Origin of the sequence: Streptomyces sp. NPDC020362, assembly GCF_040642095.1 — a bacterium.
Lineage (GTDB): Bacteria > Actinomycetota > Actinomycetes > Streptomycetales > Streptomycetaceae > Streptomyces.
Map to the genome: position 1 here is coordinate 1 of NZ_JBFAET010000057.1, position 47,571 is coordinate 47,571.

The following is a 47,571-nucleotide window of genomic DNA, read 5'->3' on the forward strand; positions in this document are numbered from 1 at the left end:
CCTTCTCCAGCGAGCCCAGCGCCGAGTGCAGTTCCTCGGACGTGATGGTCAGCGGGGGCGCCAGCCGGATCGTGGAACCGTGGGTGTCCTTGACCAGGATCCCCTCCCGCATCAGGCGCTCGCTGATCTCCCGGCCCGTGCCGATGGCCGGGTCGACGTCGACACCCGCCCACAGCCCGCGCGCGCGGAAGCCGGTCACGCCCCTGCCGACCAGCCCGGCCAGCCCGTCGCGCAGCAGCAGACCCAGCTCGGCGGCCCGCCGCTGGAACTCACCGGTCTCCAGCAGCTCGACCACCGCCGTGCCCACCGCCGCGGCCAGCGGATTGCCGCCGAACGTGGAGCCGTGCTCACCCGGGTGCAGCACGCCCAGCACCTCGCGGCGGGCCACCACCGCGGACACCGGCACGATGCCACCGCCGAGCGCCTTGCCGAGCAGCAGCACGTCCGGGACGACGTCCTCGTGCTCGACGGCCAGGGTGGTGCCGGTGCGGCCGAGGCCCGACTGGATCTCGTCCGCGATGAACAGGCAGCCCTTGCGGCGGGTCAGCTCACGGACGCCGGCCAGGTAGCCCTCGTCCGGGATGATCACCCCGGCCTCGCCCTGGATGGGCTCGATCAGCACCGCCGCGGTCGTCTCGTCGACCGCCTCCTCCAGCGCGGCCAGGTCGTTGTACGGCACGATCCGGAAGCCGGGCGTGAAGGGGCCGAAGCCCGCCCGGGCCGTCTCGTCCGTGGAGAAGCTGACGATCGTCGTCGTGCGGCCGTGGAAGTTCTCCGCCGCGACCACGATCGTCGCCCGGTCGGCAGGGACGCCCTTCACGTCGTACGCCCACTTGCGGGCCACCTTGATGCCGCTCTCCACCGCCTCCGCGCCGGTGTTCATCGGCAGCACCATGCCAAGACCGGTCAGTGCCGCGAGCCGCTCGGCGAACTCGGCGAGCCGGTCGTTGTGGAAGGCCCGGGAGGTCAGGGTGAGCCGGTCGAGCTGGCGGTGAGCGGCCTCGATCAGCGCCGGGTGCCGGTGGCCGAAGTTGAGCGCCGAGTAGCCGGCCAGCATGTCGAGATACCGGCGGCCCTCGACGTCCTCCACCCAGGTGCCCTCGGCCCGGGCGACGACCACGGGCAGAGGGTGGTAGTTGTGCGCGAGGACCGGCTCCTCCGCCCGGATCAGGTCGTCGGACGTACGGGCGTGCGCGGGTGCGGTCATCAGCGGATCTCCTGGGTGCAGCACTTGATGCCACCGCCGGCCTTGTGGAACTCCGACAGGTCGACGGGGACGGGGACGTAACCGTGTCCGTCCAGGCGCTCGGCCAGCGCCTCGGCCTTCGGGGCGATGAAGACGTGACGGCCGTCGGACACGGAGTTCAGGCCGAACGCCATCGCGTCGTCGCGGGTGGCGAGCACCGCGTCCGGGTACAGGCGCTGGAGCACCTCCCGGCTGCCCGGCGAGAAGGCCTCCGGGTAGTAGACGATGTTGTCGTCGTCCAGGACGAACAGCGCCGTGTCCAGGTGGTAGAAGTACGGGTCCACCAGGCTCAGGCCGATCACGGGGTGCCCGAGGAACTCCTGCGCCTCGCGGTGGGCCTCACGGGTGGTGCGGAATCCGGTGCCGGCCAGCACGTAGCGGCCGGTCCACACCAGATCGCCCTCGCCCTCGGTCACCGCCTCGGGGCGGTACACGTCGTAGCCCGCCGCCTTGAACCAGGTGTCGTAGTGGAGCGACTCGGCGCGCCGCTCCGTGGCGTGGAAGAGCGAGCCGAAGACCCGGCCGCCGACCACGAACGCAGCGTTCGCGGCGAAGACCATGTCCGGCAGGCCCGGGACCGGATCGACCGTCTCGACGTCGTGGCCGTGGGCACGGTAGGCGCGGATCAGCGCCTGCCACTGCTCCTGGGCCAGATCCACGTCCACGGGCGTGTCGGGGTGCATCCAGGGATTGATCGCATACTGCACGGCGAAGTGTCTGGGTTCGCAGACAAGGAAGCGCCGGGGACGCGGCACACGGCTTTCGGCCACAGAGGGTTTCCTCCGCTTTCCTGTGTGTCACTGGGGGGTCACACAACGGTAGGAAGGGAGGGAGAGGGACGACAAGAACGGAAAGCTGCGCGCATGCGCAGCATCGCTGCGTTCTCACCGGGAAGAACGCACGAGATCTGCGCGCGTACAGGTTTGCCTCGCGATCATTCGGGTGCCGCGTGGGTGGCGCCCGCCTCCGGGCTTTCCGGGAGGAGGTGGGACAGCACCATCACACTGATCGTCTTCCGGATGAACGGTTCGTCGCGGATCCGCTCCAGCACCTCCTCGAAGTGCTGCACGTCGCGCGCCCGCACGTGCAGCAGCGCGTCCGCGCCGCCGGTCACCGTCATGGCCGCCGTGATCTCCGGGTGGTTGCGCACGACCTCCGCCAGGCGCCGCGGCGGGGCCGCACCCTCGCAGTACACCTCGACGTACGCCTCCGTGCGCCAGCCCAGTGCGGAGGGCTTCACGGTCGCCGTGAATCCGGTGATCACACCGGTCTCCCGCAGCCGGTCCACGCGCCGTTTCACCGCGGTGGACGACAGCCCGATCGCCCCGCCGATCTCGGCGAAGCTGGTCCGGGCGTTCGCCATCAGCGCGGTGATGATCTTCCGGTCGAGGTCGTCGAAGGACGTGGTCCTGCTGTTCATGCGGGCACTGTAATCAGCCAGGCCCGCGGAAGGAGAACCTAGGACTGGGTGGCCACCATGGCGAGTGTCAGCAGCCCCAGCACCACCCAGCCGAACCACAGCCAGCCGTTGCTGCCCAGCGCGACCGTGTAGGCCGTCACGACGACGAGCCCCCCGACGGTCATCGCCCCCATCGCCTTGGTGGAACCGTTCGTGGAACCGGGCATCGCGACACCCTCCTCATGGTCCGTCCTCGACCATGGTGCCCCGATTTCCCCCGGGAGGGGATACCGCGGGATGCCGGGAACTCAGCCCTTGCGTGCGTTCAGCGAGGCCAGGTAGGCGTTGTACGCCTGCAGCTCCTTGTCGCCGTCCCGGTCGGCGGCCCGGTCCTTGCGCTTGGCCTGCCGCTGCTCGGAGCCGTACCACTGGAACAGCAGCGCGATCAGCACCAGCACGGACGGGATCTCGCTGAACGCCCAGGCGATCCCGCCGGCCGCGTTCTGGTCGGAGAGCGCGTCGATGCCGAGCGAGGCGGGCGGGTGCCTGAACGTGTCGATCATCGGCTCCGACGCCATCATCAGCGCGATACCGAAGAACGCGTGGAAGGGCATGCCCGCGAACAGCTCCAGCATCCGCATCAGATACCCCGGCCGGTGCGGGCCCGGGTCCACGCCGATGATCGGCCAGAAGAACACGACGCCCACGGCGAGGAAGTGCACCATCATCGCGATGTGCCCGGCCCTCGACCCCATCAGGAAGTCGAACAGCGGCGTGAAGTACAGCGCGTACAGGCTCGCGACGAACAGCGGGATCGTGAACACCGGGTGGGTGATGATCCGCATGTACCGGCTGTGCAGCAGCGCAAGGAGCAGCTCACGCGGCCCCTTGCGGCCCTTGCCGGCCACCGGCAGCGCGCGCAGCGCGAGCGTCACCGGGGCGCCCAGCAGGATCAGGATCGGCGAGAGCATGCTGATCACCATGTGCTGCACCATGTGCACGCTGAACATGACCATGCCGTAGTCGTTCAGCCTGGTGCACATGACCAGCGCGACGGTCAGCACGCCGACGACGTACGACACCGTGCGGGAGAGGGGCCAGGAGTCCCCGCGCCGGCGCAGCCGCACGACCCCCCACCCGTACAGAGCGAGCCCGGCCACGCAGGCGACGAGGAAGAAGGGGTCCGCCGACCACTGGAGCCCCCGCCCCAGCGTGAACGGCGGCAGATCCATCATCATGCCGTGCCCGCTGTGATCCATCCGGCGGCTCCTGATTCGTGGGGGTTGTGCGGTTTCTGTCCGCACTCAGGTTACGGCCGGGTCCGGTCACCCCTGCGACCGGGGTCGGCCGTAACGCGCCCCGAAGGGGCGCGGGCAACCGCGCGAGCACGCACGAACGACCCGCACCCGGCGACGAATCGGAACCCCCTACGGCGAGTCCCCTACAGCACGCACTCCGCCTCGTCGTACCGCTCCGCGGGAACCGTCTTCAGCGTCTCCACCGCCTCGGCCAGCGACACCATCACGATGTCGGTCCCGCGCAGGGCCGTCATCTGCCCGAACTCACCGCGATGCACGGCCTCCACCGCATGCCACCCGAACCGAGTGGCCAGTACCCGGTCATAGGCGGTCGGCGTCCCGCCCCGCTGCACATGCCCGAGGATCACCGGCCGCGCCTCCTTGCCGAGCCGCTGCTCCAGCTCGACCGACAGCTGCCGCGCGATCCCCGCGAAGCGCTCGTGGCCGTAGATGTCCTTGCCGCCCTCGTCGAACTCCATGGAGCCGGGCCGGGGCTTCGCCCCCTCGGCGGCGACCACGATCGCGAACCGCTTGCCCGCCTCGAACCGCTCGCCGACCTTCCTCGTCAGCTCCTCGATGTCGAAGGGCCGCTCCGGTACGACGATGGCGTGGGCGCCGGCCGCCATGCCGGAGTGCAGCGCGATCCAGCCGGTGTGCCGGCCCATGACCTCCACGACCAGCACGCGCTGATGGGACTCGGCGGTGGTCTTGAGCCGGTCGAGGGCCTCGGTGGCGACACCCACGGCCGTGTCGAAGCCGAAGGTGACGTCCGTGACGGCGATGTCGTTGTCGATGGTCTTCGGGACGCCGACGATGGGCAGGCCGTTGTCCGACATCAGCCGGGCCGCCTTCAGCGTGCCCTCGCCGCCGATCGGGATGATCGCGTCCAGACCCAGTTCCTCGACGTGGCCCCTGGCCCGCTCCACGCCGTCCCGCAGGTGCGAGGGCTGGACCCGGGAGGAGCCGAGGATGGTGCCGCCGCGGGCCAGGATGCCGCCCACCGCATCCAGGTCGAGCTTCAGATAGTCGCACTCCAGGAGGCCCTTCCAGCCGTCCCGGAAACCGATGACCTCGTCGCCGTGGTCGGCGACGGCACGGTGCACGACGGACCGGATGACGGCGTTCAGGCCGGGGCAGTCGCCGCCTGACGTGAGGACACCAATGCGCATAGCCCGAAATACCTTCTCAACGTGGGCCCGGAAACCGGACCACGTCGTCCGGCGGATTCCCGGTCACCCTACCGGCGGGAGGGGGTGGCTCCGTAGCGGGCGTCCGCCTGCTGGACGCGCCCGCACATGTGAGCGGACAGGCCGTCAGGCGGGCCCGCCACGAGCCTGCCGGAACACGCTGAGACGCCGCTGAGACGACGCTTACGCACGACGCTGTGCAGCAGTGGTCGCCCAGGCTGCTGCACAGCTGTCGTTACGCAGGCTGCTGTGCGGCTGTGGTCACGCAGGCTGCTGCGCAGCCGTGATGCGCTCGTTGCGGAGCGCCTCGTACCAGCGGTCGTCGAGCGGCGGCAGCGCGTTGACGTCGAGCGCCAGCTTCAGCAGCAGATCGGCGATCTGCGGGTTGCGGGCGAGGACCGGTCCGTGCATGTACGTACCGAAGACCGTCCCGTTGTAGGCGCCCTCCGTGCCGTCCCCGGTGCCGTTGCCCCGGCCCAGGCGGACCTGGGCGAAGGGGCGGGCCGTGGGGCCGAGGTGGGTGACGCCCTGGTGGTTCTCGAAGCCGGTCAACTGGGGCAGGCCGAGCTGCGGGTCGATGTCCGCGAGGACGTCGCCGACGCACCGCTCGCCCTCGCCGCGCACCGACACCACGTCGAGCAGACCGAGGCCCGGCTCGCGCTGGCCGAGGTCGTTGATGAACTCGTGGCCGAGGATCTGGTAGCCGGCGCACACGGAGAAGACGATGGCGCCGTTCTGCACCGCCCGCTGCAGATGCCCGTCGCGCCGCAGCCGCTCGGCCGCGAGGCGCTGCGGACGGTCCTCGCCGCCGCCGATCAGGTAGATGTCGCCGGAGGTCGGGATCGGCTGGTCGCTGCGCACGTCCAGCCGGGCCACGTCCAGGCCGCGCTGCCGCGCCCGGCGCTCCACGACCAGCGCGTTGCCCTGGTCGCCGTAGGTGCTCAGCAGGTCCGGGTAGATCCACACCAGCCGCAGTTGGTTGTCACTCATGAGGTGATCGCCCTTCGAAGATCAGTTGCCGACGCGGCGGCGCAGGTCCTGGAACGCGGTGTAGTTCGCGATGACCTCGATGCGTCCGGGCGGGCACAGCTGCACGGCCTGGTCGAGGTTGTCGCAGACCTGGAAGTGCTGGTTCGCGACCTCCAGGCGGACGGCGAGGTCCAGCTTCCGGTCGCCGACGACGAAGATCGGGTGACCGGTCAGCCGCGTGTAGTCGACGTCCCACAGCCAGGAGGTGTCGGTGCCGTCGGCCCCGCGCGCGTTCACGGACAGGATCACCGGGGCGGGCGGCGGGTCGATCAGGGAGAACGTCTCCAGCCAGCCGGCCGGGTTCTTCGCCAGCAGCAGTCGCAGGTCACGGCCCTCGAACTGGACGACGTCGTAGCGTCCGGCGACCGCCTGGACCTGGTACATCCGCTCCAGGGCGACCTGCGGCGGCACCCCGAAGACGGCGGCGACGGCCGCGGAGCTGGCCGCGTTCGCCTTGTTGGCGCGGCCCGGCAGCTGCAGGTGGATCGGCCAGGCCGACCCGTGCGGGTCCAGCACATGGTCCCCGGACAGTGCCCAGGTCGGCGTCGGCCGGCGGAAGCCGCACTCACCGCAGAACCACTCGTCGCCGGGGCGCTGCATCACGCCACCGCACGACGGGCAGGACCAGGCGTCGTCCTTCCACATCTGCCCGGCCGCGACCCAGATCACATTCGGGGAGGAGGAGGCCGCCCACACGATCAGCGGGTCGTCGCAGTTGGCGACGATCACGGCCTTGGACCCGGCCAGGCCCTCGCGCCAGTTCTCCGCGAGCATGCGGGTCTCGGCGGCGCGGTCCAGCTGGTCACGGGAGAGGTTGAGCAGGGCGATGCACTTCGGGCTGGTGTCCCGTGCCACACCGGCCAGGTACTTCTCGTCGACCTCGATGACGCCGTACTTCGACTCCGAACCGCCTGCGAGGGCGGAGGTGATGCCGGCCGGCATGTTGGCGCCGAGCGCGTTCGACACGACCGGACCCGCGGCGCGCAGCGCCTCGGCGATCAGCCGGGTGGTCGTGGTCTTGCCGTTGGTCGCCGACACCAGGACGACGTCCAGGTTCTGCGCGAGCCTGGCGAGCAGGTCGGGGTCGAGTTTCAGCGCGACCCGGCCACCGATCACCGACCCGCTGCCGCGCCCCGCGGCACGAGATGCCGCAGCGACCGCCTTGCCCGCGGTCACGGCCAGCTTGGCCCGCGGCGTGAGCGGGTCCGAGTTGCCTGCCATCAGTTCTCGATCCTCCTTGCGTACGCGCCGCGCCCTGGGCCATCCGGCAACGTGGTGTGGGCCTCAGCCTATCGAGATCCGTTCGCACACCCGAATCCCGGCCCATGGCGGAGCGGCGGGCATGAGCTGAACGAACCGTACCCTTGCCGCCATGCGACACGGCTCGATCCCGGGCGCCCGCGGGCGCGTCCGCCCTCTTTCCCTGCTCCACGACCCCGTTCTGCACGACCCCTGCCGGGACGTCACGGACTTCGGTCCCGAACTCGCGGCACTCGTGGAGGACTTGTTCGCGACCATGTACGCGGCCCAGGGGGTGGGCCTGGCCGCGAACCAGATCGGGGTGCCGCTGCGGGTGTTCGTGTACGACTGCCCGGACGACGACGATGTGCGACATCTCGGACATGTGGTGAATCCGCGACTGGTGGAGACGGACGGCGTGGTGATCCGGGGTCCGGAGGGCTGTCTGTCCCTGCCGGGGCTGGAGGCGGGGACGGAACGCTACGACCACGCGGTCGTCGAGGGGTTCACGGTGACCGGGGAGCCGGTCACCGTGCACGGCACGGGATTCTTCGCCAGGTGCCTGCAGCACGAGTGCGACCACGTGGAGGGCACGGTGTACGCCGACCGCCTCAGGGGCTGGCGTCACCGCAGGCTCATGCGGCAGGTCGAGCGGGCTTCATGGCGCCGGTGAACCGTGGGTGAAGGGGGGGCGGGGTGTCAGAACCCCGGACCCCCGAGCTTGTCCCCGGCCGCCGCGAGACGTCCCCACAGAAGATCCGCGAGGGAGCGGACCAACTCCGCGCGGGAGCAGGGCCGCTCGCCCAGCCACCAGTCGCCCGCCGCATGCATCATGCCGACGATCCCGTGCCCCCAGACCCGGGCGAGCTGCTGGCTCCCGGGCCCGAGGTCCACCCGCTCCTCGATCACCTGGGCCAGTTCCTCGCCCATCCGCCGGAGCAGTGGAACCGAGTGCTTGCCGACGTCGAACCCCTGGTCGCCGCCGGTGCTGCCCTCCGCCGGATGCATGAGGAACCGATACACCTGAGGGCGTGCCTCGATCGCGGCAAGATAGGTGTCCAGGGTGGACTCCACCCGCTCCCGCCGCTCGGCCGGAGCGTCCAGTGCCGCCCGCAGCGAATCGAGGAGTGCGTCCGTGTGCCGCTTGGCAAGTGCGGCGTAAAGCCCGCCCTTGTCGCCGAAGTGGCGGTACAGAATGGGCTTGGTGATACCGGCCTCGGCGGCGATGGCGTTCATCGAGGCCTGCGGGCCGTCCCGGAGCACCACCCGGTCGGCGGCCTCCAGCAGCTCGCGCCGTCGGCGGTCGGCGGACCGCTGCTGATCGGTCCGCTGTGTGGTGTCCATGTGCTCTCCCCACCCGTGCTGATTCGGTGACGCCTGCGCAAACTAACACTGCCTGTGCCTCTGACATCGAACGGGCTGCTGAGGCGTCATCGGGAGTTGACTTTTCCTACCGGTGAGTAACACACTCGGGTTACCGCTAGTAACATCATACCGTCGCTGCTGGAGGGGACATGGCAGAGTTCACCATGGAGCTGAACGACGAACAGAAGGAAGTCCGGGACTGGCTCCATGGCTTCGCCGCCGACGTGATCCGCCCCGCGGCGGCCGAGTGGGACGAGCGCGAGGAGACCCCCTGGCCGGTCATCCAGGAGGCCGCCAAGGTCGGCATCTACTCGCTCGACTTCTATGCGCAGCAGTACTTCGACCCCACCGGCCTCGGTATCCCGATGGCCATGGAGGAGCTGTTCTGGGGGGACGCCGGCATCGCCCTGTCCATCGTGGGCACCGGCCTGGCCGCCGTGGGTGTTCTCGCCAACGGGACCGAGGAGCAGATCGGCACCTGGATCCCGCAGATGTACGGCGACCAGAACGACGTCAAGGTCGCCGCGTTCTGCTCCTCCGAGCCCGACGCCGGATCCGACGTGGCCTCCCTGCGCACGCGTGCGGTGTACGACGAGGCCAAGGACGAGTGGGTGATCAACGGCACGAAGACCTGGGCGACCAACGGCGGCATCGCCAACGTCCACGTCGTCGTCGCCAGCGTCGACCCGGAGCTGGGCTCCAAGGGCCACGCCTCCTTCATCGTCCCGCCGGGCACGCCGGGCCTCGCCCAGGGCCAGAAGTTCAAGAAGCACGGCATCCGCGCCTCGCACACCGCGGAGGTCGTCCTCGAGGACGTCCGCGTCCCCGGCTCCTGCCTGCTCGGCGGCAAGGAGAAGCTGGACGAGCGGCTCGCCCGGGCCCGGGAGAAGGCGAAGGCCTCCGGCGGGGTGGGGGTCCCCCCGGCCGAAGGCTGGGGGAGGGTGAAGAACGCGGCGATGGCCACGTTCGAGGCGAGCCGGCCCGCCGTCGGAGCCATGGCGGTCGGTACCGCCCGGGCCGCATACGAAGTTGCTCTCGACTACGCCAGGACCCGGGAGCAGTTCGGGCGGCCGATCATCGACAACCAGGGGGTCGCCTTCCAGCTCGCCGACATGCGCACCCAGATCGACGCGGCCCGGCTGCTCGTCTGGCGCGCGTCGTGGATGGCCGTCAACGGCAAGCCGTTCACCGCGGCCGAGGGGTCGATGTCCAAGCTGTTCGCCAGCGAGACCGCCAAGAAGGTGACCGCGCAGGCGATTCAGATCCTGGGCGGGAACGGGTACACGCGGGAGTACCCGGTGGAGCGGATGCACCGGGACAGCGCGATCTACACGATCTTCGAGGGCACCAGCGAGATTCAGCGGCTCGTCATCGCGCGGACCTTGGCCGGGATGCCGATCCGGTAGCGCCGTCAGGGGCGCGGGTGCGCTGCGGTCCGCCGGTTCGCCGTGGCTTGTCGCGCAGTTCCCCACGCCCCCGGGTGAGGACGGTCACCCGTGTCTCAGAGGGGTGAGCTGCTGGATGTCGTACCTGGCCCGCAGCTCCTGGATCGCCTCCTGGTCCGGCGGACCCCCGTTGCCCAGGATCTCCAGCAGTTCCTCGAAGTAGCGCTCGTGGTCCGGCGGGGGAGACGCCTGGAAGAACATCCTCGCCGGGGTGTCCGTCGGGTTCGCGAAGGCGTGGGGGCAGCCCGGGGGGACGACGATGACCGTGCCCGGGGTCGCGCGCACCACCCGGCTGCCGGAACTCGACTCCCACCTGCGCCAGTTGTCGGGAGTGCGCACGCGCGGCTCGAAGGCGAGGACGTCCAGCTCGCCGTCGAGGACGTAGAACAACTCCTCGCTGCGGGTGTGCACATGGGCGCCGACGTCGAAGCCCGGCGGGACCTCCACCTCGAAGGTGGAGGACGTCCGCGAGTGGGTTCCGGTGACCTTGAACGTGACCCGCTGGGCCGGTGTCGCGACGACCCGGCCGTGTCCCGGCGGTACGAGCAGTCCCTCGGTCGCCGTCATGGGCTACTCACCAGGTCACCGGCAGGGCCTCGGGGCCCCGGATCAGCGCGCCCTTCTTGAAGGGCACCTGGTTCGGCGGTACGGCAAGGCGCAGGCCCGGCACCCGGTCCAGCAGGGCGTCCACCAGAAGCTCCGACTCCAGCCGGGCCAGCATCCCGCCGGGGCAGTAGTGCGGGCCGAAGCCGAACGCCACGTGCGGGTTGGGGCTGCGGGAGACGTCGAGGGTCTCCGGATCCGGGAAGACGTCCGGGTCGCGGTTGGCCGCCACGTAGGAGACGTAGACCGGGTCGCCCGCGCGGATGAGGGTGCCTCGGATCTCCACGTCCTGGGTCGCGATCCGGGACAGGCCCACGGCGTTGCGGTGCGGGATGTAGCGCAGCAGCTCGTCGATGGCCCCCGGGCGGATCTCCGGTTCGCGGCGCAGCCGTTCGACCAGGTCCGGGCGGGTCAGCAGCAGGTAGAACATCTGCCCGCTGTTGTTGGTGACCGCCTCGCCGCCGATCTGGAGCAGCACGGCGAGGCCGACGGCCTCCTCCAGCGTGACCTCGCCCCGGCCCACCGCGGCACCGAGCAGTGAGGTGACGTCCTCGGCCGTGCTGCCCTCGCGCAGTCCGATGAGGCCGGAGAAGTACGCGCTCATCTCACGCTTGGCCTTCTCGCTGGCCTCCTTGCCGTGCGAGGAGGACAGGATCAGCTGGGTCCAGGTGTGCATGCCGTGCCGGTCGGCCGCCGGGACACCCATCAGCTCGCAGATCACCGCTATCGGGAACGGGCTGAGGACCGTCGCCGTGAGGTCGGCCGGCGGGCCGTCCTGGAGGAGTTCGTCGACCAGCTCGTCCAGCATCACGCGCGACTTCCCGCGGACCCGTTCGACGCCCTTCGTGGTGAACGCGGCGGCCACCGAACGGCGCAGCCGGGTGTGGTCGGGCGGGTCCAGGAACCCGACCGCGCCCCGGTCCGGGATGAAGTGCGGGGCGAGCCGGGTCACCTGCCTGCCCATGACCGCCTCGCGGCTGAAGCGGGGGTCGTTGGCCACCATCCGCACGTCGTCGTAGCGGGTGACCAGCCACGCCCAGCCCTCGCCGTTGGCCAGCTGGATGCGGGTGACCGGGCCCTCGTGCATCAGCTCGGTCAGCACCGGGTCGAAATCCGTCCCGCTCAGGTCCATCGCCGGCCAGTGCCGGACCGGTGGCAGGGGCTGGGGGAGGGGATCCCAGAGCGGCTCGGCGCTCTCGGCGAGGTTCCGGGAGAGGGGCTCTTCGCTCACGGTGAGGGTCTCGGAGAGGGGCTCTTCGCTCGCGGTGAGGGTCTCTTCGCTCATCGTCTCATCTCGTCGCTCTGGACCCAGCGGCCCACGGTCATCTCGGCGGTGATGCCGGGGCCGAACCCGGCCAGCAGCCCGCGCGCCCGGTGCTCGGCACCGCCCTCGTCGAACAGCCGGCGCAGTGCGTCCAGAACGACGGCGCTTGCGATGTTGCCGTACTCGGTGAGCGTGGCCCGGCTGAACCGGAACGCGTGCGGTTCGACCTTCAGGAACTTGCTGAGGTCGTCGAGTATTCGGGGACCGCCCGCGTGGATGATGTAGAAGTCCAGGTCGGAGGCGTCCCAGCCGTGATTGCCCGCGAGGTCCTGGAGCGCCGGGGCGAGCGGCTCCATGGTGGTCGGCACCCGCTTGTCCAGCAGGAAGTGGAAGCCGGTCGCCCGGACGTCGTACGCGATCCAGTCCTCCGTCTTGGGGATCAGGTACGAGCCGTTGCGCTCCAGCTGGACGCCCTCGCCGCCCCGGCCGCGCACCACGGCCGCGGCGATGCCGTCGCCGAACAGGCCGTTGGACAGCAGCGAGCCGACGCCGAGGTCGGTGGGCTGGTAGCACAGCGAGCAGAACTCGCAGGCCACGATCAGGGCGTTGCCCTCGGGGTAGGCCGAACAGAAGTCGTGGGCCCGGTTGATGGCGGCGCCGCCGGCCGCACAGCCCAGCTGGGCTATGGGGAGCTGGCGGGTGTTGGACGGGAAGTCCATCTCGTTGATCAGCCACGCGGTCAGCGAGGGCATCATGAAGCCCGTGCACGACACGTAGATGATGACATCGATGTCGGAGGTCAGGAGCTCGGCGTCGTCGAGCGCCCGCTGGATCACCGCGGGGACGCGGGCCTTGGCCTCGGCCTCGTAGAGCTTGTTGCGTTCCTCGAACCCGGGGTGCTTCAGGGTCTCCTCGATGGGCTGCACGATGTGCCGGGTGCGGACGCCCGTGTTCTCGATCAGCCGGAGGGCCAGCGGGAGCTGGGGGTGGTCCGCGTGGTGCTCGCGTGCAAGCTCCAGCGTCTCCTCCATCGTGATCACGTGTTCTGGTACGGACACCGAGGGTCTGCACAAAGTCGCCATGAGCCGTCCCTGCTTTCGCCGTCCGGCAGGCCTCTGCCCGCCGGTCAGAAGGTGGTCCACCCAGGTTCACCCGAGGGGGCGATGATCTCTCGTCGGATTACTCCGAATCGGGGACAACGGGTAGGGATCGGATCTGGAGCCCGCACCCCGCGACGGAGGAACCGATGACGCTCTCGGCCGCTGAACTACTGGCCTCGACGACCGCCCGACTCGCGCCGGACCCCCAGGCCAACCCGCTCGTTCCGGCGATCGCCCGCGGCGGGGCGAGCCGCGGGACCCTCGCAGCCCTGGCCCTGGAACAGCAGTGGGTGATCGCCGCGGACCGACGGTCCTTCGTGCATCTGGCGGAACGCGCGGCCGGCATCCCCGCCGCGGCCGGCTTCTTCGCCTCGCTCGCCGAGGGCGAGACGCTGGCGGGGGAGCGGCTGACCGCGTTCGCCGAGGCGTGCGGTGTCACCGCCGAGCGGGCCCGCGCCTACGACCCGCAGCCCGGCTGCCAGGCCTACCCCGCCTATGTGTCCTGGCTCGCCCTCAACGCCTCCCCGCCGGACGTGATCCTGGCCCTCACCGCCAACTTCTCGGCGTGGGGCGGCTATTGCGCCCGCATCGCCGAGGCCCTGCGCACCCACTACACCTTCCCCGACGAGGCCTGCGCCTTCTTCGACTTCTTCGCGCAACCGGCTCCCGACCTGGACGCCCGGGCGACGGCGGCGGTGGACGAGGCGCTGAAGGAGGACCGGCTGGACGTGGTCGCAGCCCATCGGTACGGCCGCCTTCTGCAGGCGTACGAGGCCACGTTCTGGAACTCGCTGAAGGCGATCCCCTAGGGGGGCGGGGCTGTGTTCCCCATGCGGCTCGGCCGCGTGGGCGCGACCAGCCACCCCGCACCCGGAACACGGCCGAAGGTCCTACGGCGCTCCGCTGCTGTGCGCGATGCACGCCACATCGATGCGATCCGCCAGTTTCGCAAGCTCGATGGTCAACGCGGCGACCGTGTTCTCGTCGAGCCCCTGCTCCCCGTCCTCGACAAGATGCAGCCAGCGCCCGCCCACGGTCCGCAACAACTTACTCACGTCGGCCGCAGCCACCTGCAAGGTACCGCTGTCGTCGACGATCAGAGGCAGAGTCACTTCGCGGTTCACAAACGGGATGGTAGCCGCGCAGTGCTCACGCACCCTGCCAAACCGTGGTGATGTTGCAGAACTCCCGGATTCCGTGCTCGGACAGCTCACGGCCGTATCCGGACCTCTTCACACCACCGAACGGGAACGCCGGATGGGAGGCGGTCATGCCGTTGACGTACACGGCACCCGCCTCCAGGTCCCGTGCGAACCGCTCCACCTCCTTGTCGTCCCGGGTCCACACGTTCGAACTCAGCCCGAACGGCGAGTCGTTGGCGATCAGGACCGCCTCGTCCAGATCTCCGGCCCGGTACAGAGTGGCGACCGGCCCGAACGTCTCCTCGCGGTGGATGCGCATCTCGCGCGTGATGCCCGCCAGGACCGTCGGCGGGTAGTACCAGCCCGGTCCCTCCGGGCGCTCGCCGCCGCACAGCACCCCGGCCCCGCTGCGCTTCGCGTCGTCGACCAGTTCCTCCAGGTCGCTGCGGCCCTGTTCGCTGGAGAGCGGCCCGACGTCGGTGTCCTCCTCCAGCGGGTCGCCGACCTTCAGCGCCCGCATGCCCGCGACGAACTTCTCGGCGAAGGCGTCGTACACCTCGGTGTGCACGATGAACCGCTTGGCGGCGATGCAGGACTGCCCGTTGTTCTGCACCCGCGCGGTCACGGCGACCCGCGCCGCCCGGTCGAGGTCGGCCGAGGGCATGACGACGTACGGGTCGCTGCCGCCCAGCTCCAGCACCGTCTTCTTGATCATCTCGCCGGTGGTGGCGGCGACCGCCCGTCCGGCCGGCTCGCTGCCGGTGAGCGTCGCCGCCTTCACCCGCTCGTCGCGCAGGATGCCGTCGACCGCTCCCGAGCCGATCAGCAGGGTCTGGAAGCAGCCCTCCTTGAAGCCCGCCCGGTGGAACAGGTCCTCCAGATACAGGGCGGTCTGGGGGACGTTCGAGGCGTGCTTGAGCAGGCCCACGTTGCCCGCCATCAGCGCGGGCGCGGCGAAGCGGATCACCTGCCAGAGGGGGAAGTTCCAGGGCATCACCGCGAGGACGGGCCCCAGTGGCCGGTAGCGGACCCGGACGCGGGAGGCGCCGGAGTCCCGCACGTCCGCCTCGGCAGGCTCCTCGTCGGCCAGCAGTGCCTCGGCGTGCTCGGCGTACCAGCGCATCGCCCTGGCGCACTTCGCGGCCTCGGCGCGGGCCTGCTTGACCGGCTTGCCCATCTCGGTGGTCATGACCCGGCCGATCTCCTGCTGGTCGTCGTCCAGCAGGTCCGCGGCCTTGTTCAGCAGCCGCGAGCGCTCGGCGAACGTGGTCGTCCGGTAGGTGCGGAACGTGGCCTCGGCGAGCTGGAGCCGGCGTTCCAGCTCTTCCTCGCCCATGGGCTCGTACGCCTTGAGCGTCTCGCCGTTCGCCGGGTTCACCGTCGCGATGGGCATGGCTGACCTCCCTGGGAGCGGGCTTGCTTCGACCTTCGCGCGCGGCGCTGCCGACCGCAACGCGTACTGCGCTGTCCTGGCGTGCCCCACGGTCCGCGGTCAGCCCGTGTGCTGCGCCAGCCGGTCGAGAAAGGCCGCCTGGGCCTTGACGATCACCGCGCGGGCCCGGTCGAGATCGAACCACGCCACCCGGTCCAGCTCCGGGAACTCCTGCGTCCGGCCGGACCGCGGCGGCCACTCCATGGTGAAGGTGCCGGGCTCGATCGACTCCGGGTCCAGGTCGGCCTCGATCGCCCAGACCGTGACGATCTTGCCGTTCGTCTGCGCGACCTCGCCCAGGGCCAGGGCCTCCCCGTCGGGCGGCGCGAGCCCCAGTTCCTCCCGGAACTCACGGCGGGCCGCGTCCCAGGCGGGCTCGTCGGGCTCGTACTCGCCCTTGGGCACGGTCCACGCCCCCGCGTCCTTCTTCGCGAAGAACGGTCCGCCCATGTGGCCGAGCAGCACCTCCGGTCCGTCGCCGGTGTGCCGGAACAGCAGCAGTCCCGCGCTGCGCTTCGTCGTCCGTACCGTCACGGCGTGACCTCCGGGTGGGCCGCCAGCAGGGACTCCACCGTATCGGCCTCCTCGGGCCGCTTGTCCTCGCGGTAGCGGACCACGCGGGCGAAGCGCAGGGTGACGCCGGCCGGGTAGCGGGAGGAGCGCTGCAGACCGTCGTAGGCGATCTCCACGACGAGTTCGGGGCGTACGGTGACCACCCGGCCGTCGTCCTCGACGGCGAGTTCCCGCAGCCGCCCGGTCTGCCAGGCGAGCATCGCGTCGGTCATGCCCTTGAAGGTCTTGCCGAGCATCGCGTAGGCGCCGTCGTCCGTGCGGGCGCCGAGGTGGAGGTTGGAGAGCCGGCCGGTGCGGCGGCCGTGGCCCCACTCCGCCGCCAGCACCACGAGGTCCAGGGTGTGCACGGGTTTGACCTTCAGCCAGGAGGCACCGCGTCGTCCCGCGCCGTAGGGGGCGTCCAGCGCCTTGACGACCACGCCCTCGTGGCCGCGGGCCAGGGTGTTCGCGAGGAACCGTTCCGCCTCGGTGACGTCCCGCGGGCCGGACACCACGGTTCGGCGCACCCGCATCGGCTCCGGCACCAGCCGGGCCAGCTCCGCGTGCCGCTCGGCGAAGGGCAGGTCGAGCAGGTCCCGGCCGTCGACCGACAGGGCGTCGAAGAAGACGGAGGAGACCGGGACCTCCTCGGCGGCGTTCGCCACGTCCGTCCGGGAGCCGACCCGGCCCGCCGTCTCCTGGAAGGAGCGGGGGCGGCCGTCGCCGCCGAAGGAGATCACCTCGCCGTCCAGGATGAAGCGCTCGCCCGCCAACCCCAGGGCGGCGGCGGTCACTTCGGGCAGCCGGTCGGTGATGTCGTCCAGCGTGCGGGTGTGGATCCGTACCGCGCCGCCGTCCCGGTGGACCTGGACCCGGATGCCGTCCAGCTTCTCCTCCACCGCGCACGGGCCCAGCCTCTCCACCGCCTCGGCGACCGAGGAGGCGCTCTGCGCCAGCATCGGCAGCACCGGACGGCCGACGGTCAGCCGGAACCGCTCCAGCGCCCCGGGCCCCTCGGCGAGCAGGGCCTGGGCCACCGTCTGCAGCGACCCGGCGAGCATCACCGCCCGCCGTACGTCCGCCGGGTCCGCGCCCCTCGCCCGGGCCAGACCCTCCACGGCGACCGCGTCCAGCGCGCCCTGGCGGACCTCACCGGTGAGCAGGCCGAGCAGGAAGTGCTGCTCCTCCTCGGTGGCCGCGCCCATCAGCTCGCCGACGATCCGGGTCCGTTCCGCCTGGGAGCCGGGCCCGGCCACCTTGCCCAGCTCGCCGAGCCGGGCGTCGACCTCCCGCACGGTCAGGGAGGGCTCGGCGGCCGGCGGGACCGGCCGGCTCAGCACCTTCCAGCCGACGCCGAGCCGCCCCTGGGGGAGCCGTCCGGCCAGGTAGGGGATGACGATCGGCACGTCGTCCGCCTCCGCCTCCCGGAACAGCTCCGCGAGCAGGGCCGTCTTGCGGGACCGGGCGGCCGTCGCGGCGACCTCCCGGGACACCTGGGCGAGCCGGGTCAGCAGCATGCAGTCATGGTGCACCGCGGGTGCGGGGTCTACACCCGGACGGACGCGTCGAGATCGGCGAAGAGCAGCTCCCCGTTGATCGCCGCCCCGGCCACGCCCTCGCCCCCGGCCACGCCCTCGCCCCTGGCCACGCCCTCGCCCCCGGCCACGCCCTCGCCCCTGGCCACGCCCTCGCCCCTGGCCGCGTCCACGGCCCGGTCCCGGACCAGCCCAACCCCGTACCGGGCGATCTCCTCGCGCCCGGTCGCCAGGAACTCGGCGGGCGACATGCCGTCCCGGGTCAGGTAGCCCTGCAGGTGCGCGGACGGCGCGTTGCGCGGCTCGCCCGCGTCGACCACCAGCGTGCGGCGCCGGGCCCGGCCCAGCACCAGCGCGGCGGACAGGCCGGCCGCGCCGCCTCCGACGACGACCGCGTCGTATCGGTCGCAGCTCTCGTCGAGCCTCTCGGTCATGGTGACCACCTCCGCGGCCGACGGTCGCCGAGGCGCTGCCGCATTGACAAATATCTTTGCCGATTCTGCAATTCTGGTATGGGTACCGAGAGCACCGAGGACGTTCTGGCGGGAGTGGGCCCAAGGCTGCGGCGGATCCGAAAGGAGCGGGAGGTGACCCTTGCGGCCCTGTCCGAGGCGACCGGCATCTCCGTCAGCACCCTGTCCCGGCTGGAGTCCGGTCTGCGCAAGCCCAGCCTGGAGCTGCTGCTGCCCATCGCCCAGGCCCACCGGGTGCCGCTGGACGAGCTGGTCGGCGCCCCGCCGGTCGGTGACCCCCGGGTGCGGGCGAAGCCCCTCGAGCGGCACGGCCGCACCTTCTGGCCGATGACCCGCCAGCCCGGCGGCCTCCAGGCCTTCAAGGTCCGCGAACCGCAGCGCAGGCAGGAGCCGGAGCCGCGCACCCACGAGGGGTACGAGTGGCTGTACGTGCTCTCGGGCAGGCTCCGGCTGGTGCTCGGCGAGCACGACGTGGTGCTGTCGGCGGGGGAGGCGGCCGAGTTCGACACGCGGGTGCCGCACTGGTTCGGGTCGACCGGCGAGGGGCCGGTGGAGTTCCTCAGTCTGTTCGGCCCGCAGGGGGAACGGATGCACGTACGGGCGCGACCGACTCGCACGTGACGCGTTCCCCTGTTCCCCGAATGGCAAGCGACCGCTTAGTATGCCGTCGGACCCGGTCAGACGAAGCAGTCCCGTGGAGGCCCCGCATGCAGGCATGGCAAGTGCACGAGAACGGCGAGCCGAGCGAGGTGATGCGCCTGGCGGAGGTGCAGCGGCCCACACCCGCCGACGGCCAGGTGCTGCTGCGCGTGCGCGCCGCCAACATCAACTTCCCGGACGCGCTGCTGTGCCGGGGCCAGTACCAGGTGCGGCCGCCGCTGCCCTTCACCCCCGGCGTGGAGATCTGCGGCGAGACCGAGGACGGCCGTCGGGTGATCGCCAACCCCGCGCTGCCGTACGGCGGTCTCGCCGAGTACGCCGTCGCGGACGCCCGCGCCCTGCTGCCCGCGCCCGAGTCGCTGGACGACGCGGAGGCCGCCGCCCTGCACATCGGCTACCAGACGGGCTGGTTCGGCCTGCACCGCCGGGCCCGCCTCGAAGCGGGGGAGACCCTCCTCGTGCACGCCGCCGCCGGCGGGGTCGGCAGCGCGGCCGTACAGCTCGGCAAGGCGGCCGGGGCCACGGTGATCGGTGTCGTGGGCGGCGCCGACAAGGCGGCCGTCGCCCGCGAGCTGGGCTGTGACGTGGTCGTGGACCGCCACAGCGAGGACGTGATCGCAGCCGTGAAGGAGGCCACCGGCGGCCGGGGCGTCGACGTCGTCTACGACCCCGTCGGCGGCGCGGCCTACGCCCAGTCCGCCAAGGTGGTCGCCTTCGAGGGACGGATCGTCGTCGTCGGCTTCGCCAGCGGCACCGTCCCGAGCCCCGCGCTCAACCACGCCCTGGTGAAGAACTACTCGATCCTCGGCCTCCACTGGGGCCTGTACAACACCAAGAACCCCAAGCTGGTGCTGCACTGCCACGAGCAGCTCACCGAACTGGCCGCACGGGGCGCGATCAAGCCGCTGGTGAGCGAGCGGGTGCCGCTCAAGGAGGCCGCGGCTGCCGTGCAACGGGTCGCCGACGGCGTGACCACCGGCCGGGTCGCCGTCCTGATGGAGAACGGAGCCGCGGCATGACCGAAGCCGGAGAACTGCTGGCCCGCATACGGGAGTTGCTGGCCGCACATCCGCCCGCAACGACCGGGCGCCTGGAGTTCCTGCAGGCCCGCTTCGACGCCGGGCTGGCCTGGGTGCACTACCCGGAGGGCCTCGGCGGCCTCGGTGCCTCGCGCGCCCTGCAGGCCGTGGTGGACGCCGAGCTGGAGGCCGCGAACGCCCCGGACAACGACCCGCGGCGCATCGGCATCGGCCTCGGCATGGCCGCCCCGACCATCCTGCGCTACGGCACCGAGGAGCAGAAGCGGCGCTATCTGCGGCCCCTGTGGACCGGGGAGGAGGTCTGGTGCCAGCTGTTCAGCGAACCCGGCGCCGGATCCGACCTGGCCGCGCTCGGCACGCGAGCCGTCCGTGAAGGCGACGAGTGGGTGGTCGACGGGCAGAAGGTGTGGACCTCCAGCGCCCACATCGCCCGCTGGGCCATCCTCATCGCCCGCACCGACCCGGGCGTGCCCAAGCACCAGGGCATCACCTATTTCCTCTGCGACATGACCGACCCCGGCATCGAGGTGCGGCCGCTGCGCCAGATCACCGGCGAGGCCGAGTTCAACGAGGTCTTCCTCACCGGCGTCCGCATCCCCGACTCCCGCCGCCTCGGCGAGATCGGCGACGGCTGGCGGGTCGCGCAGACCACCCTCAACAACGAGCGCGTCGCCATCGGCGGCATGCGGCTGCCCCGCGAGGGCGGCATGATCGGCCCGGTCGCAAAGACCTGGCGCGAGCGCCCCGAACTGCGCACCCATGACCTGCACCAGCGGCTGCTCAAGCTGTGGGTCGAGGCCGAGGTCTCCCGTCTCACCGCCGAGCGCCTGCGCCAGCAGCTCGTCGCCGGGCAGCCCGGCCCCGAGGGTGCCGGCATGAAGCTCGCCTTCGCCCGCCTCAACCAGGAGATCAGCGGCCTGGAGGTCGAACTCCGCGGCGAGGAGGGCCTGTTGTACGACGAGTGGACCATGCGCCGCCCCGAGCTGGTCGACTTCACCGGCCGCGACGCCGGATACCGCTACCTGCGCTCCAAGGGCAACAGCATCGAGGGCGGGACCAGCGAGATCCTGCTGAACATCGTCGCCGAGCGCGTGCTGGGCCTGCCCGCCGAGCCGCGCACCGACAAGGACGTCGCCTGGAAGGACCTGGCCCGATGAGCACACAGCCGGAACTTCTCTACTCCGAGGAGGAAGAGGCGCTGCGGTCGGCGGTGCGGGACCTGCTGACCGACCGCGGTGACCCGGCCGCGGTGATCGCCCGCACCGAGTCGGACGCACCGCACGACATCTCGCTGTGGAAGACGCTGGCCGACGGAATGGGCCTCGCGGGCCTGCTGATCCCGGAGGCGCTGGACGGCCAGGGCGCCACGCACCGGGAGGCCGCCGTCGTCCTCGAGGAACTGGGCCGAGCGGTCGCGCCCGTGCCGTACCTGACGAGCGCGGTCGTGGCCACGGAGGCGCTGCTGGAGTGCGGGGCCGACGACCTCCTCGCACGGCTGGCGTCCGCGACCGCGGTGGGCGCGCTCGCCGTGGGTCTGCACACCGCTCCCGGTGTCCCCTTCAAGACCGTACGGATCGAAGGAGGCTCCCTGCACGGGGAGTTGCCGGGCATCGCCGATGCGGCGGTCGCCGACCTGCTGCTCGTGCCCGCGGACGACGGCGGCCTGTACGCGGTCGAGGCCTCCGCCGTGACCGTCACCCCGCAGACGTCCCTCGACCTCACCCGGCCCCTCGCCACCGTCACCCTCGACGGCGCCGCGGGCCGCCGCCTCGGTGACGCGGAACCTGCCGTGCGACGTGCCCTGCGCGCCGCCGCCGGACTGCTCGCCTCCGAGCAACTGGGTGTCGCCGAGTGGGCGTTGACCGAGACGGTCCGCTATCTGAAGGAGCGCAAGCAGTTCAACCGGCCGGTCGGAGGCTTCCAGGCGCTCAAGCACCGGCTCGCCCAGCTGTGGCTGGAGGTCGTCAACCTCCGGGCCGCCGCCCGCGCCGCCGCGGATGCGCTGGCCTCCGGCGAGGACACCGACGTCTCGGTGGCCGTCGCACAGGCGTACGCGGCGCCCGTCGCCGTCCATGCGGCCGAGGAGGCACTGCAGTTGCATGCCGGAATCGGCATGACCTGGGAGCACCCGATCCACCTGTACCTCAAGCGGGCCAAGGCCGACTCGATCGCCTACGGCACCGCGGGTGCCCACCGGGAGGCACTGGCCGGGCTGGTCGACCTCCAGGCGCCCTGACCCACGGCGCGTGAAGCCCGCCCCACCTGGGGCGGGCTTTCGCGTGCCCGTGCTCCGGTGAAGTGAACAGAGGGCGGCAGTCCGGCCAACTCCCCGCCGGACGGGGTCCGTTGGGTGGAGAGCACACGCATACTCTCCCCGGTCCCATCAGGCCCTTCAAGGGAGGCAGAGCATGGCACTCACCACCCGTCGCAGAGCCCTCACCACCCTCGGCGCCGCCCTCGCCGGCGCGATCGCCCTGCCCGCCGGCGGCGCCTGGGCGAGCGGCGGCCGGCGTGGCCCGCGCCCGCTGTGGAACGCGCACGCCCACAACGACTACGAGCACCCGCGGCCGCTGTTCGACGCCCTCGACCACCGCTTCGGCAGCGTCGAGGCCGACATCTTCCTCGTCGGCGACCAGCTCCTCATCGGCCACGACGCCTCCGAGCTGGACCCGACGCGCACCCTCGAATCCCTCTACCTCGACCCGCTCGCCGCTCTCGTCGAGGCCAACTGCGGCTCCGTGTACCGGGGGTGGCGCCGACCGCTGCAGCTCCTCGTCGACATCAAGACCGAGGGCTCCTCGACCTACCTCGAACTCGACCGGCACCTCAGGCGCTACCCGCACCTGTTCACCCGGTACGCGCACGGCCGGATCCACCCCGGACCGGTCACCGCCGTCATTTCCGGCGACCGGGCGGCCCGTACGCCGATGGAGGCCCAGACCGAGCGCCGCGCCTTCTACGACGGGCGGCTCACCGACCTCGGCAGCCCGGCCCCCGCCTCCTTCATCCCGCTGATCAGCGACAACTGGACGCTGAACTTCACCTGGCTGGGCGAGGGCCCCTTCCCGGACACCGAGCGGCGAAAGCTGCGCAGCATCACCGGTGCCGCCCACGACCGCGGGCAGGTGATCCGGTTCTGGGCCACTCCGGACGCGGCCGGACCGGCCCGCGACGCACTGTGGGCCGAACTCCTCGCCGGCGGCGTCGACTACCTCAACACCGACGACCTGGCCGGCCTGGAGACGTTCCTCGACGCACACCCGTCCGCCTGACACCACACGATCGGGGGACGTGTCAGCCGCCCGGACGAACCCTCCGCTACGCCACACTTGCGGCGGAACGCCGCACATGGGGCGTGGCGGAGGAGGTTCCCGATGGCCGTTTCCATCTCTGTGGTGCTGCTGCTCCTGATCATTGCCGTGATCTTCATGCGCAACGGCGCACTGAAGGTCTCGCATGCCCTGGTCTGCATGCTGCTCGGCTTCTACCTCGCCGGCACCAGCATGGCGCCCACCATCCACGGCGGGCTCACGGCCACCGCCGACCTGGTGAGCAGCCTGCGGCCGTGAGCCTGCGGGTCAGGAGGAGAAGACCGCGATGCCGTTCGGCACCGGCCGTTCGGCCCCGCCGCTGGGGTGGTTGCGGACGGTCACGCTGCTCGCGCCCGTGTCCCGGGTGACCATCTCGCTCGACCCGCCGCCGTCGAGGTTGAACGCGTCGGACGCGCCCAGCGCCTCCATGGTGGCCGCCTCCTCGGCGACGGTCATACCGGTGCGGTAGGCGGCGGCCCCGTCCAGTGCGAGGAGCAGCATCCGGTGCCCGTCGTCCGCGAAGCCCACGACGGTGCGCACGGCCGAGGTGGAGTTGTCCAGCCCGGACAGCGGCGTGCCGCCGCGCAGGACCGGGTAGCCACCGATCGCGAACGCGTACGGGACCTTGGCCGTGGCCGCCACCAGGCCGTGCGTGACGGTCACCTGGTCGCCGACCGACAGCTTGCGCAGTTGCCGAGCGCCCTCCTCGCGGCCCACCAGGACCGTGGTGTCCGTGGCGATCGAGCCGCTGCCCGGCCTGTCGGACGCGGAGACCACCCGGCCGCCCTTCACCGTCACCTCATGGGTGTCCGGGCTGCACGCCGCAGCCCGGTCCGTGTCCGTGCCGCAGATCGCGCGCACCCGTGAGGCACTGCCCCAGCGTGAGGTGAAGGCGCCGACGGAATTCTCCGGCAGCGCGTACTGGTTGAGGCCCTTGAGCGGGAACCGCCCCTCGGGCGTGGTGACGGAGCCGGTGAGCGAGAGGCTGTCCATACGGGCCCGCCGGTCGGTGCCCACGCCGAAGACGTCCGTCGTGGTGGTCCCGGGCGGCAGCGCGGGTCCGAACCGCTGGCCCGTCGGCACCGCCGCCTTCAGCACCTGCTCGTCGGCGATCGCCGGTCCCACGGTCGCGCCCGTCGCCTCGACGCCCGGGTGCTGGGTCTCGGTGATGTTGAAGAAGTCGCCGTTGACCCCGGCGACCGCGCCGGCCGAGTCGGCCAGCTTCGAGACGGCCGCCCGGGCGGCCACCGCCCCCGGGTACAACAGGTCCAGCCGGACATGCGGATTGTTCAGGTCGACGGTGAGCAGGTGGCCGCGTGTCCTTCCTGCCGCCACCGAGATGTCGAACTGCCGGTAGGTGACCCCCGGTGCGACCCGTTTGCCCAGCGGTACGGCACCGGCCGGTGCCGCGCCCGCAAGGGCCGCACCGGCCAGCACACCGAACGCCGTGAGAATCGTGAGAACCGATCTGCCTGCTGCCGTCTGCCGCCCATCGCGCACCACTGCGCCCCCTGACGTCTCGTCAACTCTCCCAGGACTCGGGGGAAGTGCACCAGAAGGCGATGGCGCGCGGGGTGCCTAGGCGTCGACTACGCGAGAACGGGTGAGAAAACGCACCCCCTCGGGTGCTTCCAGCGAGAATCCGCTACCCCGTCCGGGTACCACGTCCACGATCAGCCGGGTGTGGCTCCACGCCTCGTACTGGCTGCGCGACATCCAGAACGTCACGGGCTCCTCGACGCCCTCCACGGTCAGTTCCGCGAGGAGGACGTCGGAGCCGCCGGTGCGGAACTCGCCGTCCGGGTAGCACATGGGCGCGCTGCCGTCGCAGCAGCCGCCGGACTGGTGGAACATCAGCGGGCCGTGCTCGGCCCGCAATCGGCGCACCAGTTCGGCGGCCTGCGGCGTGAGTTCGACACGGGGGACTTCCTCTTTCATGGTCACCGTCCTGCGGAGCCGGGGCGTGGCGTCGGACGCGACCCAGTCTCACGACCCGTCAGTACGACGTCCAGCAGGCGTCCTTCGAAGGGAGTGCCGGCTCAGCCGTGGCTGAGGACGTTGACCACCCTGCCGTCGGGGTCCCGTACGAAGAACCGCCGCACCCCCCACTCCTCGTCGGTGAGCGCGTACACGATCTCCGCGCCCCGTTCCCGCATCGCTGCATGGACCGCGTCGACGTCCTCGACCTCGACGCTCAGATCGGGGGCGACGGGCGCTGTGCGGTCCTCGCTCATGAGGCTCAGCTGGACGGCCGGGTTCCCGCCGGAGGCGAGCGTCATGATCCAGCCGTGGTTCATGACCTCCTCGAAGCCCAGCACGCCGTAGAACTCCGCGTTGCGGGGCAGTGCGGTCGACTGGAGGTTGGGCACGACACGTCGTACTGCGTTCATCTCGGGCTCCCTCGGAGGGTCGGCTGCGGCGGGCGGCCGCGCTAGCTCTGCGCGTGTCCGGCCACGGACACGCTGCCCTGGGCCACCGCACACAGCCGCGGCGTCCCGTCGGCGCCGACGGCGTACACGTCGCAGCGGCAGACGGCCCGGGTGCGGCCGCCCCGGACGACCTGGGCCTCGGCGCGCAGGAGTGTGCCGGTGGCCGGGCGCAGATAGTCGATGGTGAAGCCGGCGGTGACGACGCGCGGGCCGAGCACGGCACCGGCGGCGAAGGTCAGGGCGTTGTCCGCCGCGTAGCCGAGCACCCCGCCGTGCAGGAAGCCGTGCTGCTGGAGCAGTTCCTCGCGGATGTCGAGTTCGAGCGTGGCCGCGCCGGCCCCGAAGGCCACCAGCCGTGCGCCGAGCAGCACACTGAACGGCTGCGCGGCCAGGGCCGCGCGGGCCCCGTCGAGATCGAGGGTGTCCTTCACGTCCCCGGTGTCCTTCACGTCCCCCGTGTCCTTCACGTGCGCACCTCACTTCACTGGTCACCGTGAGCCTGGTGCCGACGGGGTGCGTCCGTCAATATCGCTCGGGCGTTCGGGAAAGAATGCCCGTATGCATCACTCGTTCTTCGACCGCCCCGAGCCGCGCGTCGTCGCGGCAGGCGAACACCCGCTCTGGGACGCGGCCCTGGCGGCGGTGAACAGGGATCTGGCGGCGACCCTGCCCGCGCAGCGGCCGCTGCAGCTGCTTGCGCTGCCGCCCTGGGAGGAGGGCGAACCGGAGCAGCTCCATGTCGCCCTCGCCTCTCGCGAGTGGCACGGTGAGCCCCTGTGGCCCGGCGACGACACCCCGGCCGCCGCCCTGCGGGCCGTCGCCGAGGCCGCCCAGGGCACGGTCACCGAGCGTCTGTGGCGGGCGTGGCCGGTCTGCTCCGCGCACGACCTGGGGATGCATGTGCGCGAGGTGTCCGGACGGCCTTCGTGGTGGTGCGCCGGTTCGCCCGGGCCGAAGGACCCGGCCCATGTCCGCGCCGCCATAGGCGAGTTGGATACGATCCACCGCCCGCTCAGGCCGAGCCGGAAGCGCCGCAAGAAGCCCGCGCAGGACTGACCGGGGGCGGCCGCCGCCCCGTGCCGACGCTCGTGCCATCATCCTCGGATGCGCGAGATCGACGAGTTGACGCAGGTGGACGACCCGGCCTGGCCGGAGGTCGAGGCGATGCTCACGGCCAGTGCCGTGCCGGTCCGCGTCCTGCCCGCCGATCCGGGCGAAGGGACTCGGTGCCTGCTGCAGATGCAGGTCACCACGCGCTCGACGCTCGGCGCGCTGACGCTGCACTGCGGCGGGCTCGTCCTGGACGACGGGTGGGTGCGGGTCTTCGGCGGCGGCTCGGCGGCCACCGGTGGCCTGCCGGGCCTCGGTCGGGTGAACGGCTTCCCGGAGCGGTCCGACCCTGCCTGGCACCCCGCCGGCGGCCTCGTCGTCGGGCACGACGTGCTGGGCGGCGTGTTCGCGCTCAACGGCCACGACCCCGCCGGAGCGGGCCGACCCGGTGCCCCCGGGCAGATGACGTACTTCGCCCCCGACACCCTGGAGTGGGAGGCCCTGGACATGGGTCACTCCACCTGGGTCGGCTGGCTCCTGTCCGGCCGCCTGGACACCTTCTACGACGGTCTGCGCTGGCCCGGCTGGCGCGAGGAGGCCGCCGCCCTGGACCTCTCGCAGGGCATCACCGTCTATCCGTTCCTGTGGTCCGCCAATGCGCGCGACAACCTCGCGGCCACCAGCCGGAAAGCCGTGCCGATGCGCGAAGTCCTCGGCGTGGCGGCGGACTTCGCCCGGCAGGCGGGCCCGGCCGACCCGGGCCACCTGGGCGACGTGTGAGGCACCGCCGCCCCGGCGTTCATCCCGTCCGGCGCACACCGCGCATCGTCACCGCGTACACCCCCGACGCCACGGCCGGCCCCACGGGCAGGGCGAGGCCGATGCCGCCCGGGGCTGCGGCCACCGGTCCGGTGTACACGGGGTGACCGCGGCGGTCAGCACCACGACGACCGCCTTCACGACGGCGCTCACCGGCAGCCCGGTTCCCCCGACGAACCGCCGTCCCGCCGCCCTCCCTGCCTTCCTGCCGCCGGCCGGCGGCCGCGGCCCGGTCAGCGCGGGGGAGTGCCCGCCGGCTGTCCGGGCGGGACCGCCGTGGCCGATGCTGCCGAGCCGGACGCTTTCACCACGTCCACGTCGCTCGCCCGGACGTAGGCGAGCCGGTGACCGAGCTGGATCTCGTAGTACGCCTCGTTGCCCATGACCACGGTGGACGGGGAGTCGCCGCCGGACGCCTTCTCCAGGACGGAACCGAGCACACGGGACGTCGTCACATACCGCTGATCCGCGCGAATGGTGTACGGCAGCGGCGAGGGCTCGGGCACCTCGTCCTCCTCCCCTTCCGGGAAGGCGTCCTCCTCCGGGAGGGCGCGGCCGAACACCTCGACCTCCTTCAGGCCGTCCTTGGGCGTGACCATCCTGCCGCGCGCACCGACGGCCGTCGGCTGGTTCTCCGGGTTCCTGAACCACGCCTTGTGGCCCTGGTACCAGATCGCCGTCCAGTCGCCGCTGCGGTCGGCGACCGCGAAGGTCTGGCCCGCGGAGACCCGCGACCCCAGGTCGTCGACGTCCTCCGTGGAGTCCTTGCCGTCGGGGTGCCGGCCCGGGTCCTGGATCAGCGGAGCGTGGTCGTCCGGGTCGGTGTGCAGGCGCACGGCGCTGGAGCCGTGCGGCGCACACGGCACACCGCTCTTGCGGCACCCCGTGAACTCCGGCTTGTAGCGGGCGTAGTCCGGCAGGATCATCACGATGTCGCTGTCCGGCCCAGCCGTGGCCTTCAGCGGCGCGCCGAGCAGGTCGAAGTAGTGCCGCCAGTCCCAGAAGGGGCCGGGGTCGTCGTGCATGTCCGGGATGCTGTCCTCGGTCGGCGCCGGAACGTTGTCATGGCCGAAGATGTGCTGCCGGTCCAGCGGAACCCCGTACTTCTTCGCCAGATACTTCACCAGGCGGGCCGAGGACCGGTACATCTGCTCCGTGAACCAGGCGTCGGGCTGCCGGAGGAATCCCTCGTGCTCGATGCCGATCGAGCGGGCGTTCACGAACTGGCTGCCGGAGTGCCAGGCCGCGTCCTTGATCCTGACGTGCTGGGTGATGTGGCCGTCGCTGGAGCGGATGGAGTAGTGCCAGGACGCCTCCTCCGGATCCTGGATGGTCAGGAGCATCGACGCCAGCGGCGCCTCGGTGTCGTGGATGACGATGTAGTCGATCCGCTGGTCCCGGGGCCGGTCGGCCAGCTGGTGGTTGCCGTACTCGTCGTCGTCGATCTGGACGTACGGCGCGCTGAGCCAGGAGCAGGACACGTCCGCCGGGCAGTCGACCTCCTTGGGCCGTGGCGGTGCCTGGCTCAGGGGAGGGTGAGGGCGGACGCGGGGGCTCGCGGGAAGGCTGACGCGCTGCCCGGCGTCGGTGGTGCGGTGCGCGCCCCGGTGGATCACATCGAAGACGTCGTTCGCGTACACCGCCGCCGACGCGCGGTCGCTCTCGCCCGGGAAGCGCGCCACGGCGTCCCACCAGTCCGTCGGATTGGCGCTGAGCGGCTTGCCCAGCCGCCGCTGGGTCGCCGCCAGGAGGGCCGCACCGCCGCGCACGTTGGCGTCGTCGTCGGTCCGCAGCCGCTCCGCGGGCAGTCCGGTCAGGGTGGCGGCCTTCTGCAGGTCCGCCTGCCCGACGCCGACGGCCGCCTTCTCGTAACCCGAGCCGGGCGAGCCTGCCGTCGCCGCGCGCGGCGAGGCACTCTGCCGGCCCGGCTGCTGCGCCTGGAGCCCGTGGGTGTCCACCAGGTGCATCGGCCCGTAGCCGCCGACGACGCTCGGGATGCCCGGATGGGAGTCCCACCTGGACTGCAGGTAGGACACGCCCATCAGGATGCTTCGGGGCACGTGGTACTCGTTGGCGGCGGTGGTGTAGTCGTCCTGCAGGCGCTGGTCGGCCGGGGGGCCGGTCTGGCCCGAGCGGTCGATCAGCAACGGCACCAGAAGCGCCGCCGAAGCGGTCACACAGATGATCCGCCGGTGTCCGCGTACGGCACTGGAGACGCGGTGGGCGACGCGTTTTTTCATGGAGGTGCCTCCAACGAGGTTCGGCGCGGCCAGGACACATGCGACCGGGGCAAGGGGAGTTGCCGTTCAGGGCAAGGACGGTTGCCCAGCACGTCACCCCTCGTACGTTTCCGTGCCTCGCGCGCCGCGTCGCGCCGAGCGTCACCGGCGTGGACCAGCCGAGGGCCGAGGCCACCCGGTCGGCGGCAGCACGCCTGCTGCCGCGGGAGAGGCCTCAGTCCTCCTCGACCGCGTCCACCTGCCAGTCGGGGTGCCCCGGCATGGGCGGGGTGTGCGCCCCGTACAGCCAGGGGGTCAGAAAGGCTGTCAGATCCTGGCCGGCGACGGCGGAAGCAAGCCTGACGAAGTCCCGGGTGCCGGCGGCCCGGCCCCGGTACGTGGTCACCCAGGACCGCTCGATCCGCTCGAAGGTGTCCTCGCCGACCTTCTCCCTGAGCGCGTAGAGCACCAGTGCCGAGCCGTCGTAGCGCATCTGCCGGAACAGGCCGGGCTCGGTGGGCTCGGCGGGTGCGCCGTCGTCGTGCCGCCACTGGTCGTGCTGTGCGTACGCGGACCGCATCATGCCCTCCAGGTCGGGCCCGCCGCGCGTGTCGCCGTAGAGCAGCTCGTAGAAACGGGCGTGACCCTCGCTCAGCCACAGGTCCGACCACCGTCGGATCGCCACGCTGTCGCCGGTCCAGTGGTGGGTGAGTTCGTGCACGAGGTTGCGCTCGGCGTCGATCCGGTCGCCCAGCAGGTCGGCGCTGGGCACGACGGACAGCGACTGTGTCTCCAGGGCCACGGGCAGGTCGGTGTCCCCGACCAGGACGCCGTAGCGGCGGAAGGGATAGGGGCCGAGCCGCTGTTCCAGCCAGGCCAGATGCCCGGGGGTGAGCGAGCGGTAGGCCTCGGTGTCGCCGACGAGGCCCTCCGGGACCACGTCCCGCACGGCAAGCCCGCGCGGGCCCTTGCCGTCCACGACGGTGAACTTGCCGATGGCCAGCTGGACCAGCTGGGCGGCGAGCGGATGCTCGGAGTCGTACGTCCACCGGATGCGTCCGCCGGGCTGCCCGACGCGTTCGACGAGCCGTCCGTTGGCCACCGCGGTCAGGCCCGCCGGGGTGGTGATGCGGAAGGTGAACGGCGCGCGCACGCTCGGGTGGTCGTCGGCGGGGAAGACCATCTTGGCACCGTCGGGCTGGAGGGCCAGCAGCGTGCCGTCGGCCGTGGGTACCCAGCCGTAGTCCTGGATCGCGTCGCCGCGGTGCCGTCGCTGCGTCGGGTCGGCGGTGTAGGCCACCCGGACGGTGAACGCATGGCCGCGGGGGATCGGCCGTGCCGGAGTGACGACCAGCTCGTCGCCGTCGCGTACGGCCTTGGCCGGTGTGCCGTCGACGGTGACGGTGTGCAGGGTGTTGCCCGCGAAGTCGAGGTCGAAGCGGGACAGGGCCTGGGTGGCGGTGGCGCTGAGGGTGGTGGTCGCGGGGAAGGGCGTGCCCGGCGCGCGCCAGTCGAGGGCGAGGGTGTAGCGGCGCACCGAGTAGCCCCCGTTGCCGTCGAGTGGCAGGAGCGGGTCACCGATGCCCCGGGCGCCGGGTGACGGTGTGTCGGCCCCGGCGCCGGAGGAGGTGGCGCCGGCCGAGGCGCCGGGGGCGGGATGCCGGGCGTGCGGCGGGGCGCGGTGCTCGGTGCGGGGGAGGACGACGAGGACGGCGGCACTGGCAACACCGACGGCACCGGTCAGGGCGAGGGCCGCGCGGCGGGTACGGACGCCGCGGTGGACCCGGCCCTGCTCCGAGGTGATGTCCATGGTCGCACTATGACAGTAAGAGATCATTTGTGCGTTCTGGAGCCCCGGGCGGCGCGAGGGCCGATCGGGCGGTTCGGCAGGCACCGCTCATCCCGCCGTCGAGAACCTCCACAGCTCGACCACGCCGCTGCGGCGCAGCAACTCCTCGGCATGGGCCGATCGGGCGTCGAGATCGGGATCGTCGCGCTCGAAGAGCAGTCCCGCGATGTCCCCGCTGTGCGCGACCTGGACGCCGGCCGCGCGCGACTCCCGGGCGATCGCCAGGATCCGGTCGAGAAGGGGTACGGGGAGGTGACGCTGGTTCATTCTGGCGCTGGCGGTGGCCACCAGCCCGAACAGCCGCACGTCCTTGGCGAGGACCGCCTCGCGGAGCAGGGCGCGCAGCTCGCCGAACTGCCCGGCCTCGTGCTCCGTGTAGCGCGCGGGCGGCAGGGCCAGTGTCTCCACCCCGCCGCCGGCCCGGTCCGGCCGGGTCCCGAAACCCAGCACGTGCACCGCCGGCAACGGGCAGCCGAAGTCCTCGATCAGCATGCCGTCCCGATGGGCGAAGAGGACTGCGTTCGGCCCGAACATCAGCGAGTCGGAGGCGGTCTCCGCGCGGACGGCGAGCCGGGCCGTCTCCGTGGCGGACAATGGCAGGCAGAACCTGTCCCGCACGGCACCGATGGCCGCCAGCACGTCGCTCGTCGACGACCCGAAGCCACGCGCCAGGGGAACGTCACCGTGGAGCGCGAGGTGTCCGCCGACCGGCAGACCGAACAGCTCCAGGGTGAGACGGGCGGCCGTCCGCGCCTTGCTCTTCCAGCGGGGAGAGACGGAGAGCGCGGACCGGCCGTCCGTGGTGAACGTCGCGTGCACCGAGTAGAGGGGGCAGGGGAGGCTGACAAGCCCTCGGCGCCGCACGCCGTCTTCGGCGAACAGCCCCTGCAGAACCTCACCGTGGTGTACCGGGGCCGACGCTTCCCCCACCTGCCCGTTGCCCGGATCCACCTGCCCCCGACTCCCCGTGCTGCGGTGACAGGTTCCCACGGCAGCCTCCGGGGGTGACCGGTCACTGCCGCGGGGCCGGACTGCGGTCGTGTGCACGCCGTCAGGGGCTGGACACGCTGGTGAGCAGGCCGCGGACACCGGCGGACAGCGCCCACGCCAAGAGGGGGAACACCGCTACCCGCTCCATGCCGCCCATCCCCAGTCCGAGATAGCGGTGGGAGAGAAGGAGCCCGAAGGCCGCAATCGCCGTCACTCCCAGCAGACTGGTCGCCCGGCGCAGCGGACCCCGTACATCGCGCGCCAGGCCGACTCCCGCCAGCAGAAGGCCGATGTTGCCCATGGCCATGATGAGCAGCGCACCCAGGACGTGCCGGTTCTCGTGGATGTCCGCAGGTGCCAGCCCGGCGACCGCGAATCCCACGCCTGCGCAGGCCAACAGCCACCGGGCCGCGATCCCGGTCGCGCTTGTGCGCCACAGGGGACCGGTGAGAACGACGCCGACAACGAGGAACATGCCCAGAGCGATGAACGAGGCGTTCATCAGGCCGTGTTCGGGCGAGCAGATGTAGCGGGGCTCGGGCTCCGACTGCATGGCGCAGTGGGCATTGCCCAAGTCGCTGATGTTGTTCCGAGCCCAACTGTACGGTCTGACCCAGGCCGACTCGACGATCCCGTGGACGACGAAGAACTGCACCACACCTGCGACCCACGCGGCGTATCCGATCCGAGACCTCAACTGTCCACCTTCTCCTGCACGGTTCACGTGCGAACAGCCGATCACGCGCGGCCGGCCCGGACACTCCGACAAGCCCCCGGGCACGAGGTGGGGGAGGCCCTACGTCCACAGGTGTGGCCCTGCGTGCACAGGGGGGAGCTGCCGGGTCAGGCGGGTTCCCTCTCCGGGGCGTCATCGGATGTCGCCAACCAGGGCATCCGGTGGACCAGGGTGTCGCGCAGCCGCGTCAGGGCCGCGATCTTCTCCTCCAGTTCGGCCACCCGCTGTGCGCCGACGACGTAACCGTCGGCGCACGCGGGCGTGAAGCCGCGGACGGTCAGGCGTTTGCCCAGGACGTTCAGCAGATCACCGGGGCCCTCGTCGGGGCGGCCCGTACTCTGCCGGCTCAGGGCTCCGCAGACCGCGACCCGGCCGCGCACGTTCATGACCTCGAGGGCGGCGCGCAGTTGCTCGCCCCCCACGTTGTCGAAGTAGACGTCGATGCCGTCCGGGGCCGCTTCGCGCAGCCGGTCGAGTACCGGGCCGTCGTGGTGGTCGAAGGCCGCATCGAACCCGAGTTTCCCCGTCAGACGGGCAACTTTGACGGCCGAGCCGGCGCTGCCGATCACCCGGCCGGCACCCTTGAGCCGGGCTATCTGACCCGCCATGCTCCCGGTGGCTCCTGCCGCACTGGAGACGAAAACGGTGTCGCCGGGCCGCAGTTCCGCCGCCTCCATGAGTCCGGCGTAGGCGACCAGCCCGAATCCCAGGTGCATGGAGGGGCTCGGGTAGGACGCCCTGTCCACGCGGCGGAACGCACCTGCCTCGGCCGTGGCGTACTCCCGCCAGCCGAGCCGGTGGACCACCAGCTCTCCCTCGCGCAGCGAGGGATCAGCCGAGGCGGCCACCTCGCCGACGGCGTCCCCGTACAGGGCCTCTCCCACCTCATACCGTGGCATCGGCAGGGGAGATCCGCCGGCGATCAACATGAGCATGCCGGGATCGAGCGACATGAACAGATTGCGCACCAGGACGTGGCCCGGTGTGGGATCCGGGACACCCACCTCGACGACCTGGAAGTGGTCGAGTGCGGGGAGCCCCTCGGGGCGGGCGGCGAGGCGGACTTCCAGACCCGTACGGGGCAGGCTGGAACGGGTGGGCGGCGTTGCGCTCTTCGCATGGGGCGTCATACCGCTGACGCTAGGCATTGACCCATGCGCGAAGGTCAACCCGTCCCGCCGCACAGCCGTCCCGCCGCTCACCCGTCACACATCGAGCGGCGGTCGCCGGACAGCCTTCCAGTGGCGGCGGTGGGCGAGGGCTGCGCACGCCGGCGACCCGGTCTGACATCGCCCGGATCGCAATCCTGTTGCCCCTTCGCGGTCGGCTCCGCATCCTGCTGGGATGCGCTTCTCGATCAACATCCCCAACTTCGGTGACTTCGCCGACCCCCGTAACGTCGCGACGGCGGCGGCAGCCGCCGAACAGTGCGGCTGGGACGGTCTCTTCGTCTGGGACCACGTACTGCACCGACAGCACCAGGGGCGTCCCTTCGCGGACCCCTGGATGCTGCTGACCGCCGCCGCGCTGGCGACCTCGCGCATCCGGCTGGGCACCCTGCTGACGCCGGTCCCTCGTTACCGTCCCCAGCAACTCGCCCGCCAGGTGGCCACCTTGGACCACCTCAGCGGCGGCCGGGTGATCTTCGCCGCGGGCCTGGGCGGTCCAGTCGAGGACGAGTACCGCAGCTTCGGTGACGCCGCCGAGCCGCGCGTCCTCGCCGAGCGGCTGGACGAGGGGCTGGAGCTGCTGCGGCGCTACTGGTCCGGTGAGGCGGTGAACCACCGCGGCCGGCACTACGAGGTCCGGGACGTGACGCTGGTGCCCGCCACCGTGCAGCGGCCCGGTCCGCCGGTGTGGATCGGCGGGTTCTGGCCGCGTCGACCGCCCATGCGGCGGGCAGCGCGGTGGGACGGCGCGGTGCCGCTGTTCGAGACGGCCCGGCATGGGCATGTGCCGGATGCGGCGGAGGTGCGGGAGCTGGTCGGCTACGTGCGCAAGCAGCGTACGGTCGGGGCCCAAGACCCCTTCGAGTTCGTGCTCGGCGGTGCTACGCCTCCGGACGCGGCCAAGGCCAAGGACGTGATCGGGCCGCTGCGCGACGCCGGGGCCACATGGTGGGACGAGCGACAGGTCCAGACCGGCCCCGACCTGGATCGTCTGCCCCCGGTGCTCCGCCGCATCGAGGCGGGGCCCCCGGTCCTGTGACGAGCCCTCCGAGGGCGTGCCCGGGCCGCCAGGGGTGCCCGGCCCGCCAGGCATGCCCGGGCCGCCAGGGGTGCCGGAGGACGGCTCACCGTACTGCGGGTGCCTCGATGGCGAGGACACGGTCGCGCAGGACCGGGAGTTCCGAGCGGATCCGGGCGACTCGGGCCATGTCGCAGTCCACCGTCACGGTCTCCTCCGCGGTACCGGCCTCGCCGAGGACGGTTCCCCACGGGTCGACGGCCACGCTGTGTCCGCCCTGCTCCATGCCTCCATGGGCGCCCACCGCGCAACAGGCCAGGAGGATGACCTGTTCCTCCAGGGCCCTCGTGCGCGTGAGCAGCTGCCAGTGGCCGAGGCGGGCCGCAGGCCAGGCCGCGGGCACCACGATCAGCTCCGCGCCCGCATCGAGCAGGCCGCGGAAGAGTTCGGGGAAGCGAAGGTCGTAGCAGATGGCGAGGCCGATCACACCGAAGTCGGTGGGCACGGTGACGATGTCGCGGCCGCCGCCCATCAAAGTCGCCTCGCCGGTGTCGAAGCCGTATCGGTGGATCTTGCGGTAGCAACCGCGCAGCTCGCCGGCCCGGTCGAAGAGGAGAGCGGTGTTGTACAGAGTCCCGTCCCCGTCCCGCTCGACGATCGATCCGGCATGGAGCCATGTCCCGGCCTCACGGGCAGCGGCGGACATGGCCTCGGCGGTGGGGCCGTCGACTCCTTCGGCGTCGGGTCCCCAGCGGTCGTACGACCAGGCGCCGGCCGTCCACAGCTCCGGCAGGACCACCAGATCGTCGCCCGACCGGCCGCGGACCAGTGACGCCGCTCTGTGCCGACGGTCGTCGGCGGAGTCCGACGAGTCCACGGAGAGCTGTATCAGCGAAGCTCGCATGGCTGTCACCTCCAGGACCGTCTGCACGGTCCGAGAAAACCCGTTCCCTACGAGCGTAGGGAGCCCCGGGCGCATCGCGCGCCCCGTGCGGGAGCGACCTCCGCCGGCCTGCCGGTGCATGCAGGAGGTTCGGTTGTGCACGGCCGGGCCCTGCGGCAAGGCTCTGCGGCAAGGCCCGGTGCGGCGCGCTCCGGCGCCGCACGGGGTAGCTCATCAAGGTGATGCCCGCGCCACTCCTCCGGGTCGTGCCCGATTCCTCCTGATTCCTGGATGCGTGATGGCCTCCCACGGCCGCCCGGCCTCCGTATCCGCAGTTCATGGGGTTCAGCTTGTCCGTACGCGCCCATCGGATCCGGACCGTCATCGGATGCGCACCGACCGCGCTCGGTCTGGCTGCGGGGTGCAGCGGGCACACCGAGACCGGCGCACTCGGCCGTCCGGAAGGGTCGGCGGCTGCCCCGTCCACCGTCTCCCCCTCCCCGGCCCTCACGGCACGGGCGACGGAGGACCTGCGCGCCCCCGCAGATCGTGAGCAGGAACGGGCAGCTCAACCCGCGGATCGGAATCAGGCCCGGCGAGACCCAGCTGTGGCGCCTGACGAACATCGGGGCGAACATCTTCTGCAAAGTGGCGCTGCCGGGCACCAAGTTCCACGTCATCGCCCAGGACGGCCACCGGTGAACGAGGTGTACACCGCCGACTCCCTGGTCATCCCGGCCGGTGCCCGTTACGACGTGCTCGTACAGGGCCCGAAGGCCGGCGTGTCGGAACTGCGGACCCTGCCGTACAACACCGGCAAGGCCGGCAACCGGTTCCCCCGGGCGACGCCGGCCACGGTCCGGTCCGACGGCGAGCCGATGCAGCCCGCGGTCCTGCCCACGGCCTTCGCCCCGGTGGACGACCTCGCGAAGGAGGCCGTCGCGGGCCGCAAGACGGTCACCTTCACGGAGAACAAAGCAGGCACGCTCTTCTACGTCAACCACAAGCAGTTCGACCACAACCGCATCGACGTCCGGTCCAGGCTCAACACCGTGGAAGAGTGGACGATCAAGAACGACAGCGACGAGGTCCACTCGTTCCACGTCCACACCAACGGCTTCCAGGTGATGAGCATCAACGGCAGGCCGCAGACCAACTACGGCCTGCAGGACACCGTCGACGTCCCACCACGCGGAACCATGGTCATCCGCATCCGGTTCCGCGACTGCCCGGGCAGGACGGTCCTGCACTGCCCCATCCTCGACCACGAGGACGCGGGGATGATGGCGGTACTGCAGATCGACAGGTAGCGGCCCCGACGACCGACGGGAAGAGGAGACGGCGGACGGCCGCGCGGGAGCGGCGCTGGCACACTGATCGCCATGTCGAAGAGCCTCAGGGTCGGGCTGCTCGGGGCAGCCGCCATCGCACCGAGCGCACTGATCCGGCCCGCGCGGCAGGTACCGCGCGTCTGCGTGACCGCTGTCGCCGCCCGCGACCGCACACGCGCCGAGAAGTTCGCGCGCAAGCACGCCGTCCCCGTCGTGCACAGCAGTTACGACGCGCTGCTCGCCGACCCGCAGGTGGACGCCGTCTACGTACCCCTGCCCAACGGGCTGCACGCAGAGTGGACACTGAAGGCTCTCGAGGCCGGCAAACACGTACTGTGCGAGAAGCCCTTCACCTCCAACCGCGCCGAGGCCGAGCGCGTCGCGGACGCCGCCGACGCAGCCTTCGCGCGCAGCGGCCTGGTGGTGATGGAAGCCTTCCACTACCGCCACCACCCGCTCGCCGCGCGGATGCGACAGATCGTGGGGAGCGGCGAACTCGGCGAACTGCACCATGTCGAGGCCGACGTCTGCTTCCCGCTGCCGCGGTTCGGCGACATCCGATACGACTACGCACTGGCGGGCGGCGCGACCATGGACGCCGGCTGCTACGCGGTGCACGTCGCCCGGCTTCTCGGCGGGGCGGATCCGGCGGTGACGGCGGCACGGATGCTGACCCTGCGCAAGGACCGGCGCGTGGACCGGGCGATGAGTGCTGAACTCACCTTCCCGGGAGGAGCGACCGGACGGGTCCGCGCGTCCATGTGGTCGCGCCGGGTGCTGTCGATCCGCGCCCGGGCGGTCGGGGCGGCCGGCGAACTCGACGTGACCAACTTCGTGATGCCCCAGCTCCACCACCGGCTGACGATCCGAGCGCCGCGCGAGGCAGGAGGGCGCACGGTGCGGCGGGAGCGCGTGCCCCGGAACCCGTCGAGCTACGCCTGCCAGCTGTCGGCCTTCGCCGCGGCGGTCCTCGACGGCGGCCCGGTCGTCACCTCGGCCAGAGACGCCGTGGCGACGATGGGAGTCCTCGACGAGATCTACCGAGCCTGCGGACTACCGCTCCGCGGCACACCGCAGGGCCAGGGGAACTGACGGACAGGGTCCTTGCCGCCGCGCTCTTCCGGGCGGGCGCCGCTCGGTCGTGTCCTTGCGGCCGGGCCCTGCTCGGTCGGGCGGTGCCCGGTACCTCGGCCGACAGGAGGGCTCGGCGGCAGTGGGCGTGTCCGCCGTCGTGCGCCGCCCCTTGGAGGGGAGGCTTCACGGATGCACGCCGTACTGCACGCACTGTCGATCACCGGTTCCATGACCTGGGAGATCACCTGGGCGCTGATCCTGGGCTTCACCCTGTCCGCCGTCGTCCAGGCCGTGGTCCGCAAGTCCACCGTCGTCTCCCTGCTCGGCGACGACCGGCCCCGGACCCTCGCCGTCTCCGCGGGCCTGGGCGTGGCGTCCTCGTCCTGCTCCTACGCCGCGGTGGCGCTGGCCCGCTCGCTGTTCCGCAAGGGCGCGAACTTCACCGCCGCTATGGCCTTCGAGATCGCCTCCACCAACCTCGTCGTCGAACTCGGCGTCATCCTGGCACTGTTGATGGGATGGCAGTTCACCGCCGCCGAGTTCGTCGGCGGCCCGGTCATGATCGTCCTGCTGGCCGTCCTCTTCCGGCTGTTCCTGCGCGCGGGGCTCCTGCGTCAGGCTCGCGAACAGGCGGGACGGGGCCTTGCCGGGTCGATGGAGGGCCACGCCGCGATGGACATGTCCGTACGGCGCGAGGGGTCCTTCACCCGGCGGCTGTTCTCCCGGGAGGGCTTCACCGCGACCAGCCACGTGTTCGTCATGGAATGGGCGGCGATCCTGCGCGACCTGGTCGCCGGCCTGCTCATCGCCGGTGCCATCGCCGCCTGGGTCCCGGACGCGTTCTGGGGCGCCTTCTTCTTCGAGGGCCACCCGCTCGCCGCCAAGCTGTGGGGGCCCGTCGTCGGCCCGCTGGTGGCGATCGCCTCGTTCGTGTGCTCCATCGGCAACGTGCCGCTCGCGGTCGTGCTGTGGAAGGGGGGCATCAGCTTCGGCGGCGTGGTGGCGTTCATCTTCGCCGACCTGCTGATCCTGCCGATCCTCAACATCTACCGGAAGTACTACGGCGCCAGGATGGCCGCCTTCCTCCTCGGCACCTTCTACTTCTCCATGGTCGTCGCGGGATACGTCGTCGAGTTCACCTTCGGCGGTCTCGGCCTGATCCCCGACCAGGCCGACGCCGAGGTCCCCATGGAAGGCGTCGGATGGAACTACACCACCTGGCTCAACATCGCCTTCCTCCTCCTCGCCACCGTGCTCCTGGTGCGGTTCCTGCGAACCGGAGGGCTGACCATGCTGCGCATGATGGGCGGCTCACCCGAGACCGCCCAGGACCACGGCGACCCCATGCAGCACGGGCACCACTCGGGGGACACCCACGGCGGACACCGCTGAAGGCGCCGGGTGGGCGTCCCTGCCGGCGCGGCGGAGCAGCAGCGCCCGGGCCGCGGCGTACTCCCGTCGGCCCGGCCGATGTACCGCCAGGGTTACTTCTCCCAGCCGACCGTCTCCGGGAGCGGGCTGTAGAAGATGGTCGCGCCGACGTTGGCGAGGCCCTTCTTCACACCGTAGGTCGAGGGGCCGCTGAACAGCGGAAGCAGGGCGTACTCCTGGAGCGCCTTCCGCTCGACCTTGTTGGCCGCCGCAGCCTGCTTGCCGCGGTCGGCGATCTTTGTGGTGGCGCGGATCTCCTTGTCCAGCGCGGGTGAACCCGCACCGGTGATGTTGGAGTCACGGTCCGAGCAGTAGAAGTCGCACAGGTAGCGGGCGCCGAACGGGTCCATGGACCGGTTTCCCGAGAGGAACAGGTCGAACTTGCGCTCGCTGAGGATGTTGGAGAAGTCCGCCTCGTCGGCCTTCTTGATGACGAGACCGATGCCGACCGGCTTCAGCATCGCGGCGAAGGCGCCGGCGGTGGCCTTGTCCAGCGGGTCGTCGCCGAGGAGCGTGTAGCCGACTTCGAGCTTCTTGCCGTTCCTGACCCGGATGCCGTCGCCCCCGGGCTTCCAACCCGCTGCGTCGAGTGCCTTCTCGGCGTCGTCCGGCGCGTATTTCAACACGGCCGAGACGTTGTCCTCGTAGCCCTTCTGGAAGCTGTACAGCACGGCCGAGCCGGGCAGCGGCTCCTTGTAGCCGAGCCCCTGGAACCGGATCTTCGCGATCTGCGCGCGGTCGATGCTCTCCTGGACGGCCTTGCGAACGCCCTTGTCCGCGAGGACGGGAGACCTGGTGTTGAAGTAGAGCGAGTACTCGAAGGGGCTCCCGCCGCTGCGGATCTCCGTGCCCTTGAGCCCCTGGACCTGCTTGAGGCTCTCCGCGTCGACGGCGGACACGTAGTCGAGCTGACCGTTCTTGAAGGCGTTGACCGCTGCGGTCGACTCCAGGTTCACGTAGACGCGCCTGTCGAGCTTGCCCCTCTTGCCCCACCACTTCGGGTTGCGGACGAAGGTGATGTTGCCGGAGTGGGTGTCCCACTTACCGATCGTGTACGGTCCCGCGCCCCACTCCGGGTGGGCCTTCTTGACGTAGGCCTTGTTGAAGCTGTCGACCGTAGCCGCCTTGGGGTGCAGGAAGGTGGTGAACAGACTCGACCAGGAGGCGTTGACGCCCTTGAAGGTGATGACGGCCTGCTTGGCGTTCGTGCCCTCCTCGACCGAGGTGATCTGGTCGTAGCCGTCCGTGGACGAGGCGGAGTAGGCCTTGTCGGAACCGTTGTTGGCCTTCCACGTGGCCTTGATCGCGGTCCAGTCGATCGGCGTGCCGTCGTTGAAGACGGCCTTCGGGTTGATCGTCAGCGTGACCTTCTGACGGCCGCCTTCGACGGACACCTTCACATTGCTGTAGTAGTCCGGGTTGTACTGCACCTCGCCGGTCGGCGAGTAGGTGATCGCGTCGGCGTTGTACCAGGCCCAGACGCGGGACGCGGTCAACGTGGCATTGACGTTGAACGGGTTGCCCTGGTCGTCGAAGGTCCCGACGGTGGTGTAGGTGCCACCGTCCTTGATCTTGTCGTACGGCGTGGGGTTGTAATCGGCGGCAGCCGATGCGGCGGAGGGGGTGTTCTTCGCGTCCGAGCCCGCGGAGTCCGTGCCGGACGAGGACTGGCACGCGGTGGCGGCGACGGAGACGGCGGCGATGAGAACGACGGGCAAGGTCAGTCTTGCGCGCATGGGGGGTGGTTCCTTCTGGGTCGATGGAGCGGACGCGGACGCGGGCGTGGAGGCGGCCCCGGTCGCCGGCGGTGGGCGCGGGCCGGGACATGGCGGTGGTCCCCGGTCACCGGGGCGGGTCCTCAGGCGCCGTGGCAGGCGTACTGATGGCCGGGTTGTCCGGCAGCGGGGGTCGGCACGGGGCGTTCCGTGCGACAGCGCCGGCGCAGGGTCTCGCCGGCGAGGCGGTACAACGGGCACCGGTCGACGAAGACGCATCCCGTGGGCAGTCGTGCGGCGTTCGGCTGCTCGCCCTCCAGCACGACGCGTTCGCGGGTGCGTTCGCGCTGCGGATCGGGTATCGGGATCGCCGACAGCAGCGCCCGGGTGTAGGGGTGCTTGGGATCGGAGAAGATCGTCTCGGTCGCCCCGGTCTCGACGATGTGCCCCAGGTACATCACCGCGATCCGATCGGAGATGTACCGGACCACGGCCAGATCGTGGGCGACCACGAGGTAGGCGAGTCCGAGTTCACGCTTGAGTCGCGCCAGCAGGTTGATCACCCCGGCCTGCACCGACACGTCCAGGGCGGAGAGCGGCTCGTCGAGGGCGAGCAGTTTCGGCTCCGTCGCCAGGGCGCGGGCGATGCCGACCCGTTGGCGCTGACCGCCGGAGAGGGCGCCCGGGAAGCGGTTGCTCAGCGAGTCGTCCAGACCGACCAGTGCCAGCAGTTCGTGGATGCGGGAGCGGATCGACTCGCGATCCCGCCCGATGGCCCGCAGGGGTTCGGCAAGCAGTTGGAAGACGGGCATGCGCGGGTCCAGGGCCCCCAAGGGGTCCTGCATGACGATCTGTACGTCCTGCCGCAACTCCCGTACACCTGCGCCGGAACCGACCGTTGCGACATCGGTGCCGGCGATCTCGATCCGGCCGCCTTCGGGCCGCCTGAGCCGGAGAATTTCCATGAGCGTCGTGGTCTTGCCGCTGCCGGACTCGCCCACCAGGCCCAGAGTCTCCCCGGCGCGCAGCTCGAAGCTGACTCGGTCGACGGCGTGCAGAGTGCCGATCCGGCGCTTGAGAAGGGCTCCCTTGGTGACCGGAAACGTCTTGACGAGGTCTTCGACACGGAGCACCACCTCGCCGGGCTCGGCACGCCCGGAGGCCGCCTGCTGATCGACGGGCACGGCGTCGCCTGCGGGGGCGAGGGATCCGTCGGCGATCTCTGCGGCGCGCAGGCACGCCACGTGCCCGTGCCCGGTGACCCGGCGCAGCTCCGGTTCGCCGGAGTGGCACGCGTCGAGGGCGACGGCGCAGCGGCTTGCGAAGGGGCAGCCGTCCGGGAGGCTCACCAGGGCGGGCGGCTCCCCACCGATCGGGACCAGGGGACGGTGGGTCCCGTCGTCCACGGTCGGCACCGCGGCGAGCAGCCGCGCGGTGTACGGCATCGTGGGCCGGCGGAACAGTTCCTCGACGCCCGCCTGTTCCACGAAGCGGCCCGCATACATGACAGCGACGTCGTCCGCGTGGCCGGCGACCACCCCGAGGTCGTGGGTGATGAGGACGAGGCCGGCCCCGGTCTCCTCCTGTGCCCGTCGCAGGACGTCGAGGATCTGCGCCTGCACGGTGACGTCGAGTGCGGTGGTGGGCTCGTCGGCCACCAGCACGGACGGTTCGTTGGCGATCGCCAGGGCGATGACCACGCGCTGGCGCATGCCGCCGGAGAACTCGTGCGGGAAGGAGGCGGCCCGGTTGCGCGGGTCGGGGATGCCGACGAGGTCGAGCAGCTCGACGGCCCGCTCCCAGGCTGCCCGCTTCGTCAGGTCCTGGTGGACCCGCAGGGCGTCGGAGAGCTGTCTGCCCACGGAGAAGATCGGCGTGAGCGCGGACAGGGGGTCCTGGAAGACCATGCCGACGGCGTTGCCCCGTACCCCCGAAAGTGCCTGGTCACCGAGGCCGATCAGGTCCTGTCCGCCCAGCAGCACCTGACCGCTCAGGGCGGCGGAGGGCGGCAGCAGGCCCACGATGCCCATCGCGGTGGCCGACTTGCCCGAGCCGGACTCGCCGACGATGCCGAGGGTCCGGCCGGGCAGCAGATCGAAGCTGACGCCGCGCACCGCCTCGACGGTTCCGGCCTCGGAGGGGAAGGAGATCCGCAGGTCCCGTACGGACAGCACGGGGGCGGTGTCGGCAGGTGGCAGCGGGTTGAGCACAGGGGTCGCGAGGGTCATCGTCGGCCTCCTGCCGAGCCGGTCACGGACGTGGGGTCCAGGGCGTCGCGCAGTCCGTCGCCGATGAAGGTCATCGACACGGTGAGCAGGACGACCAGCCCCGCGGGGAACGCGAAGAGCCAGGGGGCGCTCGTGAGGGCGCCCGCACCGTCCGCGAGCATCGTGCCGAGGGAGACGTCCGGGGTCTGGACGCCGAACCCGAGGAAGGACAGGGCGGTTTCGCTGAGCACGGTCGCGACGACACCGAGCGTCAGGTTGACGATCAGCAGGGAACCGAGGTTGGGGATGATGTGGCGGAGGACGATGTGCACCGGGCCGACGCCCATGAACTCGGCCGCCGTCACGTAGTCCCGTTCGCGCAGTGAGGTCGAGACGGACCAGATGACCCGCGCGGTGGACATCCAGCCGAACACGGTCAGCACGATGATGAGGACGCGCCAGTCACCGGCCAGGCGGTGGGAGACCAGGGCGAGGATGAGGAACGAAGGGACGATCAGCAGGAAGTGGATGACGGCGAGCGTCACCCTCTCGACCCGGCCTCCGAAGTAGGCGGCGCCGGAGCCGATGATCGCGGCGACGACGATCGTCAGCACGGACACACTCACGGCGATCGCCAGGGAGCGCTGGAGTCCGTGCACGGTGCAGGCATAGATGTCGTTCCCGCCCTGGTTGGTGCCGAACCAGTGGAGGGCGCTCGGCGGTTGGGTGAGTGCGGTGAAGTCGGAGTCGGTGTACGCGTAGGAAGTGAACCGACCCCCGACGGCACCGAACAGCACCAGCAGCACGAAGATCACCACACCGACGACGGCCAGGCGGTTGCGCAGGAAGCGCCGCAGATAGAGCCGGCCGAGGCCGAGGTCCCCGTGCCCCCGCACGGAGCGCGGCGCTTCCGGAACCCGGTCTGCCGCCGCATGGGCCGAGGTGTCGGCCGTCGCATCGGTGGCCACGTCAGCTCACCCTCACTCTCGGGTCGAGGAAGACCGTGGCGATGTCCGCGAGGATCGCGCCGATGGCGGTCAGTGCCGCGGCGAAGGCGGCCGTCGCGACCGTGCCGTGCACGTCGTTCTTGCTGATGGTCTGGATGAAGTAACGGCCCATGCCGTTCCAGCCGAAGATCGTCTCGGTGATGATGGCACCGGTGAAAATGGCGGGGACGCCGAACGCCACGGAGGCCGCCGTCGGGATGAGCGCGGCCCTCAGGGCGTGCCTGCGGATCGCCTTGCTGCGGGTGAGCCCGGTGGCCTGGGCCGTGCGCACGAAATCGGCGTTGATCGTGTCGAGCAGCAGCGAACGCTGCGTCAGGTGGTAGCCGACGTAACCCATCAGTGTCAGCGTCAGGGTCGGCAGGATCAGGTGCAGGAGGCGGTCACCGATCGTCGGGAACAGCCCTTCGACGTCGGGTGAGTTCTCCCCGGCGACGTAGAGGAAGTGCAGCCCGGCGTGCTGGTTCAGCCAGATGGCGACGAAGACCACGGCGAGTGCGGCGACGGACGTCGGCACGTTGAACACCACGATGGACACGGCCTGCAAGACCCGGTCGGCCCAGCCGTACTGCCGTGCGGCGGTGTACACACCGAGCGCGACGCCGATCACGACGGACAGGATGGTCGCCGTGACGACCAACTCCGCACTGATGAGGGACCGGTAGCCCACCTCCCCGTTGACGGACACGCCGGTGGGGGACTTCCCCCAGTCGAAGTGGAGGGCCACCGAGGTGAGCCAGTCCCACCACCGGTGCACCAGCGGCACCCGCGGGTCCAGGTTGTACGGCGCGAGGGCCCGGTCGATCTGGGCCTCGCTGCGGACAGGCCGCAGCTCCTTGAAGTTCGATCTCGGGTCCAGGAACCAACTCGCCAGAAAATACGTGGCGTTGGTCGCGACGACAATCATCAGGAGCCAGCCGACCGCTTTGCGCGTCACATGGCGCACCACGCGTGACACCTCCTCACCACACAAAGGAGGTGCGCCTCGGGAGCGCCGGACGGACGAGACGAATACATGCGCGGTGGAGCTTTCTGCGGGACGGAACGGAGCCACGAACGTGTGAGCGTCAGCTTGGTCCGTACTTTGCAGTGGGCACCAGGTTTTGGCCGGTCCCGCCATGAGGCCGACATGTTGCCGTAGCAGACGATCCGGAATACGGCGCAATTTGGATGATCTTGGCGTGCCCGGTCGTTACGTTCTTCACGGCCGCGGCCGAGCTTGAGGAGCGCCCGTCCCCCTGTGCTCAGTCATGCATCACAGGGACGGGCGACTGCGCTCGGCGCCTCCACCAGGCCAAGATCGAATGCATGAAATCCTCCTTGATCCGCCGCGCATGTGCGGCCGCCCTGGTGCTGGCGACGACGATGACCCCCGCGGTGGCAGCCCAGCCGGACCACGCCGTCGCCCGGTCCGGCATCGGGGTGCACTCCGTCGACGTCACCGGCACCCACCCCTTCCTGCGGCCGGACGGCTCGGTCTACCCACCACCGGGCACCGGCGACGGCAAGGCCGTGGACCCGGAAGAAGTACGGGTGGACCCGTCGAGCTGCCAGTACTGGTGGGCACAGGAGGGCGACCGGCCGAAGTCGTCGAGCGAACCGGTGATCCAGCCGTCGATCCAGTTAACCTCCCGCTCCGGTGCCCACCGTGGCCAACTGCCGCTGCCGCCCGACTACGAGATCACCCTGGCGGACCGGGGCCCACGGCGGAACAATGCCGTGGAGGCGATCACCTTCGGAGCCGGGAACAGGGTGCTCACCAGCGCCGCCGAGGGCCCGCTGCTCCAGGACGGCCCGGAACCCGATCTGCAGCACGGCGCGCCCTGATCCGCGTCACCCAGCAGAGCCGGAGGGGTGACGTGCTGGCGCAGTTCGCCTACCCCCTCGAAAAGATCTTCACGGCGTCCGACCCGACCAGCCCGTGGCCCCCGGACACCGGCGTGCCCTCGATCTTCGCCTTCCCCGACGACCCCAGCCGCTACCTCGTACTCGAACGTACCTGGGTGGCAGGTGCGGGGAACAAGATCCGCATCTACGACGCCACCACCCGCGGCGCGACCGAGGTGCAGAACATGGACTCCCTGACCGGACAGAAGGTCGTACCGATGCGCAAGAAACTCGTCGCGGACTTCCACGACCTGGGTCTGTCCACGGTCGACAACACCGAGGGAATGACCTGGGGTCCGACCCTGCCGGGCGGCGAGCGAACTCTGCTCCTGGTCAGCGACGACAACTTCGCCGAGGACGAGGTCACCCAGATCGTCGCACTCGGCATCCGCCGAGAAACCGGCAACGGCATCCGCCCCCGAACGGGCTGAGGCTCGGCT

The 47,571-nt window shown here is 71.1% G+C and carries 48 protein-coding genes and 1 pseudogene; 18 read left to right on the plus strand and 31 right to left on the minus strand.

All coding sequences use genetic code 11. The annotated features are described in order from the left end of the window. The 8 genes from rocD to AB0H32_RS21535 all read right to left on the minus strand — a co-directional run. Nucleotides 1-1,207: ornithine--oxo-acid transaminase (gene rocD, locus AB0H32_RS21500; RefSeq protein WP_361122847.1), on the minus strand; the 1,207-nt coding region annotated here is incomplete at its 3' end. Further along, entirely contained in the window at nucleotides 1,207-2,016 is an 810-nt protein-coding gene (gene ddaH, locus AB0H32_RS21505) for a dimethylargininase (RefSeq protein WP_361122849.1), read from the minus strand. The genes ddaH and rocD, both read right to left, overlap by 1 nt. Before the next feature lie 164 nt (nucleotides 2,017-2,180). Next, a complete protein-coding gene (locus tag AB0H32_RS21510; protein WP_361122852.1) occupies nucleotides 2,181-2,666 on the minus strand; it encodes an Lrp/AsnC family transcriptional regulator in 486 nt (161 codons plus the stop codon). A gap of 38 nt (nucleotides 2,667-2,704) precedes the next feature. Then, nucleotides 2,705-2,872, minus strand: a complete 168-nt coding sequence (locus AB0H32_RS21515; protein WP_361122855.1) for a hypothetical protein — start codon at nucleotides 2,870-2,872, stop codon at nucleotides 2,705-2,707. Between the two features lie 81 nt (nucleotides 2,873-2,953). After that, nucleotides 2,954-3,904 carry a cytochrome c oxidase assembly protein gene (locus AB0H32_RS21520; protein ID WP_361122857.1) on the minus strand — a complete coding sequence of 317 codons (951 nt, stop codon included), beginning with the start codon at nucleotides 3,902-3,904 and terminating at the stop codon, nucleotides 2,954-2,956. A 182-nt stretch (nucleotides 3,905-4,086) separates the two neighbouring features. Then, entirely contained in the window at nucleotides 4,087-5,112 is a 1,026-nt protein-coding gene (locus tag AB0H32_RS21525) for a 6-phosphofructokinase (RefSeq protein ID WP_361122860.1), read from the minus strand. Between the two features lie 279 nt (nucleotides 5,113-5,391). Then, nucleotides 5,392-6,120 (minus strand): glutamine amidotransferase, encoded by a 729-nt coding sequence (locus tag AB0H32_RS21530; RefSeq protein WP_361122862.1) that lies wholly within the window; start codon nucleotides 6,118-6,120, stop codon nucleotides 5,392-5,394. Nucleotides 6,121-6,141: 21 nt separating this feature from the next. Beyond that, complete coding sequence (locus tag AB0H32_RS21535) at nucleotides 6,142-7,380, minus strand: MurT ligase domain-containing protein (RefSeq protein ID WP_361122865.1); 1,239 nt, start codon at nucleotides 7,378-7,380, stop codon at nucleotides 6,142-6,144. Nucleotides 7,381-7,531: 151 nt separating this feature from the next. Between AB0H32_RS21535 and def the strand changes: the two genes are divergently transcribed. Next, nucleotides 7,532-8,071, plus strand: a complete 540-nt coding sequence (gene def / locus AB0H32_RS21540) for a peptide deformylase (protein ID WP_361122868.1) — start codon at nucleotides 7,532-7,534, stop codon at nucleotides 8,069-8,071. A 26-nt stretch (nucleotides 8,072-8,097) separates the two neighbouring features. Here the strand turns inward: def and AB0H32_RS21545 are convergent, their stop codons facing one another. Beyond that, a complete protein-coding gene (locus AB0H32_RS21545; RefSeq protein ID WP_361122871.1) occupies nucleotides 8,098-8,742 on the minus strand; it encodes a TetR family transcriptional regulator in 645 nt (214 codons plus the stop codon). Nucleotides 8,743-8,912: 170 nt separating this feature from the next. Between AB0H32_RS21545 and AB0H32_RS21550 the strand changes: the two genes are divergently transcribed. Continuing rightward, nucleotides 8,913-10,169, plus strand: a complete 1,257-nt coding sequence (locus tag AB0H32_RS21550) for an acyl-CoA dehydrogenase family protein (RefSeq protein WP_361122874.1) — start codon at nucleotides 8,913-8,915, stop codon at nucleotides 10,167-10,169. 84 nt (nucleotides 10,170-10,253) lie between these two features. Here the strand turns inward: AB0H32_RS21550 and AB0H32_RS21555 are convergent, their stop codons facing one another. The 3 genes from AB0H32_RS21555 to AB0H32_RS21565 all read right to left on the minus strand — a co-directional run bounded on the left by AB0H32_RS21555 (nucleotide 10,254) and on the right by AB0H32_RS21565 (nucleotide 13,157). After that, nucleotides 10,254-10,775 (minus strand): cupin domain-containing protein, encoded by a 522-nt coding sequence (locus AB0H32_RS21555; protein WP_361122877.1) that lies wholly within the window; start codon nucleotides 10,773-10,775, stop codon nucleotides 10,254-10,256. 7 nt (nucleotides 10,776-10,782) lie between these two features. Next, nucleotides 10,783-11,943, minus strand: a complete 1,161-nt coding sequence (locus tag AB0H32_RS21560; RefSeq protein WP_361122975.1) for a cytochrome P450 — start codon at nucleotides 11,941-11,943, stop codon at nucleotides 10,783-10,785. A gap of 149 nt (nucleotides 11,944-12,092) precedes the next feature. Next, nucleotides 12,093-13,157: a type III polyketide synthase gene (locus AB0H32_RS21565; protein ID WP_361122880.1), complete on the minus strand. Its 1,065-nt coding sequence runs from the start codon at nucleotides 13,155-13,157 to the stop codon at nucleotides 12,093-12,095. 164 nt (nucleotides 13,158-13,321) lie between these two features. Here AB0H32_RS21565 and AB0H32_RS21570 point away from each other — a divergent pair, with 164 nt between their 5' ends. Next, nucleotides 13,322-13,984 carry a transcriptional regulator gene (locus AB0H32_RS21570; RefSeq protein WP_361122883.1) on the plus strand — a complete coding sequence of 221 codons (663 nt, stop codon included), beginning with the start codon at nucleotides 13,322-13,324 and terminating at the stop codon, nucleotides 13,982-13,984. Nucleotides 13,985-14,065: 81 nt separating this feature from the next. Here AB0H32_RS21570 and AB0H32_RS21575 read toward each other — a convergent pair whose 3' ends face one another. From AB0H32_RS21575 to AB0H32_RS21595, 5 genes and pseudogenes are all read right to left on the minus strand, one after another. Then, a complete protein-coding gene (locus AB0H32_RS21575) occupies nucleotides 14,066-14,299 on the minus strand; it encodes a DUF6213 family protein (RefSeq protein WP_361122885.1) in 234 nt (77 codons plus the stop codon). 25 nt (nucleotides 14,300-14,324) lie between these two features. Continuing rightward, complete coding sequence (locus tag AB0H32_RS21580; RefSeq protein WP_361122888.1) at nucleotides 14,325-15,710, minus strand: NADP-dependent succinic semialdehyde dehydrogenase; 1,386 nt, start codon at nucleotides 15,708-15,710, stop codon at nucleotides 14,325-14,327. A gap of 99 nt (nucleotides 15,711-15,809) precedes the next feature. Further along, nucleotides 15,810-16,283, minus strand: coding sequence for an NUDIX domain-containing protein (locus AB0H32_RS21585; protein WP_361122891.1), 474 nt, complete (start codon nucleotides 16,281-16,283; stop codon nucleotides 15,810-15,812). Beyond that, complete coding sequence (locus AB0H32_RS21590) at nucleotides 16,280-17,818, minus strand: ATP-dependent DNA ligase (RefSeq protein WP_361122894.1); 1,539 nt, start codon at nucleotides 17,816-17,818, stop codon at nucleotides 16,280-16,282. Before AB0H32_RS21590 ends, AB0H32_RS21585 begins: the two co-directional genes overlap by 4 nt. 182 nt (nucleotides 17,819-18,000) lie before the next feature. Continuing rightward, nucleotides 18,001-18,270 (minus strand): annotated as a pseudogene (locus AB0H32_RS21595) (FAD-dependent oxidoreductase); the annotation flags it as partial. A 78-nt stretch (nucleotides 18,271-18,348) separates the two neighbouring features. Here AB0H32_RS21595 and AB0H32_RS21600 point away from each other — a divergent pair. From AB0H32_RS21600 to AB0H32_RS21625, 6 genes are all read left to right on the plus strand, one after another. Next, the gene (locus tag AB0H32_RS21600) at nucleotides 18,349-18,930 is read left to right on the plus strand and encodes an XRE family transcriptional regulator (protein WP_361122898.1); all 582 of its coding nucleotides are present in this window, start codon (nucleotides 18,349-18,351) and stop codon (nucleotides 18,928-18,930) included. An 86-nt stretch (nucleotides 18,931-19,016) separates the two neighbouring features. Beyond that, entirely contained in the window at nucleotides 19,017-19,988 is a 972-nt protein-coding gene (locus tag AB0H32_RS21605; RefSeq protein WP_361122901.1) for an NADPH:quinone oxidoreductase family protein, read from the plus strand. Continuing rightward, nucleotides 19,985-21,166 carry an acyl-CoA dehydrogenase family protein gene (locus AB0H32_RS21610; protein ID WP_361122904.1) on the plus strand — a complete coding sequence of 394 codons (1,182 nt, stop codon included), beginning with the start codon at nucleotides 19,985-19,987 and terminating at the stop codon, nucleotides 21,164-21,166. The genes AB0H32_RS21605 and AB0H32_RS21610 overlap by 4 nt, the downstream gene beginning before the upstream one ends. Continuing rightward, nucleotides 21,163-22,245 carry an acyl-CoA dehydrogenase family protein gene (locus tag AB0H32_RS21615; RefSeq protein ID WP_361122907.1) on the plus strand — a complete coding sequence of 361 codons (1,083 nt, stop codon included), beginning with the start codon at nucleotides 21,163-21,165 and terminating at the stop codon, nucleotides 22,243-22,245. Before AB0H32_RS21610 ends, AB0H32_RS21615 begins: the two co-directional genes overlap by 4 nt. 172 nt (nucleotides 22,246-22,417) lie before the next feature. Beyond that, nucleotides 22,418-23,281, plus strand: coding sequence for a phosphatidylinositol-specific phospholipase C/glycerophosphodiester phosphodiesterase family protein (locus AB0H32_RS21620; RefSeq protein ID WP_361122910.1), 864 nt, complete (start codon nucleotides 22,418-22,420; stop codon nucleotides 23,279-23,281). A 102-nt stretch (nucleotides 23,282-23,383) separates the two neighbouring features. Next, the gene (locus tag AB0H32_RS21625; protein ID WP_361122913.1) at nucleotides 23,384-23,578 is read left to right on the plus strand and encodes a hypothetical protein; all 195 of its coding nucleotides are present in this window, start codon (nucleotides 23,384-23,386) and stop codon (nucleotides 23,576-23,578) included. Between the two features lie 9 nt (nucleotides 23,579-23,587). Here the strand turns inward: AB0H32_RS21625 and AB0H32_RS21630 are convergent, their stop codons facing one another. The 4 genes from AB0H32_RS21630 to AB0H32_RS21645 form a co-directional block, all read right to left on the minus strand. After that, nucleotides 23,588-24,757 carry a phosphodiester glycosidase family protein gene (locus AB0H32_RS21630; RefSeq protein ID WP_361122978.1) on the minus strand — a complete coding sequence of 390 codons (1,170 nt, stop codon included), beginning with the start codon at nucleotides 24,755-24,757 and terminating at the stop codon, nucleotides 23,588-23,590. A 141-nt stretch (nucleotides 24,758-24,898) separates the two neighbouring features. After that, nucleotides 24,899-25,258: a DUF779 domain-containing protein gene (locus AB0H32_RS21635; protein ID WP_361122916.1), complete on the minus strand. Its 360-nt coding sequence runs from the start codon at nucleotides 25,256-25,258 to the stop codon at nucleotides 24,899-24,901. A 101-nt stretch (nucleotides 25,259-25,359) separates the two neighbouring features. Continuing rightward, a complete protein-coding gene (locus AB0H32_RS21640) occupies nucleotides 25,360-25,710 on the minus strand; it encodes a VOC family protein (RefSeq protein ID WP_361122919.1) in 351 nt (116 codons plus the stop codon). A 41-nt stretch (nucleotides 25,711-25,751) separates the two neighbouring features. Then, complete coding sequence (locus AB0H32_RS21645) at nucleotides 25,752-26,180, minus strand: PaaI family thioesterase (RefSeq protein WP_361122981.1); 429 nt, start codon at nucleotides 26,178-26,180, stop codon at nucleotides 25,752-25,754. 127 nt (nucleotides 26,181-26,307) lie between these two features. On the opposite strand from AB0H32_RS21645, the gene AB0H32_RS21650 reads away from it, so the two are divergent. Together AB0H32_RS21650 and AB0H32_RS21655 are read left to right on the plus strand one after the other, a co-directional pair. Continuing rightward, nucleotides 26,308-26,805 carry a hypothetical protein gene (locus AB0H32_RS21650; RefSeq protein ID WP_361122922.1) on the plus strand — a complete coding sequence of 166 codons (498 nt, stop codon included), beginning with the start codon at nucleotides 26,308-26,310 and terminating at the stop codon, nucleotides 26,803-26,805. A gap of 48 nt (nucleotides 26,806-26,853) precedes the next feature. Continuing rightward, complete coding sequence (locus tag AB0H32_RS21655; RefSeq protein WP_361122925.1) at nucleotides 26,854-27,579, plus strand: DUF2625 domain-containing protein; 726 nt, start codon at nucleotides 26,854-26,856, stop codon at nucleotides 27,577-27,579. A gap of 272 nt (nucleotides 27,580-27,851) precedes the next feature. On the opposite strand, the gene AB0H32_RS21660 is transcribed toward AB0H32_RS21655, so the two are convergent. From AB0H32_RS21660 to AB0H32_RS21680, 5 genes are all read right to left on the minus strand, one after another. Continuing rightward, entirely contained in the window at nucleotides 27,852-29,858 is a 2,007-nt protein-coding gene (locus AB0H32_RS21660) for an N-acetylmuramoyl-L-alanine amidase (protein ID WP_361122928.1), read from the minus strand. Between the two features lie 214 nt (nucleotides 29,859-30,072). Next, complete coding sequence (locus AB0H32_RS21665; protein ID WP_361122931.1) at nucleotides 30,073-31,647, minus strand: M1 family metallopeptidase; 1,575 nt, start codon at nucleotides 31,645-31,647, stop codon at nucleotides 30,073-30,075. A gap of 87 nt (nucleotides 31,648-31,734) precedes the next feature. Beyond that, nucleotides 31,735-32,505: a kinase gene (locus AB0H32_RS21670; protein ID WP_361122934.1), complete on the minus strand. Its 771-nt coding sequence runs from the start codon at nucleotides 32,503-32,505 to the stop codon at nucleotides 31,735-31,737. Nucleotides 32,506-32,737: 232 nt separating this feature from the next. After that, nucleotides 32,738-33,373, minus strand: a complete 636-nt coding sequence (locus AB0H32_RS21675; RefSeq protein ID WP_361122936.1) for a DUF998 domain-containing protein — start codon at nucleotides 33,371-33,373, stop codon at nucleotides 32,738-32,740. Nucleotides 33,374-33,519: 146 nt separating this feature from the next. Next, entirely contained in the window at nucleotides 33,520-34,542 is a 1,023-nt protein-coding gene (locus tag AB0H32_RS21680; protein ID WP_361122939.1) for a zinc-binding dehydrogenase, read from the minus strand. A 214-nt stretch (nucleotides 34,543-34,756) separates the two neighbouring features. Here AB0H32_RS21680 and AB0H32_RS21685 point away from each other — a divergent pair, with 214 nt between their 5' ends. Further along, nucleotides 34,757-35,620: an LLM class flavin-dependent oxidoreductase gene (locus tag AB0H32_RS21685; protein ID WP_361122942.1), complete on the plus strand. Its 864-nt coding sequence runs from the start codon at nucleotides 34,757-34,759 to the stop codon at nucleotides 35,618-35,620. 85 nt (nucleotides 35,621-35,705) lie between these two features. Here AB0H32_RS21685 and AB0H32_RS21690 read toward each other — a convergent pair whose 3' ends face one another. After that, entirely contained in the window at nucleotides 35,706-36,503 is a 798-nt protein-coding gene (locus tag AB0H32_RS21690) for a nitrilase-related carbon-nitrogen hydrolase (RefSeq protein WP_361122945.1), read from the minus strand. Between the two features lie 528 nt (nucleotides 36,504-37,031). Here AB0H32_RS21690 and AB0H32_RS21695 point away from each other — a divergent pair. The 4 genes from AB0H32_RS21695 (at nucleotide 37,032) to AB0H32_RS21710 (ending at nucleotide 40,279) form a co-directional block, all read left to right on the plus strand. Continuing rightward, nucleotides 37,032-37,184 carry a hypothetical protein gene (locus AB0H32_RS21695; protein WP_361122948.1) on the plus strand — a complete coding sequence of 51 codons (153 nt, stop codon included), beginning with the start codon at nucleotides 37,032-37,034 and terminating at the stop codon, nucleotides 37,182-37,184. Next, on the plus strand, nucleotides 37,181-37,792 hold the full coding sequence (locus AB0H32_RS21700) for a multicopper oxidase domain-containing protein (protein WP_361122951.1): 612 nt from the start codon (nucleotides 37,181-37,183) through the stop codon (nucleotides 37,790-37,792). The genes AB0H32_RS21695 and AB0H32_RS21700 overlap by 4 nt, the downstream gene beginning before the upstream one ends. 72 nt (nucleotides 37,793-37,864) lie before the next feature. Next, nucleotides 37,865-38,905: a Gfo/Idh/MocA family oxidoreductase gene (locus AB0H32_RS21705; RefSeq protein WP_361122954.1), complete on the plus strand. Its 1,041-nt coding sequence runs from the start codon at nucleotides 37,865-37,867 to the stop codon at nucleotides 38,903-38,905. 171 nt (nucleotides 38,906-39,076) lie between these two features. After that, the gene (locus tag AB0H32_RS21710; protein ID WP_361122957.1) at nucleotides 39,077-40,279 is read left to right on the plus strand and encodes a permease; all 1,203 of its coding nucleotides are present in this window, start codon (nucleotides 39,077-39,079) and stop codon (nucleotides 40,277-40,279) included. Nucleotides 40,280-40,371: 92 nt separating this feature from the next. Here the strand turns inward: AB0H32_RS21710 and AB0H32_RS21715 are convergent, their stop codons facing one another. The 4 genes from AB0H32_RS21715 to AB0H32_RS21730 all read right to left on the minus strand — a co-directional run bounded on the left by AB0H32_RS21715 (nucleotide 40,372) and on the right by AB0H32_RS21730 (nucleotide 46,193). Further along, entirely contained in the window at nucleotides 40,372-42,054 is a 1,683-nt protein-coding gene (locus AB0H32_RS21715; RefSeq protein ID WP_361122960.1) for an ABC transporter family substrate-binding protein, read from the minus strand. A gap of 122 nt (nucleotides 42,055-42,176) precedes the next feature. Further along, nucleotides 42,177-44,261: an ABC transporter ATP-binding protein gene (locus AB0H32_RS21720; protein ID WP_361122963.1), complete on the minus strand. Its 2,085-nt coding sequence runs from the start codon at nucleotides 44,259-44,261 to the stop codon at nucleotides 42,177-42,179. After that, nucleotides 44,258-45,136, minus strand: a complete 879-nt coding sequence (locus AB0H32_RS21725; protein WP_361122984.1) for an ABC transporter permease — start codon at nucleotides 45,134-45,136, stop codon at nucleotides 44,258-44,260. The genes AB0H32_RS21720 and AB0H32_RS21725 overlap by 4 nt, the downstream gene beginning before the upstream one ends. A 73-nt stretch (nucleotides 45,137-45,209) precedes the next feature. Further along, nucleotides 45,210-46,193: an ABC transporter permease gene (locus tag AB0H32_RS21730; protein ID WP_361122966.1), complete on the minus strand. Its 984-nt coding sequence runs from the start codon at nucleotides 46,191-46,193 to the stop codon at nucleotides 45,210-45,212. A 359-nt stretch (nucleotides 46,194-46,552) separates the two neighbouring features. Between AB0H32_RS21730 and AB0H32_RS21735 the strand changes: the two genes are divergently transcribed. Beyond that, nucleotides 46,553-47,071 carry an esterase-like activity of phytase family protein gene (locus AB0H32_RS21735; RefSeq protein WP_361122969.1) on the plus strand — a complete coding sequence of 173 codons (519 nt, stop codon included), beginning with the start codon at nucleotides 46,553-46,555 and terminating at the stop codon, nucleotides 47,069-47,071. 32 nt (nucleotides 47,072-47,103) lie between these two features. After that, nucleotides 47,104-47,562, plus strand: coding sequence for an esterase-like activity of phytase family protein (locus AB0H32_RS21740; RefSeq protein WP_361122972.1), 459 nt, complete (start codon nucleotides 47,104-47,106; stop codon nucleotides 47,560-47,562). Nucleotides 47,563-47,571 lie beyond the last annotated feature (9 nt).

Bases quoted from the DNA above. Each gene is read 5' to 3' on its own strand.
- AB0H32_RS21510 (WP_361122852.1), bottom strand. From the start codon at position 2,666: ATGAACAGCAGGACCACGTCCTTCGACGACCTCGACCGGAAGATCATC.
- AB0H32_RS21515 (WP_361122855.1), bottom strand. From the start codon at position 2,872: ATGCCCGGTTCCACGAACGGTTCCACCAAGGCGATGGGGGCGATGACC.
- AB0H32_RS21520 (WP_361122857.1), bottom strand. From the start codon at position 3,904: ATGGATCACAGCGGGCACGGCATGATGATGGATCTGCCGCCGTTCACG.
- AB0H32_RS21525 (WP_361122860.1), bottom strand. From the start codon at position 5,112: ATGCGCATTGGTGTCCTCACGTCAGGCGGCGACTGCCCCGGCCTGAAC.
- AB0H32_RS21530 (WP_361122862.1), bottom strand. From the start codon at position 6,120: ATGAGTGACAACCAACTGCGGCTGGTGTGGATCTACCCGGACCTGCTG.
- AB0H32_RS21535 (WP_361122865.1), bottom strand. From the start codon at position 7,380: ATGGCAGGCAACTCGGACCCGCTCACGCCGCGGGCCAAGCTGGCCGTG.
- def (WP_361122868.1), top strand. From the start codon at position 7,532: ATGCGACACGGCTCGATCCCGGGCGCCCGCGGGCGCGTCCGCCCTCTT.
- AB0H32_RS21545 (WP_361122871.1), bottom strand. From the start codon at position 8,742: ATGGACACCACACAGCGGACCGATCAGCAGCGGTCCGCCGACCGCCGA.
- AB0H32_RS21550 (WP_361122874.1), top strand. From the start codon at position 8,913: ATGGCAGAGTTCACCATGGAGCTGAACGACGAACAGAAGGAAGTCCGG.
- AB0H32_RS21555 (WP_361122877.1), bottom strand. From the start codon at position 10,775: ATGACGGCGACCGAGGGACTGCTCGTACCGCCGGGACACGGCCGGGTC.
- AB0H32_RS21560 (WP_361122975.1), bottom strand. From the start codon at position 11,943: ATGGACCTGAGCGGGACGGATTTCGACCCGGTGCTGACCGAGCTGATG.
- AB0H32_RS21565 (WP_361122880.1), bottom strand. From the start codon at position 13,157: ATGGCGACTTTGTGCAGACCCTCGGTGTCCGTACCAGAACACGTGATC.
- AB0H32_RS21570 (WP_361122883.1), top strand. From the start codon at position 13,322: ATGACGCTCTCGGCCGCTGAACTACTGGCCTCGACGACCGCCCGACTC.
- AB0H32_RS21580 (WP_361122888.1), bottom strand. From the start codon at position 15,710: ATGCCCATCGCGACGGTGAACCCGGCGAACGGCGAGACGCTCAAGGCG.
- AB0H32_RS21590 (WP_361122894.1), bottom strand. From the start codon at position 17,818: ATGCTGCTGACCCGGCTCGCCCAGGTGTCCCGGGAGGTCGCCGCGACG.
- AB0H32_RS21600 (WP_361122898.1), top strand. From the start codon at position 18,349: ATGGGTACCGAGAGCACCGAGGACGTTCTGGCGGGAGTGGGCCCAAGG.
- AB0H32_RS21605 (WP_361122901.1), top strand. From the start codon at position 19,017: ATGCAGGCATGGCAAGTGCACGAGAACGGCGAGCCGAGCGAGGTGATG.
- AB0H32_RS21610 (WP_361122904.1), top strand. From the start codon at position 19,985: ATGACCGAAGCCGGAGAACTGCTGGCCCGCATACGGGAGTTGCTGGCC.
- AB0H32_RS21615 (WP_361122907.1), top strand. From the start codon at position 21,163: ATGAGCACACAGCCGGAACTTCTCTACTCCGAGGAGGAAGAGGCGCTG.
- AB0H32_RS21620 (WP_361122910.1), top strand. From the start codon at position 22,418: ATGGCACTCACCACCCGTCGCAGAGCCCTCACCACCCTCGGCGCCGCC.
- AB0H32_RS21625 (WP_361122913.1), top strand. From the start codon at position 23,384: ATGGCCGTTTCCATCTCTGTGGTGCTGCTGCTCCTGATCATTGCCGTG.
- AB0H32_RS21635 (WP_361122916.1), bottom strand. From the start codon at position 25,258: ATGAAAGAGGAAGTCCCCCGTGTCGAACTCACGCCGCAGGCCGCCGAA.
- AB0H32_RS21640 (WP_361122919.1), bottom strand. From the start codon at position 25,710: ATGAACGCAGTACGACGTGTCGTGCCCAACCTCCAGTCGACCGCACTG.
- AB0H32_RS21650 (WP_361122922.1), top strand. From the start codon at position 26,308: ATGCATCACTCGTTCTTCGACCGCCCCGAGCCGCGCGTCGTCGCGGCA.
- AB0H32_RS21655 (WP_361122925.1), top strand. From the start codon at position 26,854: ATGCGCGAGATCGACGAGTTGACGCAGGTGGACGACCCGGCCTGGCCG.
- AB0H32_RS21660 (WP_361122928.1), bottom strand. From the start codon at position 29,858: ATGAAAAAACGCGTCGCCCACCGCGTCTCCAGTGCCGTACGCGGACAC.
- AB0H32_RS21665 (WP_361122931.1), bottom strand. From the start codon at position 31,647: ATGGACATCACCTCGGAGCAGGGCCGGGTCCACCGCGGCGTCCGTACC.
- AB0H32_RS21680 (WP_361122939.1), bottom strand. From the start codon at position 34,542: ATGACGCCCCATGCGAAGAGCGCAACGCCGCCCACCCGTTCCAGCCTG.
- AB0H32_RS21685 (WP_361122942.1), top strand. From the start codon at position 34,757: ATGCGCTTCTCGATCAACATCCCCAACTTCGGTGACTTCGCCGACCCC.
- AB0H32_RS21690 (WP_361122945.1), bottom strand. From the start codon at position 36,503: ATGCGAGCTTCGCTGATACAGCTCTCCGTGGACTCGTCGGACTCCGCC.
- AB0H32_RS21705 (WP_361122954.1), top strand. From the start codon at position 37,865: ATGTCGAAGAGCCTCAGGGTCGGGCTGCTCGGGGCAGCCGCCATCGCA.
- AB0H32_RS21710 (WP_361122957.1), top strand. From the start codon at position 39,077: ATGCACGCCGTACTGCACGCACTGTCGATCACCGGTTCCATGACCTGG.
- AB0H32_RS21715 (WP_361122960.1), bottom strand. From the start codon at position 42,054: ATGCGCGCAAGACTGACCTTGCCCGTCGTTCTCATCGCCGCCGTCTCC.
- AB0H32_RS21720 (WP_361122963.1), bottom strand. From the start codon at position 44,261: ATGACCCTCGCGACCCCTGTGCTCAACCCGCTGCCACCTGCCGACACC.
- AB0H32_RS21735 (WP_361122969.1), top strand. From the start codon at position 46,553: ATGAAATCCTCCTTGATCCGCCGCGCATGTGCGGCCGCCCTGGTGCTG.